52 protein-coding genes and 3 tRNA genes (1 of these 55 running past the window's edge) are annotated in these 56,834 nt (G+C 73.9%); 36 read left to right on the forward strand and 19 right to left on the reverse strand.

Annotated features, from left to right (window positions below):
- Positions 1–86: 86 nt before the first annotated feature.
- Positions 87–617 (reverse strand): carboxymuconolactone decarboxylase family protein, encoded by a 531-nt coding sequence (locus AB0D32_RS08980; RefSeq protein WP_357086717.1) that lies wholly within the window; start codon positions 615–617, stop codon positions 87–89.
- Between the two features lie 2 nt (positions 618–619).
- A complete protein-coding gene (locus tag AB0D32_RS08985; protein WP_357086719.1) occupies positions 620–1,180 on the reverse strand; it encodes a peroxiredoxin in 561 nt (186 codons plus the stop codon).
- Positions 1,181–1,518: 338 nt separating this feature from the next.
- Here AB0D32_RS08985 and cimA point away from each other — a divergent pair, with 338 nt between their 5' ends.
- Positions 1,519–3,099, forward strand: coding sequence for a citramalate synthase (gene cimA / locus AB0D32_RS08990; protein WP_357086721.1), 1,581 nt, complete (start codon positions 1,519–1,521; stop codon positions 3,097–3,099).
- 19 nt (positions 3,100–3,118) lie between these two features.
- Here cimA and AB0D32_RS08995 read toward each other — a convergent pair whose 3' ends face one another.
- Positions 3,119–4,522 (reverse strand): WD40 repeat domain-containing protein, encoded by a 1,404-nt coding sequence (locus AB0D32_RS08995; RefSeq protein WP_357086723.1) that lies wholly within the window; start codon positions 4,520–4,522, stop codon positions 3,119–3,121.
- A gap of 351 nt (positions 4,523–4,873) precedes the next feature.
- Between AB0D32_RS08995 and AB0D32_RS09000 the strand changes: the two genes are divergently transcribed.
- The 6 genes from AB0D32_RS09000 (at position 4,874) to arfB (ending at position 9,651) form a co-directional block, all read left to right on the forward strand.
- Entirely contained in the window at positions 4,874–5,923 is a 1,050-nt protein-coding gene (locus tag AB0D32_RS09000; RefSeq protein ID WP_357086725.1) for an AAA family ATPase, read from the forward strand.
- Between the two features lie 29 nt (positions 5,924–5,952).
- A complete protein-coding gene (locus AB0D32_RS09005; RefSeq protein ID WP_357087421.1) occupies positions 5,953–6,939 on the forward strand; it encodes a DUF58 domain-containing protein in 987 nt (328 codons plus the stop codon).
- Positions 6,936–7,895: a VWA domain-containing protein gene (locus AB0D32_RS09010; RefSeq protein WP_357086727.1), complete on the forward strand. Its 960-nt coding sequence runs from the start codon at positions 6,936–6,938 to the stop codon at positions 7,893–7,895. Before AB0D32_RS09005 ends, AB0D32_RS09010 begins: the two co-directional genes overlap by 4 nt.
- A 44-nt stretch (positions 7,896–7,939) precedes the next feature.
- On the forward strand, positions 7,940–8,803 hold the full coding sequence (locus AB0D32_RS09015; protein WP_357086729.1) for a trypsin-like peptidase domain-containing protein: 864 nt from the start codon (positions 7,940–7,942) through the stop codon (positions 8,801–8,803).
- Positions 8,804–8,913: 110 nt separating this feature from the next.
- On the forward strand, positions 8,914–9,216 hold the full coding sequence (locus AB0D32_RS09020) for a hypothetical protein (protein WP_357086731.1): 303 nt from the start codon (positions 8,914–8,916) through the stop codon (positions 9,214–9,216).
- Between the two features lie 9 nt (positions 9,217–9,225).
- Positions 9,226–9,651, forward strand: coding sequence for an alternative ribosome rescue aminoacyl-tRNA hydrolase ArfB (gene arfB, locus AB0D32_RS09025; protein ID WP_357086733.1), 426 nt, complete (start codon positions 9,226–9,228; stop codon positions 9,649–9,651).
- 34 nt (positions 9,652–9,685) lie between these two features.
- Here the strand turns inward: arfB and AB0D32_RS09030 are convergent, their stop codons facing one another.
- Positions 9,686–10,576, reverse strand: coding sequence for a 3-methyladenine DNA glycosylase (locus tag AB0D32_RS09030; RefSeq protein WP_357086735.1), 891 nt, complete (start codon positions 10,574–10,576; stop codon positions 9,686–9,688).
- Between the two features lie 34 nt (positions 10,577–10,610).
- The gene (locus AB0D32_RS09035; RefSeq protein WP_357086738.1) at positions 10,611–11,903 is read right to left on the reverse strand and encodes a hypothetical protein; all 1,293 of its coding nucleotides are present in this window, start codon (positions 11,901–11,903) and stop codon (positions 10,611–10,613) included.
- A gap of 143 nt (positions 11,904–12,046) precedes the next feature.
- Here AB0D32_RS09035 and AB0D32_RS09040 point away from each other — a divergent pair, with 143 nt between their 5' ends.
- From AB0D32_RS09040 to AB0D32_RS09055, 4 genes are all read left to right on the forward strand, one after another.
- Complete coding sequence (locus tag AB0D32_RS09040; protein ID WP_357086740.1) at positions 12,047–12,850, forward strand: fumarylacetoacetate hydrolase family protein; 804 nt, start codon at positions 12,047–12,049, stop codon at positions 12,848–12,850.
- A gap of 107 nt (positions 12,851–12,957) precedes the next feature.
- Positions 12,958–13,029, forward strand: a tRNA-Gln gene (locus AB0D32_RS09045).
- 137 nt (positions 13,030–13,166) lie between these two features.
- Positions 13,167–13,239: transfer RNA gene (locus tag AB0D32_RS09050), tRNA-Glu, on the forward strand.
- Between the two features lie 268 nt (positions 13,240–13,507).
- A tRNA-Glu gene (locus tag AB0D32_RS09055) sits at positions 13,508–13,580 on the forward strand.
- Positions 13,581–13,768: 188 nt separating this feature from the next.
- On the opposite strand, the gene AB0D32_RS09060 is transcribed toward AB0D32_RS09055, so the two are convergent.
- Complete coding sequence (locus AB0D32_RS09060; protein WP_357086743.1) at positions 13,769–14,455, reverse strand: IclR family transcriptional regulator; 687 nt, start codon at positions 14,453–14,455, stop codon at positions 13,769–13,771.
- A gap of 49 nt (positions 14,456–14,504) precedes the next feature.
- Here AB0D32_RS09060 and leuC point away from each other — a divergent pair, with 49 nt between their 5' ends.
- The 4 genes from leuC (at position 14,505) to AB0D32_RS09080 (ending at position 19,591) form a co-directional block, all read left to right on the forward strand.
- Positions 14,505–15,953 carry a 3-isopropylmalate dehydratase large subunit gene (gene leuC, locus AB0D32_RS09065; protein ID WP_357086746.1) on the forward strand — a complete coding sequence of 483 codons (1,449 nt, stop codon included), beginning with the start codon at positions 14,505–14,507 and terminating at the stop codon, positions 15,951–15,953.
- 12 nt (positions 15,954–15,965) lie between these two features.
- Complete coding sequence (gene leuD / locus AB0D32_RS09070; protein WP_357086749.1) at positions 15,966–16,553, forward strand: 3-isopropylmalate dehydratase small subunit; 588 nt, start codon at positions 15,966–15,968, stop codon at positions 16,551–16,553.
- Between the two features lie 172 nt (positions 16,554–16,725).
- Positions 16,726–17,415 (forward strand): HU family DNA-binding protein, encoded by a 690-nt coding sequence (locus AB0D32_RS09075; RefSeq protein WP_357087424.1) that lies wholly within the window; start codon positions 16,726–16,728, stop codon positions 17,413–17,415.
- Positions 17,416–17,569: 154 nt separating this feature from the next.
- The gene (locus AB0D32_RS09080) at positions 17,570–19,591 is read left to right on the forward strand and encodes an endonuclease/exonuclease/phosphatase family protein (protein WP_357086751.1); all 2,022 of its coding nucleotides are present in this window, start codon (positions 17,570–17,572) and stop codon (positions 19,589–19,591) included.
- Between the two features lie 30 nt (positions 19,592–19,621).
- Here AB0D32_RS09080 and AB0D32_RS09085 read toward each other — a convergent pair whose 3' ends face one another.
- Genes AB0D32_RS09085 through cofC form a run of 4 tightly spaced genes read right to left on the reverse strand, consistent with a single transcriptional unit; the run spans position 19,622 to position 23,880 of the window.
- Complete coding sequence (locus AB0D32_RS09085; protein WP_357086753.1) at positions 19,622–20,599, reverse strand: NUDIX hydrolase; 978 nt, start codon at positions 20,597–20,599, stop codon at positions 19,622–19,624.
- Between the two features lie 24 nt (positions 20,600–20,623).
- Positions 20,624–22,972 carry an RNA degradosome polyphosphate kinase gene (locus AB0D32_RS09090; protein WP_357086757.1) on the reverse strand — a complete coding sequence of 783 codons (2,349 nt, stop codon included), beginning with the start codon at positions 22,970–22,972 and terminating at the stop codon, positions 20,624–20,626.
- Between the two features lie 53 nt (positions 22,973–23,025).
- Positions 23,026–23,223: a cold-shock protein gene (locus tag AB0D32_RS09095; protein ID WP_210836971.1), complete on the reverse strand. Its 198-nt coding sequence runs from the start codon at positions 23,221–23,223 to the stop codon at positions 23,026–23,028.
- Positions 23,224–23,244: 21 nt separating this feature from the next.
- A complete protein-coding gene (gene cofC, locus AB0D32_RS09100) occupies positions 23,245–23,880 on the reverse strand; it encodes a 2-phospho-L-lactate guanylyltransferase (protein ID WP_357086761.1) in 636 nt (211 codons plus the stop codon).
- A gap of 126 nt (positions 23,881–24,006) precedes the next feature.
- On the opposite strand from cofC, the gene AB0D32_RS09105 reads away from it, so the two are divergent.
- Genes AB0D32_RS09105 through AB0D32_RS09120 form a run of 4 tightly spaced genes read left to right on the forward strand, consistent with a single transcriptional unit; the run spans position 24,007 to position 27,664 of the window.
- A complete protein-coding gene (locus AB0D32_RS09105; RefSeq protein WP_357086764.1) occupies positions 24,007–24,741 on the forward strand; it encodes a lysophospholipid acyltransferase family protein in 735 nt (244 codons plus the stop codon).
- Positions 24,738–25,736 (forward strand): NAD(P)H-dependent glycerol-3-phosphate dehydrogenase, encoded by a 999-nt coding sequence (locus AB0D32_RS09110; RefSeq protein ID WP_357086766.1) that lies wholly within the window; start codon positions 24,738–24,740, stop codon positions 25,734–25,736. Before AB0D32_RS09105 ends, AB0D32_RS09110 begins: the two co-directional genes overlap by 4 nt.
- A gap of 5 nt (positions 25,737–25,741) precedes the next feature.
- On the forward strand, positions 25,742–26,854 hold the full coding sequence (locus tag AB0D32_RS09115; protein WP_357086768.1) for a cystathionine gamma-lyase: 1,113 nt from the start codon (positions 25,742–25,744) through the stop codon (positions 26,852–26,854).
- An 18-nt stretch (positions 26,855–26,872) separates the two neighbouring features.
- On the forward strand, positions 26,873–27,664 hold the full coding sequence (locus AB0D32_RS09120) for a putative protein N(5)-glutamine methyltransferase (RefSeq protein ID WP_357086770.1): 792 nt from the start codon (positions 26,873–26,875) through the stop codon (positions 27,662–27,664).
- 94 nt (positions 27,665–27,758) lie between these two features.
- Here the strand turns inward: AB0D32_RS09120 and AB0D32_RS09125 are convergent, their stop codons facing one another.
- Positions 27,759–29,033 carry an ATP-binding protein gene (locus AB0D32_RS09125; RefSeq protein WP_357086772.1) on the reverse strand — a complete coding sequence of 425 codons (1,275 nt, stop codon included), beginning with the start codon at positions 29,031–29,033 and terminating at the stop codon, positions 27,759–27,761.
- 201 nt (positions 29,034–29,234) lie between these two features.
- Between AB0D32_RS09125 and AB0D32_RS09130 the strand changes: the two genes are divergently transcribed.
- On the forward strand, positions 29,235–30,341 hold the full coding sequence (locus AB0D32_RS09130) for a D-alanine--D-alanine ligase family protein (protein ID WP_357086774.1): 1,107 nt from the start codon (positions 29,235–29,237) through the stop codon (positions 30,339–30,341).
- Positions 30,342–30,451: 110 nt separating this feature from the next.
- On the opposite strand, the gene AB0D32_RS09135 is transcribed toward AB0D32_RS09130, so the two are convergent.
- Both AB0D32_RS09135 and AB0D32_RS09140 read right to left on the reverse strand, forming a co-directional pair.
- Positions 30,452–31,096: a DUF3515 family protein gene (locus AB0D32_RS09135; protein ID WP_357086776.1), complete on the reverse strand. Its 645-nt coding sequence runs from the start codon at positions 31,094–31,096 to the stop codon at positions 30,452–30,454.
- On the reverse strand, positions 31,097–31,330 hold the full coding sequence (locus AB0D32_RS09140) for an Lrp/AsnC ligand binding domain-containing protein (protein ID WP_357086778.1): 234 nt from the start codon (positions 31,328–31,330) through the stop codon (positions 31,097–31,099).
- A 122-nt stretch (positions 31,331–31,452) separates the two neighbouring features.
- Between AB0D32_RS09140 and AB0D32_RS09145 the strand changes: the two genes are divergently transcribed.
- Together AB0D32_RS09145 and AB0D32_RS09150 are read left to right on the forward strand one after the other, a co-directional pair.
- Positions 31,453–32,391 (forward strand): thiamine-phosphate kinase, encoded by a 939-nt coding sequence (locus AB0D32_RS09145; protein ID WP_357086780.1) that lies wholly within the window; start codon positions 31,453–31,455, stop codon positions 32,389–32,391.
- A gap of 29 nt (positions 32,392–32,420) precedes the next feature.
- On the forward strand, positions 32,421–32,888 hold the full coding sequence (locus tag AB0D32_RS09150; RefSeq protein WP_357086782.1) for a GNAT family N-acetyltransferase: 468 nt from the start codon (positions 32,421–32,423) through the stop codon (positions 32,886–32,888).
- Between the two features lie 199 nt (positions 32,889–33,087).
- Here AB0D32_RS09150 and rpmB read toward each other — a convergent pair whose 3' ends face one another.
- Complete coding sequence (gene rpmB, locus AB0D32_RS09155; RefSeq protein WP_088963534.1) at positions 33,088–33,279, reverse strand: 50S ribosomal protein L28; 192 nt, start codon at positions 33,277–33,279, stop codon at positions 33,088–33,090.
- Between the two features lie 312 nt (positions 33,280–33,591).
- On the opposite strand from rpmB, the gene AB0D32_RS09160 reads away from it, so the two are divergent.
- The 11 genes from AB0D32_RS09160 (at position 33,592) to AB0D32_RS09210 (ending at position 45,496) form a co-directional block, all read left to right on the forward strand.
- A complete protein-coding gene (locus AB0D32_RS09160; protein WP_357086784.1) occupies positions 33,592–35,214 on the forward strand; it encodes a DAK2 domain-containing protein in 1,623 nt (540 codons plus the stop codon).
- Positions 35,211–37,412: an ATP-dependent DNA helicase RecG gene (gene recG / locus AB0D32_RS09165; RefSeq protein WP_357086787.1), complete on the forward strand. Its 2,202-nt coding sequence runs from the start codon at positions 35,211–35,213 to the stop codon at positions 37,410–37,412. Before AB0D32_RS09160 ends, recG begins: the two co-directional genes overlap by 4 nt.
- A gap of 258 nt (positions 37,413–37,670) precedes the next feature.
- A complete protein-coding gene (rsmD, locus tag AB0D32_RS09170) occupies positions 37,671–38,234 on the forward strand; it encodes a 16S rRNA (guanine(966)-N(2))-methyltransferase RsmD (RefSeq protein WP_357086789.1) in 564 nt (187 codons plus the stop codon).
- Positions 38,231–38,713 (forward strand): pantetheine-phosphate adenylyltransferase, encoded by a 483-nt coding sequence (gene coaD, locus AB0D32_RS09175; RefSeq protein ID WP_357086791.1) that lies wholly within the window; start codon positions 38,231–38,233, stop codon positions 38,711–38,713. Before rsmD ends, coaD begins: the two co-directional genes overlap by 4 nt.
- 232 nt (positions 38,714–38,945) lie before the next feature.
- Positions 38,946–39,443, forward strand: coding sequence for a hypothetical protein (locus tag AB0D32_RS09180; protein ID WP_357086793.1), 498 nt, complete (start codon positions 38,946–38,948; stop codon positions 39,441–39,443).
- A gap of 109 nt (positions 39,444–39,552) precedes the next feature.
- A complete protein-coding gene (locus tag AB0D32_RS09185) occupies positions 39,553–40,116 on the forward strand; it encodes a YceD family protein (protein WP_357086795.1) in 564 nt (187 codons plus the stop codon).
- A gap of 5 nt (positions 40,117–40,121) precedes the next feature.
- Complete coding sequence (gene rpmF, locus AB0D32_RS09190; protein ID WP_091621057.1) at positions 40,122–40,295, forward strand: 50S ribosomal protein L32; 174 nt, start codon at positions 40,122–40,124, stop codon at positions 40,293–40,295.
- Positions 40,296–40,409: 114 nt separating this feature from the next.
- Positions 40,410–41,405: a phosphate acyltransferase PlsX gene (locus tag AB0D32_RS09195; protein WP_357086799.1), complete on the forward strand. Its 996-nt coding sequence runs from the start codon at positions 40,410–40,412 to the stop codon at positions 41,403–41,405.
- On the forward strand, positions 41,402–42,220 hold the full coding sequence (gene rnc / locus AB0D32_RS09200) for a ribonuclease III (RefSeq protein WP_357086801.1): 819 nt from the start codon (positions 41,402–41,404) through the stop codon (positions 42,218–42,220). The genes AB0D32_RS09195 and rnc overlap by 4 nt, the downstream gene beginning before the upstream one ends.
- Entirely contained in the window at positions 42,213–43,070 is an 858-nt protein-coding gene (gene mutM / locus AB0D32_RS09205) for a bifunctional DNA-formamidopyrimidine glycosylase/DNA-(apurinic or apyrimidinic site) lyase (protein ID WP_357086803.1), read from the forward strand. Before rnc ends, mutM begins: the two co-directional genes overlap by 8 nt.
- Positions 43,071–43,291: 221 nt before the next feature.
- Positions 43,292–45,496: an MMPL family transporter gene (locus AB0D32_RS09210; protein ID WP_357086807.1), complete on the forward strand. Its 2,205-nt coding sequence runs from the start codon at positions 43,292–43,294 to the stop codon at positions 45,494–45,496.
- Between the two features lie 220 nt (positions 45,497–45,716).
- Here AB0D32_RS09210 and AB0D32_RS09215 read toward each other — a convergent pair whose 3' ends face one another.
- Together AB0D32_RS09215 and AB0D32_RS09220 are read right to left on the reverse strand one after the other, a co-directional pair.
- Complete coding sequence (locus AB0D32_RS09215) at positions 45,717–46,559, reverse strand: endo alpha-1,4 polygalactosaminidase (RefSeq protein WP_357086810.1); 843 nt, start codon at positions 46,557–46,559, stop codon at positions 45,717–45,719.
- 107 nt (positions 46,560–46,666) lie between these two features.
- Positions 46,667–47,689 carry a CAP domain-containing protein gene (locus AB0D32_RS09220; RefSeq protein WP_357086812.1) on the reverse strand — a complete coding sequence of 341 codons (1,023 nt, stop codon included), beginning with the start codon at positions 47,687–47,689 and terminating at the stop codon, positions 46,667–46,669.
- Positions 47,690–48,063: 374 nt separating this feature from the next.
- Here AB0D32_RS09220 and AB0D32_RS09225 point away from each other — a divergent pair, with 374 nt between their 5' ends.
- From AB0D32_RS09225 to AB0D32_RS09235, 3 genes are all read left to right on the forward strand, one after another.
- Positions 48,064–48,258 (forward strand): hypothetical protein, encoded by a 195-nt coding sequence (locus tag AB0D32_RS09225; protein ID WP_091096806.1) that lies wholly within the window; start codon positions 48,064–48,066, stop codon positions 48,256–48,258.
- Between the two features lie 378 nt (positions 48,259–48,636).
- Positions 48,637–52,251, forward strand: a complete 3,615-nt coding sequence (gene smc / locus AB0D32_RS09230) for a chromosome segregation protein SMC (RefSeq protein ID WP_357086816.1) — start codon at positions 48,637–48,639, stop codon at positions 52,249–52,251.
- Positions 52,251–52,877, forward strand: coding sequence for an HAD-IA family hydrolase (locus AB0D32_RS09235; RefSeq protein ID WP_357086819.1), 627 nt, complete (start codon positions 52,251–52,253; stop codon positions 52,875–52,877). Before smc ends, AB0D32_RS09235 begins: the two co-directional genes overlap by 1 nt.
- Here AB0D32_RS09235 and AB0D32_RS09240 read toward each other — a convergent pair.
- From AB0D32_RS09240 to AB0D32_RS09250, 3 genes are all read right to left on the reverse strand, one after another.
- A complete protein-coding gene (locus AB0D32_RS09240; RefSeq protein ID WP_357086821.1) occupies positions 52,844–54,394 on the reverse strand; it encodes a N,N-dimethylformamidase beta subunit family domain-containing protein in 1,551 nt (516 codons plus the stop codon). The genes AB0D32_RS09235 and AB0D32_RS09240 overlap by 34 nt on opposite strands.
- A gap of 256 nt (positions 54,395–54,650) precedes the next feature.
- Positions 54,651–55,172: a DinB family protein gene (locus tag AB0D32_RS09245; RefSeq protein WP_357086823.1), complete on the reverse strand. Its 522-nt coding sequence runs from the start codon at positions 55,170–55,172 to the stop codon at positions 54,651–54,653.
- A gap of 218 nt (positions 55,173–55,390) precedes the next feature.
- A protein-coding gene (locus tag AB0D32_RS09250) for an N-acetylmuramoyl-L-alanine amidase (RefSeq protein WP_357086825.1) crosses the window boundary here: on the reverse strand, positions 55,391–56,834 show its 3' portion. The gene runs 50 nt beyond the window's last position; 1,444 of the gene's 1,494 nt are visible here — the last part of the coding sequence; the start codon falls outside the window, past its right edge — the gene reads right to left on this strand; the stop codon is at positions 55,391–55,393.

Below are 56,834 nucleotides of genomic sequence, written 5' to 3' on the forward strand. Positions count from 1 at the left end.
TGTGGGGGGGCGGGGTTGGGGGGGGGGGGGGTGTGGGGGGTGGGCCGGTGCCGCACTGCGGCACCGGCCCACTTTGGGCGTACGCGTCAGGCGAGCGCGGCCTGGGCGTCCAGGGTGACCGCGGCGGCGTGCACGACGGCGGCGATGCGCAGCCCCTCGTGCACCTGCTCGCGGCTGAAGCCCGCGTTGCGCAGGGTCTTCTCGTGCGACTCCAGGCACACGCCGCAGCCGGTGATCGCCGAGACCGCCAGGCACCAGAGCTCGAAGTCGGCCTTGTCGACGCCCGGCTTGGCGATGATCTGCATCCGCAGTCGGGCCGGGATCGACTGGTACTGCTCGTCGCCGATCAGGTGCTTGGCCCGGTAGTAGACGTTGTTCATCGCCATGATCGCGGCGGCGCCCTTGGCCGCCTCGACCGCCTCCGGTCCGAGGTGGGTGGCCGCCTCGGTGGCGATCTCCCGCAGCACCACCGGGTTGCGCGCCGCGACGGCGCAGGCCAGGGCGGTGCCCCACGCCTGCTCCGGCTTCAGCGTGCTGGTGGCGATGGTGGAGCCGAGGTTGAGCTTGATGTCCTTGGCGTACTCGGGCAGAGCCGCCTTGATGGCATCCAGACCCATGGTCAGGCCCCGGTACCGGCGAGGAGCTTGGTGGCGTCCAGCGTGTCGCCGCCCTTGTTCCAGTTGCAGGGGCAGAGCTCGTCGGTCTGCAGGGCGTCGAGCACCCGCAGCACCTCGGAGACGTTGCGGCCGACCGAACCGGCGGTCACCATGACGAACTGGATCTCGTTGTCCGGGTCGACGATGAAGGTGGCCCGCTGGGCCACGCCGTCCTCGCCGAGCACGCCGCAGTCGGCGCTCAGCTCGCGCTTGACGTCGCTGAGCATCGGGAAGGGGAGCTCGCGCAGGTCCGGGTGGTCCTTGCGCCACGCGTAGTGGACGAACTCGTTGTCCACCGACACGCCGAGGACCTGGGCGTCGCGGTCGGCGAACTCCTCGTTCAGCCGGCCGAACTCCGCGATCTCGGTCGGACAGACGAAGGTGAAGTCCTTCGGCCAGAAGAAGACGACCCGCCACTTGCCCTGGTGGGACTTGTGGTTGATCGACTCGAACGCCTTGTCGGCGTCCAGCGACACGCAGGCGGTGAGTTCGTACTCGGGGAAGCGGTCACCGACAGTGAGCACAGGTCCTCCTTGACAGCGGCACGAGGCCGGTAACTTGATCTGTTCCAGATTCTTCCCCTGCGCTCGTTTGTGCCGGATGGCGGCCGGCTGACTTGTGAAGTCGATCACGAGCGGCGCGTTGCGCCGGTGGGCTGCCGCCGGTGCGGTATCGCAACCCTCCGTCACCGTCCCGGCATATGGATTTTGTCTCCCAAAACCGGGGTCCGGGTGGCAGAGTGGCGATCGTGACCAGCACCCACCTGATTATTCGCACCTAGCGCGCCGGCCTCCCCTCCGCCGAGCGCGCAGACCTCCCGCATCCGCGGGAGGTCTTTTTGTTGCTCCGAAAGGACTCCCTGATGACGTTCCAGGTGTACGACACCACGCTGCGCGACGGCGCCCAGCGTGAGGGGCTCAGCTACTCGGTGGTCGACAAGCTCGCGGTGGCCCGGCTGCTCGACGAGTTCGGCGTCGGCTTCATCGAGGGTGGCTGGCCGGGCGCGGTGCCGAAGGACACCGAGTTCTTCCGCCGGGCGCGCGACGAACTCGACCTGAGGCACGCGCTGCTGGTCGCGTTCGGGGCCACCCGGCGGGCCGGGGTGGCCGTCGGCGAGGATCCGCAGGTGCGCGGCCTGCTCGACGCGCAGACGCCGGCCGTCGCCCTGGTCGCCAAGGCGGACCTGCGGCACGTCGAGCGGGCGCTGCGCACCACCGCGGCCGAGAACCTGGCGATGATCCACGACACGGTGACGCACCTGGTGGCCGAGGGACGCCGGGTCTTCGTCGACGGGGAGCACTTCTTCGACGGCTACCGGTTCGACCCGGCGTACACCGCTGCCGTGGTGGAGACCGCGCTCGCCGCGGGCGCCGAACGGGTGGTGCTCTGCGACACCAACGGCGGGATGCTGCCCTCCCAGGTCACCGCCGCCATCGTCGACCTGACCGCGCGGCTGGGCGTCGGCCCGGAACTGCTCGGCATCCACTGCCAGAACGACACGGCCTGCGCGGTGGCCAACACGGTCGCCGCCGTGGAGGCGGGGGTACGCCACTTCCAGGGCACCGCCAACGGCTACGGCGAACGCCCCGGCAACGCGGACATCTTCGCCGTCGTCGCCAACCTCCAGCTCAAGCTCGGGCTGCCCGTCCTACCGGAGGGCTGCCTGGGGCAGATGGTGCGGGTCTCCCACGCCATCGCCGAGATCGCCAACATCGCCCCCGACACCCACCAGGCGTACGCCGGGGCCGCGGCCTTCGCCCACAAGGCGGGGCTGCACGCGAGCGCGATCAAGGTGGATCCGCTGCTCTACAACCACGTGGACCCACAGGTGGTGGGCAACGACATGCGGATCCTCGTCACCGAGATGGCCGGCCGGGCCAGCGTCGAGCTCAAGAGCCGCGAGCTCGGCCTGGATCTGGCCGGCCATCCGGAGGCGCTGTCGCGGGTCACCCGGCGGGTCAAGGAACTGGAGGCCGGCGGCTGGTCGTTCGAGGCCGCCGACGCGTCGTTCGAGCTGCTGGTCCGCTCGGAGTTGGACACCGCCCCCGCCAGGCCGTTCGCGCTGGAGTCGTACCGGGTGCTGGTCGAGCACCGGGAGGACGGCGCGGTGGTCTCCGAGGCGACCGTCAAGATCCGCGTACGCGGGGAGCGGGTCATCGCCACCGCTGAGGGCAACGGCCCGGTCAACGCCCTGGACGAGGCGCTGCGGGCCGGGCTGACCCGGCACTACCCGGAGCTGCGCGACTTCGAGCTGGCCGACTACAAGGTGCGCATCCTGGAGGGCACCCACGGCACCGGCGCGGTGACCCGGGTGCTGCTGGAGACCGTCGACGGCACCGGCCGGGACTGGACGACGGTCGGCGTGCACCCCAACGTTGTCGAGGCGTCCTGGCACGCCCTCGTCGACGCGCTCACCTACGGCCTCGACCGCGCCCGCGTCTGATCGTCGGACCGGGTGCGGATCACTGCGCCGCGGGCTTCGTCCAGAGGCGCACCGAGGCGTCGCTGGTGCCACTGGCCAGTGTCCTGCCATCGGGGCTGAAGGCCACCGAGGTCACGGCCGGATCGCCCGTGTGCACCAGGGTGGCCACCCTGCTGCCGGTGGCGATGTCCCAGAGCACCACCGCACCGTCATGACCGGAACGGGTGGCGAGAGCGGCCGCCAGGGTCCTGCCGTCCGGACTGAACGCCACGGACTCCACCAGTGCGTCCGGCAGGGTGAGGGTGGCGGTGTTGCGGCGGGTGGCGGGATCCCACAGCATCACCACGCCGGCCTCGCCGGCGCCGTAGCCGGCGCCGGCGAGGGCCGTGCCGGTCGGGCTGAACGCCACCTCCAGCACGGTCATGTCGGGGTGGGTGAGGGTGGCGAGATGCCGACGGGTGCCCGGGTTCCAGAGCATGATGCTGTCGGCACCGGTGGGCTTCCGTGGTCCTCCGCCGACGGCCAGGATCGTGCCGTCCGGACTGAACGTCGCGCAGCGCGCCACCATCGCCGGGTGGGTGAGCCGGCCGGTACGCCTGCGCCTGGGCACGTCCCACAGCTCCACCACGCCCGGCCCCGCCGTGAGGTCGTCGTCGCAGTCGGAGTGGTACCCGCAGGCCAGCACCTTTCCGTCGGGGCCGAACGCGATCGAGCCCCCGAGCATGTTCCCGGCCAGGCTGGCGACCTTCCGCTGGGTGGCGATGTCCCAGATCAGCACCGGCCCGCGGTCGAAACAGCCGGTGTTGACCGGCATGGTGGCCACCATGGCACCGTCCGGGCTGAACGCCACGGCGGCCGCTCCTGCCGGGCTGTCCAGGATGACGCGCGCGAGCGAGGTGAGGTCCCACAGCATGACCACCCCGCTGTTCTGGATTCCCGTCGCGAGGGTCGCGCCGTCCGGGCTGAAGACCAGCTTGACCGGGTCGGACTTCTTCTTGGCCGGGGGCTTGAGGATCCGCTGGGTCCACCCGTTCGGTCCGGCCGACGGGTCCGGCCCCGCACGTCGGGTGATCAGTTTCGGCACGGCCGCGACGGCCACCCCGGCGGCTGCGACACCGAGCCCGGCCCGCACGAGGGTGCGGCGATCCGGTCGCCAGGCCGGCCGCGTCTGGGCCGCCGGCCGGTCGCCCGTCCGCACCCCGGCGATCGGTGGGTCGCCCTCCCCCGTCCCCGTTCCGGCGGCCCGCCCGGGCGGACGGTCGGTGTGCCGGCCGGAACGCTCGTACCAGAACGTGGCCACGGCTGCGGCCGCCAGGAGCCCCGCCAGGGCCAGCGGGTAGAGCCATCCCGGCAGCCGGCCGAGGAGGCGCTGGACCGGACCACTGATCAGGTTGGCGAAGAGTTCCAGGGCCAGCGCCCCGGCGACGAACAGCAGGCTGAGCACGACGAGACGACGGAGCCCATCCGGCGAGGGACGCAATCGGGACACCTTCCCACTCCTGCCGGCCGTGCATGACAGGGCTGCGGCAACCGGATCACGCGTCTCGTACCGACGGTGGTGGTCCAGGCTATCCGGTGCCGTCGATGGAGGCCGGTGCCCCGGCGCGACCCCGTATTTCATGAATGGTTTGGCGGAAGGGCCCCATCCTGTACAAAGCGTTGGTAGGGGGACCTTCCTTTCAAGCGGGGTCGTCTCGGCCGGGGCGGGAAGCTCGTCCCGGTTCGAGGCGGTAAGGACCGTCCCGGGGCTGATAATCCGACGTTTGTCCGACCACTGCCACGGGAAGCAAGCACCGTGACGGACATCTCGGACACCCTGGCCAGCGTGCCCAGCCCGGTCGATCCCGACGCGACCGCAGCCGACCTGGAACAGACCCTCTTCGAGGTCAAACGCGTGATCGTCGGGCAGGATCGGCTCGTCGAGCGCCTGCTCACCGCCCTCGTCGCGGACGGGCACTGCCTCCTGGAGGGCGTGCCCGGGGTGGCCAAGACGCTCGCGGCGCAGACGCTGGCGACCGTGGTGGGCGGCACCTTCTCCCGGATCCAGTTCACCCCGGATCTCGTCCCCTCCGACATCGTCGGCACCAGGATCTACCGGGCGTCGCGGGAGGACTTCGACATCGAGCTGGGTCCGATCATGGCGAACCTGGTGCTCGCCGACGAGATCAACCGGGCGCCGGCCAAGGTGCAGTCCGCCCTGCTGGAGGCGATGGCCGAGCGCCAGGTCTCCATCGGCGGGCGCAGCCATCCCGTACCGGAGCCGTTCCTGGTGCTGGCCACCCAGAACCCGATCGAGTCCGAGGGGGTCTACCAGCTGCCGGAGGCGCAGCGCGACCGGTTCCTGATGAAGGTAGTCGTCGACTACCCGAGCGACGCCGACGAACTCGCCATCCTCTACCGGATGAGCGCCGACCGGCCCACCGCCCGCCGGGTGCTCGACCCGCAGCGACTACGGGAACTCCAGGCCCGCGCCGCCCACGTCTTCGTGCACCACGCCCTCGCCGAGTACGTGGTCCGGCTCATCCTCGCCACCCGCGACCCGGGCCGGTTCGGCCTGCCCGAGATCGCCCCGCTGCTCGCGTACGGGGCGAGCCCCCGCGCCACCCTCGGCCTGGTGGCCGCCGCGCGGGCCCAGGCGCTGCTGCGTGGGCGCGAGTACGTGCTGCCCGAGGACGTCCGCGAACTGGCCGTCGACGTGCTCGCCCACCGGCTGGTGCTCTCCTTCGACGCGGTCGCCGACGGGGTGGCCGCCGAGGCGGTGGTCCGGCGGTTGGTCGAGGCGGTGCCGCCGCCCCGCGTCGCCACCGCCCGTCCGGAACACGCGGCCGACCTGGCGGCGGCATGAGGTGGCGCGGGGCCACCGCGCCGGCGACCGTGCCGGCCGACCCGGGACTGGCCGACCTCACCGGGGACCGGCGGTTGCGCCGGCTGGAACTGACCGTCACCCGCCGGTTGGACGGGCTGCTGCACGGCCGGTACCGCGGCCTGCTGCCCGGGCCGGGCAGCGAGCCCGCCGGCAGCCGGGAGTACCGCCCCGGTGAGGACGAGGTGCGCCGGATGGACTGGGCGGTGACCGCCCGGACCACGGTCCCGCACGTGCGGGAGGTCGACGCCGACCGGGAACTGACCACCTGGCTGCTGGTCGACGCGAGTCCCAGCATGGAGTACGGCACCGCCACGCTCGACAAGCGGGAGCTGGCAGTGGCGGCCGTCGCGGCGGTCGGCTTCCTCACCGGCGGCATGGGCAACCGCCTCGGCGCGCAGGTGCTCGGCCCGCACGGGCTGCGCCGGTTTCCGCCCCGCAGCGGGCGTACCCACCTGCTCGGGCTGCTCCGGGCACTGCTGACCGCTCCGCGCGTCGGCGGCCACGACGGGGCCGACCCGGCGGAGACAGGCCCCGACCTGTCCGACGGGCTGGCCGCCGTGCACCGGGTGGCGCTGCGTCGTGGCCTCGTCGTCGTGGTCTCGGACTACCTCGACGGGCTGCCCGACGATCCCCGGCACGTACCGACCTGGGAGACGCCCCTGCGCCGCCTCGCCGTGCGGCACCAGGTGCTCGCCGTGGAGGTCACCGACCCCCGGGAGCTGGAGCTGCCCGATGTCGGCCTGGTCACCCTGGTCGACCCGGAGACCGGGCGGCGGCGCGAGGTCTGGACCGGCGACCGCGCGTTGCGTGAGCGGTACGCGGCGGCCGCGACCGCCCAGCGCGACCAGGTACGCCAGGCACTGCGCCGCACCGGGGCCACCCACCTGCCGCTGCGCACCGACCGGGACTGGGGCGCCGACATCGTGCGGCACGTGCACGCGCAGCGGCGGCTCGCGGCGGCCCCGGCCCGGACCGCCCGGGGAGGTGTCTCGTGATCTGGCAGTCGCCCGTCCGGCTCTGGCTCCTGCTCGGGGTGCTCGCCCTGGCCGCCGGCTACCTGCTGATGCAGCGCCGGCGCAGCCGGTACGCCGTCCGCTTCACCAACCTGCGGCTGCTCGACCGGGTCGCGCCGCACCGCCCGGCCTGGCGGCGGCACGTGCCGGCCGGGCTCTTCCTCGCGATGCTGGCGCTGTTGGTGGTCGGCTTCGCCCGGCCCACGGCGGAGGTGCGGGTGCCCCGGGAACGGGCCACGGTGATGGTCGCCGTCGACGTCTCCACCTCGATGCTGGCCGGCGACGTGGAACCGGACCGGCTCAGCGCCGCCAAGGAATCCGCCCGGCGTTTCGTGGACGGCCTGCCCGACGAGTTCAACGTCGGGCTGGTCGCGTTCGCCGGCAGCGCGGCGGTGCTGGTGCCACCCAGCACCGACCGGGAGGCGCTGCACGAGGGGATCGAGCGGCTGGTCGAGGGGGCCACCGGGGTGCAGGGCACCGCCATCGGCGAGGCCATCAGCACCTCGCTCGGCGCGGTGAAGGGCTTCGACAGCCAGGCGGCGAAGGACCCGCCACCGGCCCGGATCATCCTGCTCTCCGACGGCGCGAACACCTCCGGCATGGACCCGATGGAGGCGGCGGCCGAGGCGATCGACATGAAGGTCCCGGTGCACACCATCTCGTTCGGCACCGCGGACGGCACGGTGGACCGGGGCGGCAGGCCGATCCAGGTGCCTGTCGACGGGCAGACCCTGCGCGCGGTCGCCGACGAGACCGGAGGCGTGTTCCACGAGGCCAGCACCAGCGACGAGCTGCGTGCCGTCTACGAGGACATCGGCACCTCGGTCGGCTACCGCACGGAACGGCAGGACGTCTCGGCCCGCTTCATCGGTCTCGGACTGGTGTTCGCCATGGGTGCCGCGGCCGGCTCGATGCGCTGGTTCTCGCGGCTGCCCTGAACCCGTACGGCCACCGTCGAGAAGGACACGTGAGGAGCGTACGCATGGCAGTGCAGACCGGGCTGGGCGAACCGCGCGGCCCCTGGTTCATCTCCCCGGAGCTGGATCCGGACGGCCGGGGCCGGTGGGACGGGCCCGGATCGGAGCGTGGTCCGGGCCGGTGGCGCCCGGGCGGGCGGCTGCTGGCGGGGCTGGCGGTGGTGGCCCTGTCGACCGTCTCCGGTGCGGTGGCCGGCGGCGTCGTGGCCGGCCGCGACGCCGCCCCCGGTCCGACCGCGGCCTCGGCGGCCCCGGTACCGGCCGAGCTGGTGACCGCGGCCGGGAAGACCGTGCCGGGGGTGGTCTCGGTGCTGGTGGGCGGGGCCGGCGGCGCCTCGGCCACCGGCTCCGGCTTCGCCGTCGACGACCAGCAGCACATCATCACCAACGACCACATCCTGGCCAAGGGGCGCGGCGGCTCGGTGACGGTGGAACTGCCGGACGGGCGGCGGTTCGCCGCCGAGGTGGTCGGCCGGGAACCGCGCAGCGACCTCGCCGTGCTCCGGGTGCCGCCGTCGGCCGGCCTGGCCGCGCTGCCGTTGGCCAAACCGGGATCCACCCGGGTGGGCGAGCCGGTGCTGGCGGTCGGCTCGCCGCTGGGGCTGCCCGGCACCGTAACCGCCGGCATCGTCAGCGCCCTGGACCGGCAGGTACGCCTCGGCGACAACCGGCACACCGCCGTGCAGACCGACGCCTCGATCAACCCGGGCAACTCGGGCGGCCCGTTGGTCAACGCGCGGGGTGAGGTGGTCGGGGTGAACACGGCCATCGCCACGATCGACGGCAACGGCTCGATCGGAATCGGTTTCGCCATTCCCATCGAACAGGTGCAGCAGACCGCCGACACGATCATCGGAAAGGGCGGATGAGCTGCGTGCGCACCCGCCCGGGGCGGCCCGGGAACGTGAAAACTGTCGGATACCCGGCGCGAATTGATCGGCTAATGGAAATATCACTCTGAGTATGGATACTGGCGTGAGTGGAGCGTCCTGGAATCGTGGCCCTCCTGCTGGTGGGCCTGTTGATCGGTACCGGTGTGGGGTCGGCGTACGCCCGGGCGCGACGTGGGTGGGCCGACTACCAGACCGTGAGGAAGACCGTGCCCGGCGCCCGGAGCGCCGCGTGGCTGCTGATCAAGGCAGCCACCACGAAGATCGGGGTGATCGTCCTGCTGCTGATCGGGGCGGTCGCGTACGCCGCCGCCGGCTCCGACGGGGAGCCCGCCCCGCCGGGGCCGACGCCGAGCCCGTCCGTGACTCCGAGCGTCCGGGCGGGGCGTTAGCCTCGGAGCGTGGACGACGGACTGCGGGTGACCGACCGATGGACCGTTCCCGCGGCTGAGCTGCGGGAACGGTTCTCCCGGTCGTCGGGGCCCGGTGGCCAGGGCGTCAACACCACCGACTCGCGGGTCGAGCTGAGCTACGACCTGGCCGCCTCGCCCGGCGTGCCCGAGCCGCTGCGGGCGCGGGCGCTGGAGCGGCTGGCGGGCCGGCTGGTCGACGGCGTGCTCACCGTCACCGCCAGCGAGCACCGGGCGCAGCTGGCCAACCGGGAGGCCGCCCGGGAGCGGCTGGCCGCGCTGCTGCGCGAGGCCGCCGCCCCGCCGCCCCCGCCCCGCCGGCCCACCCGCCCGTCACGCGGGGCGAAGGAGCGCCGGCTGGCCGAAAAGAAGCGCCAGTCGCAGCGCAAGCGCGACCGCCGCGTCGACGGCGACTGACCGCAGCCCTCCGCCACGTACGGCCCGAGCCCGCTCACCCGTCCACGGTGGGCAGCAGGCGGTCGCACTCGGCGACCAGGCGCTCCCGTAGGGGCGCGGCCCGCTCCGCGAAGGACCGCTGCGCCCGCACGTACTCGTGCCGCCCCTCGGCGGTCTCCACCCGTACGGGCGGGTAGCCGAGGTCGGTGAGGTCGTACGGGGAGGCGCGCATGTCGAGCGTGCGGATCTCCCGGGCCAGCTCGAACGCGTCCGCGACCAGCTCACTCGGCACCAGCGGGGAGAGCTTGTACGCCCACTTGTAGAGATCCATGTTGGCGTGCAGACAACCCGGCTGCTCGTGGACGTGTTGCGTGTCGCGCGTCGGGGTGAGCAGGTTCAACGGCCGGGCCGGCGCGGTGAAGAACCGGTACGCGTCGAAGTGGCTGCACCGCACGCCCCGCTCCCGTACCACGGCCGCGGTCTCCTCGGGGCTCAGCCGCAGCGGCCAGGCGTTGTGGCGTACCTCCTCCTGGGTCTGCCGGTAGACCATGGCCCACTCGTGCATCCCGAAGCAGCCGAGGTGCGCCGGGCGGCCGGCGGTCGCCGCCAGCAGTGCCCGGATCCACCCGATCGACTCGGCACGCCGCGCGCGCACCGCCTCGGTGTCGAGGGTGACCCCGGCGGCGGTGGCGCGGTAGTCCCGGCCGAACCCGGCCGGGTCCGCGTCGCGCAGCACCACCCCGGGCCCCGGGTGCCAGCGGCGCAGCTGGGCCGGGCGGTGCGAGTAGTAGGTGAAGAGGAAGTCCTCCACCGGATGCCTGCCGCCCCGGCGGCGGCGTGCCAGGTGCCCGGCGAGCCAGGCGTCGACCCGCTCCTCGTGCGCCCGGCGCCGGGCCTGCCATCGTGCCGCGTCGAGCACGGCGGTCGGGGCGAGGGCGGCGGTCACGGAGCCAAGGGTACGACCGCCGCCCGGCGCCCGGTCAGGGCACGTCCACCCGGACCCCGGCGGAGAACACCCCGCTGCGCAGTTCCAACTGCTCCGGCTGCGCCTGCCCGTCGACCGTGAAGACCAGCGGCAGCACGGCCCGGCTGCCGGCCGCCATCGGCTGGGCGAAGACGTCCCGGCCCTGGTTGGCCGTCCGCGTCGCCTGCTCGTCGGTGCTGACGAAGTTGCCGTCGGGCAGGTACGCCCGTTGCAGGCGGCCGTGCCAGCTCTGCTGCTCCGGGGTGAGGTTGCGGACCCCGACCGTGGCCTCGCACTGCCGGGCCGCCCGGCCCGGCTCGCACGCGACGCGGTACACGGTGAACTCGAACGCCGACTCGCGCAGCGGCTCCCCGACGGCGCCGTTGACCCCGTGGCCGCGCCACGCGCCGCTGGTCGGCTGGCTGTCGGTGTCGATGTCGGCGACCTGCCGGGTGGCCGTCCAGGCGGCGGTGCCCACCGTGCCGGCCAGCACCGCGGCGGCCACCGGGACGATCAGCCAGACGGACGGCTTGCGGCGGATCTGCTCCGGGCGTGGCGCGGCCGGGCGCGGGTAGATCGTCCCCGGCCCACCGTCGGAGAGGGCGGCGGCGACCGGCCGCCGCGACCGGCGTCGTCGCCGCCAGGCCCAGACCCCGCCCAGCGCGAGCACCGCCACGATGCCCAGCCCGGCCGCCAGCACCGGCGTCCGGCGCCACGGCGGCGTCTCGGTCCGCTCGGGCGCGGCGGCCGGCACGGCCGCCTTCCAGGTCGCGGTCGCGCAGTCGTACGGCCGGTTGCCGTCGCGGGCGAAGGCGCAGGCCGGCGCGGTCAGCGGCCGGTCCGGGGCGGCGGTGGTGAGCGCCGTGCCCAGGGTCGTGGTGCTGCGGGCGGGCAGCTTCAGCTGCCAGGTCACCTCGGTGGCCGACTGCCCGGCGGTGCGGGAGGCCCGACCCCCGGTGGTGATGTCGGTCGCCGAGGCTCCGGGCGGCAGTTCCTGCCGGACGGTGGTGTCCACCGGCGTGCCGCCGCTGTTGCGGACCTGGATCCGGTAGCGCGGCGCCGGCGTGCTCTCCGGCACCACCGCGACCGTGACGGGCGGCTTCGCCACCGGCGGGGCGGCCCGGGTCGGGGTGGGAACGGCGGGCGGCACCGACGGCATGGCCGGCGCCGGGGTCGGCGCGACCGCCGGTGGTGGCTGCGCGGCCGCCGCGGGTGGATCCGCCGCGGGCAGTGCCGGCACGGCGGCGAGAATGCCGAGGCAGTGTACGAACACTGCGAGGGCCCTGTGGTGTCGTGTCGATGCAGGCATACGAACGAACCTCCGGAGCCGACGCTAGGGGCGGGACGACGCCGGGCGGGTACGAAGTCGGGAACTCCGCCTCCGCGTACGTCCGGTGGATTAGGGTGCGCCGCCTCAGCCTGGTCGCGGGCCGCCGGGGCTAGATTGGCCTGGTGCGTATCGCTCGTTTTGCTCATGCCAAGGGAATGTCGTTCGGCGTCGTCGAGGGCGAGTCGGAGGCGGGCCCGCAGGGCCTGACCATCGCCGAGATCGAGGGCCACCCGTTCGGCCAGATCACCTTCAGCGGTGCCCGTTGGGCGCTGTCGGACGTCCGTCTGCTCTCGCCGATCCTGCCCAGCAAGGTCGTCTGCGTCGGCCGCAACTACGCCGAGCACGCCGCCGAGCGCGGCGGCGAGGTGCCGAAGGAACCGCTGCTCTTCCTCAAGCCGTCCACCTCCGTGATCGGGCCCCGGGACGCGATCCGGCTGCCGATCTTCTCCAAGCAGGTCGAGCACGAGGCCGAGTTGGCGGTGGTGATCGGCGCGCCGGGCGCCCGCCGGGCCGACCGGGCCGCCGCCGAGCGGGCCATCTTCGGCTACACCTGCGCCAACGACGTCACCGCCCGGGACCTCCAGAACTCCGACGGCCAGTGGACCCGCGCCAAGGGCTTCGACTCGTTCTGCCCGATCGGGCCGTGGATCACCACCGGGCTCGACGTCCGCGACGTGGAGATCCGCTGTGAGGTGGGTCGCAATCCCGAGGAGATGGAGGTCCGCCAGCTCGGCCGGACCCGGGACATGGTCTTCGACGTGCCGGCCCTGGTGTCGTACGTCTCACACGTGATGACGCTGCTCCCCGGCGACGTGGTCCTCACCGGCACGCCCGCGGGGGTTAGCCCGCTCCTGGAGGGGGATACGGTCACCGTGCGGATCGAGGGGATCGGGGAGCTGACCAACCCGGTGGTGCCCGTCGCCTGATCCGCGTCGAGGCCCTGTTTCCGCTGTTCAGAGGCGGTATGGGAGGCTCGATTTGGCCTGCCGGCACCGGGAGGGTAAAGTTTGCTCCCGGCACCGCAAGGGGCCAATGGGGTATGGGGTAATTGGCAGCCCGACTGATTCTGGTTCAGTTAGTCTAGGTTCGAGTCCTGGTACCCCAGCGCAGCCGAGGTTCGAAAGAGTCTCGGGCGCTGGATCTCGTAGGAGAGCAGCTCCGATTCCCGGTCAGGGGATCGGGGTTCTCTCTGATAGAGTCCAGCGGCGCCGCTCGACAGAGCAGCGCCGCAAGGAAAGTTCTGGCCCCGTCGTCTAGCGGCCCAGGACGCCGCCCTCTCAAGGCGGTAGCGCCGGTTCGAATCCGGTCGGGGCTACAACACTCGAACGGCCCGTTCCACTCCGGTGGGGCGGGCCGTTTCGCATAGTCCCAGTTGCCCCGCGTGCGGTCGACACCAGCCTCGGCGTCTGATGGGCGTGAGCCGTTCCTGCGGCTGGCGCTGGGCGCCAGGGGCGTTGGCCTCCCGGTGTCCGGGCGATCCGGTTTCGGTCGCCCGGAGGCGGTCGCCCCGGTTTTCGTCCCCGGAGGGGACGCCGCTAGACTACAGCGGCACCGCCCGGAAGGGCGGAGGAAACAGAAGTTCTGGCCCCGTCGTCTAGCGGCCCAGGACGCCGCCCTCTCAAGGCGGTAGCGCCGGTTCGAATCCGGTCGGGGCTACAACACTCGAACGGCCCGCCCCACCCGTGGGACGGGCCGCCCTCGTATCACCCTCTCTTCCCCCGGCCCCTGTGCCACTTGGGTTGACCAAGACGTTTGCGTCCAGATCCGATGCCGGACCAGACCGCAAACTTCTTGATCGACATTGGGTGGGTCCGGTGGGTCCGGTGGGGCCGGGGCCTGGCGGGTCAGAGGCCGGAGAGGCGTTGGCCGGCTCGGACCACGGCCATCGCGTGGCGCTCGCCGGGGCGGCGGCCCAGGCGCTCGATGGGGCCGGAGATGCTGATCGCGGCGATGACCCGGCCGGTGCGGTCGCGGATCGGCGCCGAGACGCTCGCCACACCTGCCTCGCGTTCGGCGACGCTCTGGGCCCAGCCGCGGCGGCGTACCTCGGCCAGGGTGCGGCCGGTGAACTTCGACCGGGGCAGCAGCGGCATCACGGCCTCCGGCGGTTCCCAGGCGAGCAGGATCTGCGCCGCGGAGCCCGCCGTCATCGGCAGCACCGAACCGACCGGCACGGTGTCCCGCAGGCCGCTGGCCCGCTCGGCGGCGGCCACGCAGATGCGTTCGTCGGCGCGGCGCAGGTAGAGCTGGGCGCTTTCGCCCGTGGCGTCCCGCAACGCCGCCAGCAGCGGCTCCGCCGCCGTCAGGAGCACGTCGGGCGCGGAGTTGGCGAGCTCACCCAGGCGCGGGCCTGGACGCCAGCGTCCCTGGGTGTCCCGGACCAGCATCCGGTGGATCTCCAGCGCCTGCGCCAGCCGGTGCGCGGTGGCCCGGGGCAGCTTGGTGCGTTCAACGAGTTCGGCCAGGCTGGCGCCGTCGACGCAGGCGGCCAGGATGACCACCGCCTTGTCGAGAACGCCGACACCGCTCATACTGTGTCCCACAAGCCGAAACTTACCTCCCAGAATTTAGGATGTCCAGATGGTGGGAGTCACTACTACCGAGCCGAGGACCCTGGCCGAGAAGGTCTGGGACGCGCACGTCGTACGGTCAGCCGAGGGCGAGCCCGATCTGCTCTTCATCGACCTGCACCTCCTGCACGAGGTGACCAGCCCGCAGGCCTTCGACGGGCTACGCCTCGCCGGGCGCCCGGTGCGCCGCGCCGACCTCACGCTCGCGACGGAGGACCACAACACCCCGACGGGGTACGCCGACCCGTCGTTCCGGGAGCGGCGTGGCGACCTGCTCACCATCGCCGACCCGACCTCGCGTACGCAGATCGAGACGCTGCGCCGCAACTGCGCCGAGTTCGGCGTCCGGCTGCACCCGCTGGGCGACGCCAACCAGGGCATCGTGCACGTCATCGGCCCGCAGCTCGGCGTCACCCAGCCGGGCATGACCATCGTCTGCGGCGACTCGCACACCGCGACCCACGGCGCGTTCGGCGCGCTCGCGTTCGGCATCGGCACGAGTGAGGTCGAGCACGTCCTGGCCACCCAGACGCTGCCGCAGAGCCGGCCGAAGACGATGGCGGTGAACGTGACGGGGCAGCTCGGCCCCGGGGTCACCGCCAAGGACCTGGTGCTCGCCCTGATCGCCCAGGTCGGCACGGGCGGCGGTCGCGGGCACATCGTCGAGTACCGCGGCGAGGCGATCCGGTCGCTGTCCATGGAGGGGCGGATGACCATCGCCAACATGTCCATCGAGTGGGGCGCCAAGGCCGGCATGATCGCGCCGGACGAGACCACCTTCGCGTACCTGAAGGGGCGGCCGAACGCCCCGACGGGCGCCGACTGGGACGCGGCGGTCGCCTGGTGGCGGAGCCTGCCCACGGACGAGGGCGCCACCTTCGACGCCGAGGTGACCCTGGACGCCGGCGCGGTCACCCCGTTCGTCACCTGGGGCACCAACCCGGGCCAGGGCGCGCCGCTGGGCGCGGTGGTGCCCGCACCGGAGGAGTTCGTCACCGAGGCCGAGCGGACCGCTGCCCGCCGCGCGCTGGAGTACATGGACCTGCGCCCCGGCACCCCGCTGCGGGACCTCGCGGTCGACGTGGTCTTCGTCGGCTCCTGCACCAACGGCCGGCTGGAGGATCTCCGGGCCGCCGCCGACGTGCTGCGTGGGCACCGGGTGGCCGGCGGGGTACGGATGCTGGTCGTGCCCGGATCCGCCGCCGTCCGCGAGGCGGCCGAGGCGGAGGGGCTGGACAAGGTCTTCACCGACGCCGGCGCCGAGTGGCGTTTCGCCGGCTGCTCCATGTGTCTGGGGATGAACCCGGACACGCTGTCGCCGGGCCAGCGCTCCGCCTCCACCTCCAACCGCAACTTCGAGGGCCGCCAGGGCCGGGGCGGACGCACCCACCTGGTCTCCCCGCCGGTCGCCGCCGCCACCGCCGTGGCGGGCCGGCTGGCCGCTCCCGCCGACCTGTAGAAGGGCACCCAGATGGAGAGGTTCACCACCCACACGGGCACCGCCGTACCGCTGCGGCGGTCCAACGTGGACACCGATCAGATCATCCCCGCCGTGTACCTCAAGCGGGTGACCCGGACCGGTTTCGCGGACGGCTTGTTCAGCGCCTGGCGCGAGGACCCGGAATTCGTGTTGAACGATCAAGCCCATTCCGGTGCGTCGATTCTTGTGGCCGGTCCGGAGTTCGGCACCGGCTCCTCCCGGGAGCACGCCGTCTGGGCGCTGCGCGACTGGGGCTTCCGTGCCGTGATCTCACCCCGCTTCGGCGACATCTTCCGGGGCAACGCGCTCAAGGAGGGTCTGCTCCCGGTCGAGCTGGAATTGAAAGCGGTCGAGGAGATCTGGGATCTGGTGGAGGCCGAACCGGCCACCCCGGTCACCGTCGACCTGACCGCCCGCGAGGTGCGGGTCGGCGAGGCCACCTGGTCGTTCCCGATGGACGACTTCAGCCGCTGGCGGCTGCTGGAGGGCTTGGACGACATTGGACTCACCCTCCGCCACGAGGCGGAGATCAGTGCCTTCGAGGCCACCCGACCGCCGTTCCTGCCCTCGGTCGTATAGCCGTACGCCCGATCCCACATCGGTTTCCGCCCCCGCCGGTCTCACCGGCGGGGGCGAATCCGTTACGACACAAGGGCTTTTTTCGGCCGAATGTTTGTGTCCCGGCAGCACAGGGCATACCGTGCGCGCAGAATGGCTCGCGTCGAGTCAGTTGCACAATTGGGAGGAAGTCGTGAACAAGGCCGAGCTCATCGAGGCGCTCGCCGTTCGCCTGGGGGACCGGAAGACGGCGACGGCCGCGCTCGACGCGGTCCTCGCTGAGGTCCAGGCGGCGGTCACCAAGGGCGAGAAGGTGGCGATCACCGGATTCGGAGCGTTCGAAAAGCGCGTCCGGGGCGCCCGAACAGCGCGCAACCCGCGGACCGGCGAGGCGGTGAAGGTCAAGAAGACATCCGTCCCGACCTTCCGGCCCGGCGCCGGGTTCAAGGAGATGGTGGCCAGCGGCAAGGTGCCGAAGGCCACGGCGGCGGCGAAGAAGACGGCCGCTGCCGCCAAGACCACGGGTGCCGCCAAGACCACAGCGGCTGCCAAGACGACGGGCGCCAAGGCGGCCGGGGCCAAGGCGACCGGCGCGAAGGCCGCCGGGGCCAAGGCGGCGGGCGCGAAGGCGACCGGGGCCAAGGCGACCGCGGCGGCCAAGAAGGCATCCGCGGCGAAGGCGACCAAGACCACCGCGGCGAAGAAGACCGCGACCACCAAGGCCGCGCCGGCGAAGAAGACCGCCGCGGCGACGAAGGCCACCGCGGCGAAGAAGACCGCGACGGCGAGCGCGGCGGCGAAGAAGGCGCCGGCGAAGAAGACCGCGACCAAGAAGGCTGCGGCGAAGAAGGCCCCGGCCAAGAAGGCCGCGACCAAGCGCTGAGCCGGGAGCGCCGCGAACAGGCGCCGAACCGGGCGGTACGGAAGGGCGTCCACCGAAAGGTGGGCGCCCTTCGCCGTGCTCACCCGCCCGTTGACCGGGGCCGTGCCCCGCCCGCAGAATCGCCGCACCCCCTCCGGTCGGCGAAAGGCAGCCCGTGCGCTACCGCCACCTCACCACCGCCACCCTCGCCCTGGGCGTCGTGCTCCTGACCGACGTGCTGCGCGTCTTCCTGCCGGCCGTCATCACCATCTTCGGGCAGGCCGCCTCGACCCCCGCCGAACTGCTGGGAGCGTTCGCGCTCGGCTGGTTCGTGCTGGCCCTGGCCGCGCCCGCGCTGGTCCGTCGGGTGGGCGCCCGCCCCGTCACGCTCGTCGCCGCGGTGCTGCTGGTCGTCGCTCGCCTCGCCGTCACCGGCCAACCGGGCGGGCGGCTCCAGCTCTGGCTGGCCACGGCCGGGCTGCTCGCCGGGCTGGTCTGGCTCGCCGGTGCCGCCGCCGGCACCGATCGCCCGGTACCCGGGTTGGCGCTGGGGCTGGCGCTCGGCGCCGTCGTGCACACGGCGCTGGACACGTACCGCTCGGCGTTCTTCGGGGACTGGCCGGCGTGGCTCGCGGCCGTCGTGGTCAGCGGCCTGTTCCTGGCGGGGCAGGCGCGGCCCGCACCGCCGGCCGGTGCGGGCGGCGTACGGAGCTGGCTGCTGGCGGGACCGGCGCTGCTGCTCGCGGGCATGGTGGCGCTCTCCCCGGCGGTCGTCCGCACGGCGACGTCGTACCAGTTCGGTCTGCTGCGGTCGGATCCCGTCGACGGGGTGGGGGTGGCCACGGTGCCACTGTTCGGCCCTGCCCCGCTCGCCGTGGCGGTCGGTGGCTTCCTGCTCGCCGCGCTGGCCCCGCCCCGCCGGGGGGCCTGGCGGTGGCTCGGGCCGGCGGCCCTGGTCGGCGGGGCCGTCCTCGTCGCCCTCGGGCGCGGGGAACTGCTGCTGCCGGCCGTCCTGCTCAGCGCCGTCGGGCTCGGCGCGTGCCTGGCGTCGGCCGGCGCGACCGACGGGCAGACCGGCAGCGGCGCCGACCCGGCCCGTGCCTCGGCCGGCGGCGGGCCCGCCGAGCGGGACCCGCTGCGGGATCCGGCACAGGAGGGCCCACGGGACCCGGCGCGGGAGGCTGCGCGGGAGCCTGAGCCGGACTCGGCGCGGGCGGCTGGGCGGCGCGGGTACGCCGCGGTCGGGGGGATGCTGGTCTTCGCCGTCGCGGCGATCGTGTACTACTCCGCCTACGACCTCGGCCACCCCAACGCCGGGGTGCCGGTGGCGGTGGCGGTGCTGGTCGCCGCCGTCGCGCTGGCCGTCCGGCCCGCCGCGGTGCCGGTCCGGTCGCCGCTGCCGCCGGTGTGGACCGCCGCCTCGGCCGCCGTGCTGACGCTGCTGGCCGCCATCGCGAGCGACGAGCTGCTCTCCGCGAGCAACCGGGACGGGCCGCCGGACACGGTGCGGGTGGCGGCGTACAACGTCCGGATGGGGTTCGGGATGGACGGCCGCTTCGACCCGGACGCGCTGGCACGGGCCGTCGCCGGGGCCGACGTCGTGGCGCTCAGCGAGGTGGACCGGGGCTGGCTGCTCAACGGCGGCCACGACACGCTCGACCTGCTGGCGGAGCGGCTGGACATGCCGTACGTCTTCGCGCCGGCCGCCGACCCGCTCTGGGGGGACGCGGTGCTGAGCCGGTGGCCCCTGGACGCGGCGCGGACCCGGCCGCTGCCGGCCGTCGGTGCGCCCACCGGCGCGCAGGCCCTCGGGATCACGATCGACTTCGGCGGGGACGTCCGCCTCGCGGTGGTCGCCACCCACCTGCAACCGCCACCCGGCGAGGACCCGGTGGTCCAGGCCCGCGCGGTCGCCGACTTCGCCGTCCGGTACGCGGCCGGCCGGCCGCTGGTGGTGGCCGGCGACCTGAACACGGAACCGGGCGACCCGGCGTTCGCCGAGTTCACCCGGGCCGGTCTGGTCGACGCGCTGGCCGCCGCCCGGCCCCTGCCGACCAGCCCGGCGGACGACCCACACCAGCAGATCGACCACATCTTCGTCACGCCCGGGCTGGCCACCCGCGATCCGGCGGCCCGACCCACGACGGCCAGCGACCACCTGCCGGTCGCGGTGACCCTGACCCTGCCGCCGACCTGACCCGCCGCGTGCCTGGCCGGGCCGGCCCGGTCAGAGGCGGTCGACCGCGAGCAGGTGGTCGCCGGCGAAGGCGAGCAGCCAACCGCCGCCCTTCGGGGTGGTGAAGTCGTCCGGCCGCCCGCTGAGCCGGGCCAGGGCGCCCGGAATCACCTTGCCCTGGCCGCACACCCCCATCGGCTCGCCCGTGGCCGCCAGCGCGGCCAGGAGGGCGGCGGCGGCAAGCACGCACTCGTCGGTCTGTTGGCCCGGCCGAGGCTCGTCCAGGTCGCCGTCGATCTCGATCGGCAGGTCGAGCAGCGCCGCCGCCGGGTCGAGGGTCTGTACGCAGCGGCGGGCCGAGGCCGACAGCAGGCGTACGGGGCGGACGAGCGCCACCAGCGGGGCGAGCGCGTGCGCCTGCGCCCAACCCTCGGCGTCGAGCGGCCGGCCGGTGTCGGGGCCCGACCAGGTGGCCCGCCTGCCGGCGTGGGCGTGCCGGACCAGCGCCACCGTCCCGGTGACCGTCGGCAGGGCCGCGAACGCGGCCAGCACCTCGGCGTCGTGCGGGTAGCTGACCAGCCGGACCGCCTCGTCCACGCCGAGCCAGCGCACGTCGTCGACCTCGGTGGCCGGCTGGAAGCCGCCGGTGGCCACCGCCCGCATGGACCAGTAGTCGACCGCCTTCGGGCGGCCCTCGCTGCGGTAGCGCACGGTGGGCAGGCGCACCTGCGGCACCGCCCGGACATCGGCCTCCTCGGCCACCTCCCGGACGGCGGCGAGCAGCGGATGCTCGCCACGTTCCAGCTTGCCCTTGGGCAGCGACCAGTCGCCGTAGCGGGGCCGGTGCACCAGGCAGACCCGTACCCCGCCGCGCGGCGCGCGGGTGGCGTCCGCGCCGCCGGAGGTCGGTTCGGGCTCGTCGGCGGGGCGCCACACGACACCGCCCGCCGCCCGGATCGGCGACGTCGCGTCGGGGGTCCCGGCCGGCCAGCCCCGACCGGGGCCGGCTCCCTCCCGCTCATCCAACATCTGGTCAGCCTATGCGCGTACGGGTCAGCCCGCCGTGCCACCGACGCGACGCAGCAGCAACTCCTGGAGGTGGACCAGCGGCTCCTCGGCGGTGCCCGTACGCCGGCTCCAGGTGCCGTCCGCCGCCAGCTCGAACGCGTCCACGTCGGGGCTCATCGCGGCGGTCATCACGTGGTCCAGTTCGGCCCGGGCGACCGGGTCGCTCACCCGCACCAGCGCCTCGACCCGGCGGTCCAGGTTGCGGTGCATCAGGTCGGCCGAGCCCATCCAGAACTCGGCGTCGCCGTCGTTGCCGAACCGGAAGATCCGGGAGTGCTCCAGGAACCGGCCCAGGATGGAGCGGACCCGGATGTTCTCCGACAGCCCGGGCACCCCCGGCCGCAGCGTGCACATGCCCCGGATCACCAGGTCGACGTGGACGCCGGCCCGGGAGGCCCGGTAGAGCGCGTCCGTGATCTCCTCGTCGACCAGTGAGTTCACCTTGATCTGCACGAGCCCGGGCATGCCCAGCCGGACGTGCCTGATCTCCCGCTCGACCCGCTCGATCAGCCCGCTGCGGATGCCCTGCGGCGCCACCAGCAGCCGCCGGTACGCGGTCTGCCGGCTGTAGCCGGTGAGCACGTTGAACAGGTCGGTCAGGTCGGCCCCGATCTCCGGGTCGGCGGTGAGCATGCCGAAGTCCTCGTAGAGCCGGGCGGTCTTCGGGTGGTAGTTGCCGGTGCCGATGTGGCAGTAGCGGCGGATCTGGTTGCCCTCCTGGCGTACCACCAGGGCGGTCTTGCAGTGCGTCTTGAGCCCGACCAGGCCGTAGACGACGTGGCAGCCGGCGCGTTCCAGGGTGCGCGCCCAGCCGATGTTGGCCACCTCGTCGAAGCGTGCCTTCAGCTCGACCAGCACCACCACCTGCTTGCCGGCGGCCGCCGCGTCGACGAGCGCGTCCACGATGGGGGAGTCGCCGCTGGTGCGGTAGAGGGTCTGCTTGATGGCCAGCACGTCGGGGTCGGCGGCGGCCTGCTCGATGAAGCGCTGCACGCTGGTGGCGAACGAGTGGTACGGGTGGTGCACCAGGATGTCGCCGTCGCGCAGGGTCGCGAAGACGCTGCGCGGCACCTCGCCCTCGGTGAGCCGGGGGTGGGTGGCCGGCACGAACGGCGGGTCCTTCAGGTCCGGCCGGTCGGCCTCGTTGTAGACCTGCCAGAGCGCGGAGAGGTCGAGCAGGCCGGGCACCCGCAACACCTCCTGGTCGTGCATGTCCAGCTCGCGGACGAGCAGTTCCAGCACGTGGTCGGAGATCGAGGCGGCCACCTCCAGCCGGACGGGCGGGCCGAACCGGCGCCGGGCCAGTTCCCGCTCCAGGGCCTGGAGCAGATCCTCGTCGCGGTCCTCGTCGACCTCCACCTCGGCGTTGCGGGTGACCCGGAACAGGTGGCACTCGACCACCCGCATGCCGGAGAAGAGCTGCCCCAGGTGCACCGAGATCAGGTCCTCCACCGGCAGCATCCGTACGCCCGGCAGGTCGCGGTGCACCCGGACGAACCGGGGCACGTTGTTCGGCACCTTCACCCGGGCGAAGAACTCCGAGCCGCCGTCCGGGTCGCGGACCGCCACCGCGAGGTTGAGCGACCGCCCCGAGATGTACGGGAAGGGGTGCGCCGGGTCCACCGCCAGCGGGGTCAGCACGGGAAAGATCTGCTCCCGGAAGTACGCGCGCAGCCGTTCCCGCTCGGGGTCGTCCAGCTCGGCCCAGCGCAGGATCCGGATGTCCTCGGCGGCCAGCTTCGGCAGCACCTCGTCGGTGAAGCAGGCCGAGTGCCGGGCGACCAGCGTCGCGGCCTTCCCGGCGACCAGTTCCAGTTGGGTGCGCAGCGGCATCCGGTCGCCACCGCGTACCGGCAGGCCGGCCTGGAGCCGGCGCTTCAGCCCGGCGACCCGCACCATGTAGAACTCGTCGAGGTTGCTGGCGAAGATGGCCAGGAACTTGGCCCGCTCCAGCAGCGGCGTGCGCGGGTCCTCGGCCAGCGCCAGCACCCGGGCGTTGAAGTCGAGCCAGGAGAGTTCCCGGTTGAGGAAGCGGTCCTCCGGCAGCGGCTTCGCCGGGGGCGGCTCGTCCCCCGGCTCCGCGACCGGCGGTCCTGCCGCGGCCGGCTCGTCGGCGGGCTCCGCCGGCGGCGACGTGGCTCCGGCCGGCGGGCCGGGTACCGGGTCCAGCACCTCCTCCAGCCCGGCGGAGGCGGCCGCCGGGTCGATGTCGGCGGTTCCGGCGGCTCCGTCGGCGTGGACGTGGCCGTTCGGTCCCCGGGACCGGGTGCCGTTGCGGGGTGCGGCCGGGTCGGTGTGCGGTCGGTTGGCGGGGTGCTCGCGAGGGGTGCTCACCCGCTCATAATCACCCGGACGCGGTTAACGCAAAACGAACTTCGACCAGCCGCTCAGGCCATCGTCGGCAAGGTCACCCGGACCACCTCGCCGGTGGCGTCGGTCTCGACGCGCAGCCGCTGGCCGAGGCGGAGCAGCCGCAGCCCGGAGGCGTCGAACGCCCGGGCCGGGAAGGCCAGCTCGGTGCCGTCGTCGAGGAGCAGCGTCCCGCTGCGGGTCGCCGCGTCGTAGGTGGCCACCGTGCCCTGCATGCCCCGCACGCTACACGCCCCTCAGGCCGGGCAGGCGGCTGCGGCCAACGCGGCCGTGCGTGGTCCCAGCCCGAGCCGGGCCGCGGCGGCCAGGTCGTCGGCGGTGTCCACGTCGCGCCGCAGGCTCGGCCAGTCCCCGGTCAGGGCGATCGCCCCGCTCGCGGCGTGCGCGGCGGCCGAGCCGATCCCGAAGCGGGGGTCCAGGGGCACGCCCGGTGGCGCGGCCAGCAGCACGGTGCCCTGGCCGGGGGTGTCGGCCACGTACCGGCGTACGCCCGGGGGCAGGGCCTGCGCCGCGTGCAGCGCCGCCGCCAGCTCGGCGGGGCGCAGCGCGGGCAGGTCGGCGGTGAGTCCGGCCACCCAGCCGCCGCCGGCGGCCGACGCGCCGTGCCGGAAGGCGGCGTTCAGCCCGGCACCGGGGACGTCGGGCAGCACCCGGGCGCCCGCGCGGCGGGCGGTCTCGGCCACCCGGGCGTCGTCGGTGACGACCAGCACCCCGGCCACCGCCGGGCAGGCCCGCACCGCGGCGACCGTGTCGGCGGCCAGGGCCAGCGCCAGCTCCTCGTGCGGTACGGCCGGCAGCGCCCCCCGCAGCCGGCTCTTCGCGGCGGCGAGGCGCTTCACCGGCACCACCACGGTCCACCTCGGCTGACTCACACCGCCATCCTGCCAGCCGCGCGTCGGTACCCTCTCTGGCCGGACCCGGGTCGAGCAGGCATGATTTCCGCTGCGGGCATCACCGGGTACGGATCCGGTGCGGTCGGGGCGGCACGAGGAGGCGCGGTGACACGGCGGGTGCTGGGGTTCTGGCAATGGTTCGCCGTGGTGCTGGTCAAGCCGGTGATGACCGTCTGGACGCGGCGCACCTGGCGTGGCATGGAGCACCTGCGCCACGACGGCGGCGTGATCATCGTCCCGAACCACATCTCGCACGCCGACCCGCTCGTCGCGGCCCACTTCGTCTACGACTCCGGCCGCTGGCCGCAGTTCCTCGGCAAGGCGAGCGTGTTCCGGGTGCCGGTGGTCGGCTGGATCCTGCACCGGTGCCGGCAGATCCCGGTCGAGCGGAACACCGTGGACGCGGTGCGGTCGCTGGACCATCTCGTCGCCGCGCTCGACCGGGGCGGCGCGGTGGTGATCTACCCGGAGGGCACCATCACCGGCGAGCCGGACCTGTGGCCGATGAAGGGCAAGACCGGCGCGGCCCGGCTCGCGCTCGCCACCGGGGCGCCGGTGGTCCCGGTCGCCATGTGGGGGCCGGAGCGGATCTTCGACCCGCGCCGGGCCCGACTGAACCCCCGCCCCCGGATCCCGGTGACCGTGGTCGCCGGGCCGCCCGTCGACCTGAGCCGGTGGGCCGGCCAGACCCCGACGAAGGCCGTCCTCGAGGAGATGACCGACACCATCATGCTGCGCCTTCGTGACATGCTCACCGACATCCGAGGCGGCACCCCGCCACCGCTGTGGGAACGGACGGGCCGCACCGCGGGCGCCCGGCGGCCGGAGGCGACGGCGTGAGCGGGCACGTCGCGGTCCTGGGCGCCGGCTCGTGGGGCACCGCGTTCGCCAAGATCCTCGCCGACGCCGGCCGGGACGTCACCGTGTGGGCACGCCGGCAGGCGGTCGCGGACACGATCCGCGCCGAGCGGCGCAACCCGGAGTACCTGCCGGACGTGCTGCTGCCGCCCCGGGTCACCGCGACGGGGGACGCCGCCGAGGCGATCACCGGGGCGGAGGTGGTGGTGCTGGCGGTGCCGTCGCAGACGCTGCGCGGCAACCTGGCCGGGTGGGCCGCGCACCTGCATCCGGACGCCACCCTGGTGTCACTGATGAAGGGCATCGAACTCGGCACCACCAGGCGGATGAGCGAGGTGATCGTGGAGACCGCCGGGGTGGCGGCGGACCGGGTGGTGGTGGTCTCCGGCCCCAACCTCGCCCCGGAGATCGCCGCCGAGCAGCCCGCCGCGACCGTGGTCGCCTGCACCGACCAGGACCGGGCCACGCTGGTGCAGCGCTCGATCACCACGCCCTACTTCCGCCCGTACACGAACGACGACGTGATCGGCTGCGAGTTGGGCGGCGCGGTGAAGAACGTGATCGCCCTGGCGTACGGCATCGCGGTGGCGATGGGCTTCGGCGACAACACCCGGGCCATGCTCGTCACCCGGGGGCTGGCCGAGACGGCCCGGCTCGGGGTGGCCCTCGGCGCCGACCCGCTCACCTTCGCCGGCCTGGCCGGGATGGGTGACCTGGTCGCCTCCTGCTCGTCGCCGCTGGCCCGCAACCGCACCTTCGGCGAGCACCTGGGCCGGGGCGCGACCCTGGAGGAGGCCCGCATCGCCACCCGGCAGACCGCCGAGGGCGTCAAGAGCGCGTTGGCCCTGCGCGACCTGGCCCGGGCGCACGCGGTGGAGATGCCGATCACCGAGCAGGTCGAGCTGGTCTGCCACGAGGGCATGGACCCCCGGCTGGCCGTGACCACCCTGATGAGCCGCACCACCAAGCCGGAGTGAGGGACATGACCGAGCCGCGCGACGGCACCCGCTGCGTCCGCGCCGGCCTGCCGGAGCCGGCCCCCGGCCAGCCGTTCCTGCCCGGGCCGGTGTTCGCCGCGCCGTACCACCTGGATCCGTGGGCGGGGCCGGCGGCGGCGTCCGACGGCTACGGCCGGCCCGACAACCCCACCCGGCGGCTGCTGGAGGCGGCGATCGGGGAGTTGGAGGGTGGCGACTGCCGGGTCTTCGCCAGCGGGCAGGCCGCGATCACCGGGCTGCTGCTGACGGTGCTGAGGCCGGGGGACACCGTGGTGCTCCCGTCGGACGGCTACTTCTCCGTCCGGGCCTTCGCCGCCGACACCCTGGAAGGCATCGGGGTACGGGTGCTCCTCGCCCCGACCGCCGGCCCGCACCCGGGGTTCGACGGCGTACGCCTGGTGCTGCTGGAGACCCCGGCCAACCCCGGCCTGGACGTCGCCGACGTGGCGGCGCTGGCCGCCCGGGCGCACGCCGCCGGCGCCCTGGTCGCGGTCGACAACACGACGGCCACGCCGCTCGGGCAGCGTCCGCTCGACCTGGGCGCCGACGTCGTGGTGGCCTCCGGTACCAAGGCCCTGACCGGGCACTCCGACCTGCTGCTCGGCTACGTCGCGACCCGCTCGGCCGAGCTGAGGGACGCGGTCACCGCCTGGCGGAACGCCACGGGGGCGGTGCCCGGGGCGTTCGACGCCTGGCTCGCGCACCGGTCGCTGGCCACCCTGGACCTGCGGCTGGCCCGGCAGACCGCGAACGCGCAGGCCCTCGCCGGGCTGCTCGCGGGGCGCGACGACGTGACCGGGCTGCGCTGGCCGGGGCTGCCCGGCGACCCGGCGCACCCGGTGGCGTCGGTCCAGATGCGACGGATTCCGGGGGTGCTCTGCTTCGACCTCGGCGACGCCGGGCGGGTGGCGCGGTTCCTCGACGCGGCCCGGCTGGTGTCCGCGGCCACCTCCTTCGGTGGCCTGCACACCACCGCCGACCGGCGGGCCCAGTGGGGCGACGACACGCCGCCCGGCTTCGTCCGGCTCTCCTGCGGGGTCGAGGACGCCGTCGACCTGGTCGCCGACGTGGCTGCCGCGCTGGACGCGAGCCGCTGAGCCGGGCGGAGGTTCCCCGTGGCCGCCTTCGCCTTCCGCCCCGACCGGGCCGCCCTCGTGCACCGGTTACGCACCGCAGGCTGCGTCTACGCCGAGGACGAGGCGGAGTTGTTGATCGCTGCCACGGACTCGGCCGAGACGCTTGCCGGCCTGGTCGACCGCCGGGTCGCCGGGCTGCCGCTGGAACACGTGCTCGGCTGGGCCGAGTTCTGCGGCGAACGGATCGCCGTCGACCCCGGCGTGTTCGTGCCGCGGGCGCGTACCGCCCTGCTGGTCGACGTCGCCGTCGCGGTGACCGGGCCGGGGGCGGCCGTGGTGGACCTGTGCTGCGGTTCCGGCGCCACCACCGTGGCGCTGGCCCGCCGGCTCGCGCCGCGTTGGCTGGCCGCCGCCGACGTGGACCCCGCCGCCGTGGCCTGCGCCCGGCGCAACCTCGACCCGCTGGCCGTCCCGGTCTTCCAGGGCGACCTGTACGACCCGCTGCCGGTGCGCTGGCGGGGCCGGCTGGACCTGGTGCTGGCCAACGCCCCGTACGTGCCGACGGCGGCCGTGGCGCTGATGCCGCCCGAGGCCCGCCTGCACGAGGCGCCGGTGGCCCTGGACGGCGGGCCGGACGGGCTGGCGGTGCTACGCCGGGTCGCCGAGGGCGCGGCGCGCTGGCTGGCCCCGGGCGGGCACCTGGTGGTGGAGGCGGGCGAGACGCAGGTGGCGGCGCTCGGTGTGGTGCTCGCCGCCGTCGGCCTGCCTCCCACGGTGACGCGGGACGACGACCGGGACGCCATCGCCGTCACCGCCCGCCGCCGCGGCTGATCCCGCCGGACGACGGTCCCGCCGGCTCCCGACGGTGGGACCGTCGTCCGGCGGGATCATGGCGCTGGGCATGGTGCGGGCGGGCCGCCCACCGTCACAGCATCCGGCGCCGCTTCAGGTATGCGACCAGGTCGTCGTAGACGCCCCCCTCGTTGGCGAACATCGCCACGTTGCGGGCGGTGGCCATCCACGGTTTCGTCGACGGCCGGACCTCCTTCGTCGCCCGCTCCAGATCCCGCTGCTCGATCATTCGCACCTCGCCGGTGCGTACCGAGTCGGCCATCGCGAACTCGGCGGCCGTCTCGCAGAGGTGGGCCAGGTCGGCGCCAGAGTAGTCCTCGGTGGCCGCGACGATCTTCCGCAGGTCGATCCCCGCGATCGGCCGCTCCCGCAGGTGGTACTCCAGGATGGACGCACGCGCCTCGGCGTCCGGCGGCAGCACCAGCACCACCCGGTCGAGCCGCCCCGGTCGGCGCAGCGCCGGGTCGACGTCCCACGGGGTGTTGGTGGCGGCCAGCACGAAGACCCCCTCGTTGCTGCCCTCCATCCCGTCCAGCTCCGCCAGCAGTTGGTTGCCCAGCGTCCGCATCGAGCTGGAGCCGACCTGGGAACGCTTGTGCCCCAGCGCGTCGACCTCGTCGAGGAAGAGCACGCAGGGCGCGTTGCGGCGGGCCGCCTGGAACAGCTCGTGCAGGTTGCGCTCCGAGTTGCCCATCCACATGTCGAGCACGTCCACGATGGACAACGAGATGAACTTCGCGCCCATCTCCCCGGCGACCGCCTTGGCCAGGAACGTCTTGCCGCAGCCTGGCGGGCCGTAGAGCATCAGCCCGCCGCGCAGGCTCTTGCCGTACATCCGGCGCAGTTCCGGGTTGCGCAGCGGGCCGAGGAAGGCCAGCTCCAACCGCTCCTTGACCGCCGACATGCCGCCCACGTCGGCCAGCCGGATGCCGGAGGTCTCCACGTCGTACACCCGGTCGGAGTGACCGGCCACCGGTTCCGGCTCGTCGCCCGCGCGGGCGAACCGCGGCGGCACGATGTCGGCGAGTTCCTCCTCGTAGGCGGCGAGGGGATCCTGGCCGGCGGTGGCGGCGGGCCCGGCCGGCGCCGGGCGCTGCGCGGGCGGCTGCGGGCTCGCCGGGGACGGGGTCGGCGGCGGGGGTACGGAGCCACCCAGCGCCCGCTGCATCAACGCCTGCGCCTGGTTGTTGCCCGGATCCCGGGCGAGAGCCTGCCCGACCTGCGCGATCGCCTCCCCGGCCCGGCCGGCGTCCAGCAGCAGCGCGGCGAGGTGCAGTCGCAACGGCAGGTCGTCCGGGCGGGCGTCCAGCGCCGCCGACAGGGACTCGATGAGGGGATCAGCGCTCATAGGACGTGCAGCGTAGTGGGCCCGTGGCACCCCCACCGCCCCGGATCGCCCGCGTGCGTGGTAACGCAACGTGCATGCCCTGTTGACCGGTTGCCGCCTCCCGTCGCCTGTGCGGGTATCGGCAGCCGGCACCCGCCACGCACAGTAAGGTCAACCGGTGAAGCGCCACGACCCGCAGTCGCGTACGAAGAGGTGACCGGAGTGACCACCCCAGGCAGGACCCGCGTGGCGATCGTCTTCGGCGGCCGCAGCCCGGAGCACGGCATCTCCTGCGTCAGCGCCGGCAGCGTGCTCGGCGCCCTCGACCCGGACGAGTTCGAGGTGGTGCCGATGGGCATCACCCGGGCCGGTCAGTGGGTGCTGACCAGCGGCGACCCCGGCCAGTTGGCGATCAACGCGCGCCGGCTGCCGGAGATCACCGCCGATTCCGGCACCGACATCGTGCTGCGTGCCGACCCGACCGGCAACGGGCTGATGGTGCTCGACCCGACGGAGGGCCCCCGGGCGCTCGCCGACGTCGACGTCGTCTTCCCGGTGCTGCACGGCGCCTACGGCGAGGACGGCACCATCCAGGGCATGCTGGAGATGGCCGGCATCCCCTACGTCGGGGCGAACGTCTTCGCCTCCGCCGCCGCCATGGACAAGGAGTTCACCAAGAAGCTCTGCGCCGCCGAGGGCATCCCGGTGGGCCCGTACGCGGTGCTGCGCAACGGGATGACGCTCAGCGAGGCGGACAAGGAGCGGCTCGGCCTGCCGGTCTTCGTGAAGCCGTCCCGGGCCGGCTCGTCGTTCGGCATCACCAAGGTCGACGACTGGGAGGCGCTGGACGCGGCGGTCGCCACCGCCCGCCAGATCGACCCGAAGGTGCTGGTCGAGGGGGCGGTCGTCGGCCGCGAGATCGAGTGCGGCGTGCTGGAGGGCGAGGCCGGCGGTGTGCCGGAGGCGTCCGTGCTCGCCGAGGTCCGGGTCGTCGGGGACTACGACTTCTACGACTTCGAGGCGAAGTACATCGACTCCGAGTCTGCCTGCGAGTACGACATCCCGGCCGAGTTGCCCGAGCGGGTGACCCGCCAGGTCCAGGAGTACGCCGTCCGCGCCTTCACCGCGCTCGACTGCGCCGGCCTGGCCCGGGTCGACTTCTTCGTCACGCCGGAGCTGGACGTCTACCTCAACGAGATCAACACCATGCCGGGCTTCACCCCGACGTCGATGTTCCCGCGGATGTGGGCGGCGTCCGGGCTGGAGTACCCGAAGCTGGTCAACCGCCTCATCCGCACCGCCCTGCACCGCGGCGTCGGCCTGCACTGAACCGACCCACGGGTAAGGAAGGGCACCTTCCTGACGCCTGATGTACAGGAAGGTGCCCCTTCCTGACCCGTCAACGCCCCGCCCGCGCGCCAGGCGGGGCAGGGCGGGCGTCAGCCCTGGCAGCCGCGCGGGGCGTCGCCGCCGGAGGGCACCGAGGCCACGATCGTGTCCGAGATGGGGGAGACCCACTGCAACGCCTGCCCGTAGGTGCGCGGCACGCGGACCGTGACGGCCGTCTCCCGGTCCAGCGTGGTGAGTACGGTGACGTCGGCCTGCTCCGTGGCGTGCCAGCAGACCCTGTTGACGGTCCAGACGTCGTCGGTGTCGCCGACGGTCGGCTCGGCCCCGCCGCACGCGACGGTGACCGCCGGGTCGCCGTACGCGGCGTTCTGCTCCGGACCGGCGGTGACCGGGCGCTGCGGGAGGTTGTTGACCGTGGCCGGCAACTGGGAGAGCAGGGCCCGGCAGACCGTGGCGGGCCGTTCGGCCAGCGTCGGTGCGGCCATCTCGACCGGCGCGGTGGACCCTGGGCCGGCGGTGGTGGCGGTCACGCTCGGCGTGGCTACCGGCTCGGCCTGCTCCTGCGGGGAGAGTTGGCCGATCGCGAGCCAGCCCACCAGCACGGTGACCGGCAGTGCGACCAGCGTCGCGACCAGCGCGGCGCCACGGGTCGCCCGGTCGCGGGACGGCCGCTCGGGGGCGACCTCGTCCGGCTGGGCGGAATCGGTGACGGGGGAGTCAGTGATCTTGTCCACTTACAGGCGCACCACCGAACACGTGAGGGTGCGGGTGATGCCGGGCACCATCTGCACCTTGCTGACGATGAGTTTGCCGAGCTCGTCGACGGTGTTCGCTTCGGTGAGCACGACCACGTCGTACGGCCCGGTGACGGCGTCGACGCGTACCACGCCGGCAAGGTCCGAGATGTGACCGGCCACGTCACGCGCCCGTCCGACCTCGGTCTGGATGAGGATGTACGCCTGAACCACGACTCGACCTCCTTCCGTCGCCGCCCGAAGGCGGCCCGAAGGGAGAAAGTACCTTACGGACCAGGTCTGATCCCTATCGGTGGTCAAGGAGAAGCGGTGAGCGAGCACGGCGGAGGGCCGGCATGAGTGTCGCGGGGGTCGGCGAGTTCGGCCTGATCGATCGGGTGACCGCCCGGTTGTCGTACGGATCGACCGTTCTGCTCGGTCCGGGGGACGACGCCGCGGTGGTGGCCGCTCCGGACGCCCGGGTCGCGGCCTCGACCGACGTGCTGGTGGAGGGACGGCACTTCCGGCGGGACTGGTCCGGCGCGCGGGACGTCGGCCACCGGGCGGCGGCGGCGAACCTGGCCGACATCGTCGCGATGGGGGCACGGCCGACGGCGCTGCTGGTCGCGCTCTGCATACCGCCGGAGTTGGAGGTCGGGTGGGCCGAGGAACTCGCCGACGGGCTGGCCGCCGAGGCGGCGAAGGTCGGCGCGAGCGTGGTGGGCGGGGACATGTCGGCCAGCCCGACGTTGACGATCGCGGTCACCGCCCTCGGTGATCTCGGCGGCCGGCCGCCGGTGACCCGCTCCGGCGCGCGGCCCGGGGACGTGCTGGCCCTGGCCGGCCGCACCGGGTACGCGGCGGCCGGGCTGACCGTGCTCTCCCGGGGTTTCCGCACGCCCCGGCTGCTGGTGGACGCGTACCGGCGACCCGAGGTGCCCTACGCGGCGGGGCCGTACGCCGCCCGGCTCGGCGCCACCTCCATGATCGACGTGTCGGACGGGCTGCTCGCCGACCTCGGGCACGTGGCGAAGGCCAGTGGCGTCGCCGTGGACGTGCGCCGGGACGCCTTCGAGGTGCCCCGGCAGATGCGCGACGCCGCCCAGGCACTCGGCGTCGACCCGTACTCGTGGCTGCTCGCCGGCGGCGAGGACCACGCGCTGGCCGCCACGTTCCCGTCGGCGGTGGCGCTGCCGTCCGACTGGCGGCCGATCGGGCGGGTCGCGGAGGGCTCGGGCGTCACGGTTGACGGCCGGCCGTACGACGGACCCGCCGGCTGGGACCACTTCCGGTAAGGGTCGATCGGGGTCGTAGCCTTTACTTCGTGAGTGAGATCGAGATTCGCGTCGAGCGCTTCGACTCGGCGGTGGCGCAGGGGCTGATCCGTGCCGCGTTGGCCGACCTCGGCGCCCGGTACGGCGGCAGCGGCGACGAGACCCCGGTCGACCCGGGCGAGTTCGTGCTGCCCGCGGGGGCCTTCCTCGTCGCCCACCTCGGTGGTGAGCCGGTCGCCTGCGGCGGCTGGCGCAGCCACGGTGACGAGGGCGACACCGCCGAACTGAAGCGGATGTACACCGCACCGGCGGCCCGGGGCCGGGGTGTGGCCCGGGCGGTGCTGGCGGCGGTGGAGCGCTCGGCGCGGGAACACGCGCGCAAGCGGATCGTCCTGGAGTGCGGCGACAAGCAGCCCGAGGCCATCGCCCTGTACACGGCGGCCGGCTACGAGCGGATCCCCAACTTCGGCTACTACCGGGACGCCCCGGGCTGCATCTCCTTCGCCCGAACGCTCTGAGCCGTCCCGCCTGCGCTGAAGAGCCGTCCCGCCTGCGCTGACCGTCTCGGACGCTCCGGCCAGGGGCCCCGCACGCGCTGGATCTCCTCCCGCGCGTCGGGGCCCGCCCGGGCTCCCGGCGCCCCGGCACACACGACAGAGCCGGCGGACCGCAATGGCCCGCCGGCAATGACGAGTGTGAAGGGTGGGGCCTACCGCGTCAGGCGCGGGTGACCTTGCCAGCCTTGATGCAGGAGGTGCAGACCTGCATCTTCTTGGTGTTGCCGCCACCGGCCGGGGTACGCACCGACTGGATGTTCGGGTTCCAGCGGCGGTTGGTCCGCCGGTGCGAGTGGGACACGTTGTGGCCGAAGCCCGGTCCCTTGCCACAGACGTCGCACACGCTAGCCACGGGATACTCCTGGGATTGAAACGTTCATGAGGTCGCCGCCAGGCGTAGCCCGGGCAACCTGGCCAGGTTACCCGATCCCCCGGGAACCCGACCAGCCGGCCCCGGACGCAGGCCCGGGGCGGGTCGCCGCCGCGCGACGCGGCCACCGCCGCCCGGCTGTGCCGTCCCCTCCGACGCTCCCGGAGGAAGGCGCCGACGCGCGGAGGTCAGTTCGGCCACGAGGATAGCGGGTGGCGCCGTGGATGCCGGACACGCCGCCGGAGACGCGGTCGTCCCCGGCGGGTGTCGGTGCGCGCCAGTAGGCTTCTCGCCGTGCTGGACACCCTCGACGCCGCCGCGGTCCGCCGTTGGTGCGCGGGCGGGCTGGCCGCGCTCAAGCGCCACCAGGGCGAGATCGACGACCTGAACGTCTACCCGGTGCCCGACGGCGACACCGGCACCAACATGGTGCTCACCCTCACCTCCGCCCAGCAGGCGCTCGCGATGGACCTCGGCACCCTCCCGGAGGACGGCGCCACCGCGCACGGGCACGCGTCGCGGCTGATGGCCCGGGGCGCGCTGCTGGGCGCGCGGGGCAACTCGGGGGTGATCCTGTCGCAGATCCTGCGCGGCTTCGCCGACGCCGTCGCCGCCGTGCCCGTGGTGCGGGGGCGCGAGCTGGCCGCCGCCCTGCGCGACGGCACCGCCGCCGCCTACGCCGCGGTCGCCCACCCGGTCGAGGGCACGCTGCTCAGCGTCGTCGCCGGGGCGGCCCACGCCGCCGAGCGGGCCGACAGCGACGACCTGCGCGCGGTCGCCCGGGCGGCGGCGGGCGGCGCGGCGGACGCGTTGGCCCGCACCCCCGAGCAGCTCCCGGCCCTGGCCCGGGCCGGCGTGGTGGACGCCGGGGGGCGGGGCCTCTGCCTGCTGCTCGACGCGCTGGTCGAGGTCGTCACCGGCGAGAGCCCCGAGCGTCCCGCGCCCGCGCCCGCCCCGCGTCCGGCCCGCCCGCCGGTCACCGCCGTCCGCGAGACCGGCTCCGAGGAGTACGCCTACGAGGTGCAGTTCCTGCTCGACGCCGGGCCGGAGGCGGTCGCCCGGCTGCGGGCCGAGCTGGACGCCCTGGGCGACTCGCTGGTGGTCGTCGGCGACGGGAGCGCCGGTGAGGGCACCTGGAACGTGCACGTGCACGTCAACGACGTGGGCGCGGCGATCGAGGCGGGCGTGGTGGCCGGCCGGCCGCACCGCATCTCGGTGACCCGCTTCGCCGACCAGGCCGCACCGGCGTCGCCCGTCGTGGCGGCGGACGGTCGGGCCGCCGTGGTGGTGGCCGCCGGGGCGGGCATCGCCGAGCTGTTCACCGGCGAGGGCGCGACGGTGGTGCCCGGCAATCCGTCCACCGGCGAGCTGGTGGACGCGATCCGGGTCACCGGGGCGGCCCGCGTGGTGGTGCTCCCCAACGACCCGGACACGCAGGCGGTGGCGAGCGCCGCCGCCCGGGAGGCGCACGGGCTCGGCATCAAGGTCAGCGTGGTGCCGACCCGCTCGCCGGTGCAGGCGCTGGCCGCCCTGGCCGTGCGTGACCCGGGGCGGCGTTTCGAGGACGACGTGATCGCGATGGCCGAGGCGGCCGGCGCCTGCCGCTACGCCGAGGTCTGCTACGCCCGCCGCGAGGCGCTGACCGTCGCCGGCCCCTGCCGTCCCGGCGACGTGCTGGCGCTGGTCGAGGGCGAGGTGCACCTGATCGGGTCCGATCTGACCGACACCTGTGCCGCCGTGGTCGACCGGATGCTCGGCGGCGGCGGTGAGCTGGTGACGCTGCTCTCCGGGGCGGACGCCCCCGACGGGCTGGCCGACGCGGTCCGTGAGCACGTCGGGCAGCGCTGGCCGTTCGTCGAGGTGCAGTCGTTCCCGGGTGGGCAGCCGCACTATCCGCTCCTGGTGGGGGTCGAATGACGTCCGAGCCGTCCACGATGGACACGCCGCTCAAGAAGCTGGTCGGCGACAAGACCGCCAAGGCCCTCGCCGGGCATCTCGACCTGCACACCGCCGGCGACCTGATCTACCACTTCCCGCGCCGCTACGACGAGCGCGGCGAACACACCGACATCCGTTCGCTCGACGTCGGCGAGCAGGCCACCGTGCTGGCCCAGGTGCAGCGCACCGCCGTACGCCCGATGCGCCAGCGCCGGGGCAACCTGCTGGAGGTGACGGTCGGCGACGGCGCGGGCGGCACCCTGACCCTGACCTTCTTCGGCAACCAGGCCTGGCGGGAGCGCGAGCTGCGCCCCGGCCGGTGGGGGCTCTTCGCCGGCAAGGTCACCGAGTTCCGGGGCAGGCGGCAGCTCAACGGCCCGGAGTACGTCCTGCTCGGCGAGGGCGGCGACGGCGAGGTGGCGGTCGACGACGAGATCGAGGAGTTCGCGGGCGCGCTGATCCCGGTCTACCCGGCCGCCGCGGCGGTGCCCACCTGGGTGATCGCCCGCTGCGTCCGGGTGGTGCTGGACACCTTCACCCCGCCGGAGGACCCGCTGCCCGCCACCCTGCGGGCGAGCCGCAACCTGGGCGGCATCGGCGTGGCGCTGCGCGAGATCCACCGGCCGTCCAGCAAGGAGGCGCTCTACCGGGCCCGGCACCGGCTCAAGTGGGACGAGGCGTTCGCCGTGCAGCTCACCCTGGTGCAGCGCAAGCACCGGGCCGCCGCGTGGCCGGCCCGGCCGCGTCCGGCGAAGCCCGGCGGCCTGCTCGACGCCTTCGACGCCCGGCTGCCCTACGAGCTGACGCCCGGCCAGCGCGACGTGGGGGTGGAGATCGCGGCGGACCTGGCCACCGCCCACCCGATGCACCGGCTGCTCCAGGGCGAGGTCGGCTCCGGCAAGACGGTGGTCGCGCTGCGCGCGATGCTCCAGGTGGTCGACGCGGGCGGCCAGGCCGCGCTGCTGGCCCCGACCGAGGTGCTCGCCGCGCAGCACCACCGGGGCATCCTCGACCTGCTCGGGCCGCTCGGGCGGGCCGGCGAGCTGGGCGCGGCCGACGACGCCACCAGGGTCGAGCTGGTCACCGGCTCGCTGGGCGCGGCGGCCCGCCGGCGCGCGCTGGCCGAGGTCGCCAATGGCGCCGCCGGCATCGTGCTCGGCACCCACGCCCTGCTGTACGAGGGCGTCGACTTCGCCGACCTCGGCCTGGTGGTGGTCGACGAGCAGCACCGGTTCGGCGTCGAGCAGCGGGACGCGTTGCGTGCCAAGGCCGAGCAGCCGCCGCACGTGCTGGTGATGACCGCCACCCCGATCCCGCGCACGGTGGCGATGACCGTCTACGGCGACCTGGAGACCTCCACCCTCTCCCAGCTGCCGCAGGGCCGCTCGCCGATCGCCTCGCACGTGGTGCCGGCGGCCGAGAAGCCGGCCTTCCTGGACCGGGCCTGGCGCCGGGTGCGCGAGGAGGTCGCCGCCGGCCACCAGGCGTACGTGGTCTGCCCCCGGATCGGGGAGGGCCCGGCGTCGGAGGAGGAGCCGCCGCCGGAGGACGACAACGGGCGACGGCCGCCGATGGCGGTCACCGAGGTGGCGCCGCTGCTCGCCGAGGGGCCGCTGCACGGCCTGCGCATCGGCGTGCTGCACGGCCGGCTGCCGGCCGACGAGAAGGACGCGGTGATGCGCTCCTTCGCGGCCGGTGACCTCGACGTGCTGGTCGCCACGACCGTGGTCGAGGTGGGTGTCAACGTGCCGAACGCGACCGTGATGATCGTGCTCGACGCCGACCGGTTCGGCGTCTCCCAGCTGCACCAGCTGCGCGGCCGGGTCGGCCGGGGTTCCGCCCCGGGGCTGTGCCTGCTGGTCACCGAGGCGCTGGAGGGCACGTCCGCGCGGGAGAGGCTCGACGCGGTGGCCTCCACCACCGACGGGTTCAAGCTCGCCGAGCTGGATCTGGAGCAGCGCCGGGAGGGCGACGTGCTGGGCGCCACCCAGTCGGGGCGTCGCTCGCACCTGCGGCTGCTCTCGCTGCTGCGCGACGCCGACCTGATCCGCGACGCCCGGGCCGAGGCGATCGCCCTGGTCGAGGAGGATCCGGAGCTGGCCCGGCACCCGGCGCTGGCCGCCTCGGTGGCCGCGCTGGTCGACGAGGAACGCGCGGAGTACCTGGAGAAGGGCTGACCGGCCCGCCCGTCGTCTGCTCACGGTGACGGCCGGGCCGTACACGCCGAGGGCGGACGCGAGCGTCACCAGGCCGCCCCGCAACGCGCGGAGCGCCCGTCGATGCGCGTCGGCTGGTCGCGCCGGTCGGTCGGAGCCGCGCACGGTGCCGGCGTCGAGGGTCCCCGCTGGTCGCGCCGGGTCGGTCGGAGCCGCGCACCGTGTCGGCGTCGGCGGTCGCCGCGTCGCGTAGCGTCGTGCCATGAGCAGGAGGAGACAGTGACCCGGATCGTGGCCGGGACGCTCGGCGGGCGCCGGATCGCCGCCCCGCCCGGCGCGGGCACCCGGCCCACGTCGGACCGGGTCCGCGAGGCGCTGTTCAGCGCCGTGCAGGCCGAGGTCGACCTGGCCGGGGCCCGCTTCGCCGACCTCTACGCCGGGTCCGGCGCGGTCGGTCTGGAGGCTCTCTCCCGGGGCGCCGCACACGTGCTGCTGGTGGAGTCCGACCCCCGGGCAGCCCGGGTGATCCGGGAGAACGTGGCGATGCTGCGTGCCGCCCCGACCGCCCGCCTGGTAGCCGGCAAGGTCGCCACGGTGCTGGCGGCCGGCCCGGACGGCGGGCCGTACGACGTGGTCTTCGCCGATCCGCCCTACCCGGTGCCGGACGCGGAGATCACCGCGATGCTCGCCGCGCTGGTCGACGGCGGTTGGCTGGCCCCGGACGCCCTGGTGGTGGTGGAGCGGTCCAGTCGCACCGGCCCGGTCGGGTGGGTGGAGGGCATCACCGGCGAGCGCAGTCGTCGATACGGCGAGACGACCCTTTGGTACGGTCGCCGATCATGAGACGTGCGGTGTGTCCCGGCTCGTTCGACCCGGTCACCAACGGGCACCTCGACATCGTCGGCCGGGCGAGCCGGCTGTTCGACGAGGTGATCGTGGGCGTGCTGGTCAACCAGTCGAAGAGTGGCCTGTTCACCGTCGAGGAGCGGATCGACATGCTCCGCGAGGTGACCGCCTCCTACGACAACGTCCGGGTCGAGTCGTTCCGCGGCCTGCTGGTCGACTTCTGCCGGGCCCAGCAGGCGAGTGTGCTGATCAAGGGCCTGCGGGCGGTCAGTGACTTCGACTACGAGTTGCAGATGGCGCAGATGAACATCGGCCTGGCCGGCGTCGAGACCCTGTTCATGCCGACCAACCCGCTCTACTCGTTCCTCTCCTCCAGCCTGGTCAAGGACGTGGCGAAGTGGGGCGGCGACATCTCCGCCCACGTGCCTGACTCGGTACGCGAGGCCCTCCAGTCCCGCCTCAACCCCCACCCGTAACACCCCCACGCCCCGCGATCTTGCACTTTCGGCCCATCTTGCGCACCTTTTGTGCTGGTTTGGCCGGGCGGAAAGTGCAAGATCGGCGGGGTGGAGCGGGGGCGGGGTGCGGCGCGTCGGGGCGGGGCGCGCCGGGCGGGTGGGGCGGGCACGACATGATGTGTGGAGCGGGAAACCGGCCGTAGCCCGCATCATGTAGGTCGGCCCGACGAACGACAGGAGTGAGGTACCGGTGGACCCGCTCGATCGCATCGACGAACTGATCGCCATGGTGGAGCAGGCCCGCTCCGTCCCGATGTCGCGTAACAACTGCATGGTCGACCGGGGCGAGTTCATCGCGGTCCTCGACGAGATGCGCGCCGAACTCCCCGCCGACCTGCGCCGGGCAGCCGCGCTGCTGGAGGAGCGGGACAAGATCATGGACGCCGGCAAGCGCGAGGCCGACCGGATCATCAGCGAGGGTGAGGCGGAACACGCCCGGCTGGTCTCGGTGAACGAGATCACGGTCTCCGCCGAGCACGAGGGCGCGCGGATCATCGCGGAGGCCCGGGCCGAGGCGCAGCGCCTGCGTGAGGAGGTCGACGACTACGTCGACACCGCGCTGGCCAACTTCGAGCAGTTCCTCACCCGGGCGCTGGCCTCGATCGAGCGCGGCCGTGACAAGATGCACGCGCTGCGCGAGATCGGCACCTTCGGTGGGGAGGAGGCGGAACGCCCGCTACCCTTCTGAGCGGCACCTCACCAGCCGGCAGACGGGGCGGGCGTCGCCCCCGGTTCGACGGTCCGGCGGTCGTCCAGGTAACCTCTTTTGTCGGCCTCTCACCGGCCGGAGTCTGACTATGCCCAAACACACGCCTTCCACACTCAACCCCAGGTCGCCGCTGGTCCTCGACACGAGGGAGCTGCCGCGCCGACCTGGTGCGTTGCGTACGGTCGAGCGGGTGTCGCCGGCACCGGCGGACCTCGGCGGGGAGATGATCAGTGTGCCGGAGGGCGCGGGCCTCGACCTCGACCTGAGGTTGGAGTCGGTGTCCGAGGGCGTGCTCGTCTCGGGGACCGTCACCGGTCCCGTCCGGGGCGAGTGCGGTCGCTGCCTACGCGAGATCGACGACTCGCTGACCGTGCGGATCCAGGAGCTGTACGCGTACGAGAACAGCACCACGGACACCACGACCGACGAGGACGAGGTGGGCCGGATGCAGGGCGATCTGATCGACCTGGAGCCGGCACTGCGGGACGCGGTGGTGCTCGCGCTGCCGACCAACCCGCTCTGCCGGGAGGACTGCCCAGGCCTGTGCCCCGAATGCGGGGTGCACTGGGACGATCTGCCGGCCGACCACAGTCACGAGCAGATCGACCCGCGTTGGGCGGGTCTGTCGCAACTGAACCGTAAAGAGGAGTAGGAACCGTGGCCGTCCCCAAGCGCAAGATGTCGCGCAGCAACACCCGCGCCCGCCGGGCGAACTGGAAGGCGACCGTGGTCGCGACCGTGGCCTGCCCGCAGTGCAAGTCGCCGAAGCTGCCGCACGCCGCCTGCTCCGTCTGCGGCACCTACAACGGCCGTCAGGTTCTCGAGGTCTGACCCGGTCGCCGAGTGACGCCCCCGACAGTCGGTCGGGCGGCGCGCGCACCCTGGCACTCGCCCGGTGTCCCGGCTCCCTCCGACGCCGGCCGGCCTGTTCCGGCCGGCGTTCCGGTGGAGTCGGGCACCGCGCGGATCGCCGTTGACCTCCTCGGCGGGGACGACGCTCCCGCCGTCGTGGTTGACGGCGCTCTGCGAGCCGTGCGCGCCGACCCGAACCTGCACCTGCTGCTCGTCGGCCCGGCCGAGGCCGCCGGCGAGCTGATCCGCGCCCTCGACCCGGCGCAGCGCGCCCGGGTCACCGTCAGGCCGGTCCGCACCGTCGTCGGCATGGCCGACCACCCCGTGGCCGCCCGCGCCGACAGCACCGTCCGCGCCGCGGTGCACGCCGTCCGCGACGGCGCCGCCGACGCGCTCGTCTCCGCCGGGTCGACCGGCGCCACCGTCACCGCCGTCGCGCTCGGCCTCGGCCGCTGGCCGGACGTACGCCGCCCCGCGCTGGTCGCCACCCTGCCGGCCGTCGCCGGCCCGGTGGTCCTGCTGGACGTCGGCGGTTCGCTGGAGCCGCGCCCGGCCACCCTGGCCCGCCACGCCGTGCTCGGCGCCGCCTACGCCTCCGTGGCACACGCCGTCGCCGCCCCCCGGGTGGGGCTGCTGTCGGTGGGCACCGAGGCCGGCAAGGGCGACCGCGCCCGCCGGCTCGCCGATCCCGTCCTCGCCACCGCCGCGCTGCCCTGCGACGGCCGCTACGTGGGCCTCGTCGAGGGCTACGACGTCTCCCTCGGCGCGCGTGCCGATGTGGTGGTCACCGACGGGTTCACCGGTAACGTGCTGCTCAAGGCGATCGAGGGCGCGTACGCGATGGCCGGCGGGCCGCCGTCCGGCGGCGGCGCCCCCCGGGCGGCGGCCCTGCTCGGGGTCGCCGGGACGGTGGTCGTCTGCCACGGCGCCGCCCGGGCCGAGGACGTCGCCGCGGGCATCGCGCTGGCTGCTCATCTCCGGCGGCGTCGCGCCACCGACCAGGTCCGCGCGCTACTCGACGGCGCCGAGACGGGCGAGCGCGACGAACGCACCGACCGCACCACCGACACCGAGGTACCCACATCATGAGCAACGACAAGCGGCGGCGGGCGTCCGTCGGCCACCTGGAATCCGCCTTCGGCGTCAGCCTGGATCCGGAGCTGCTGGAGCGCGCGCTGACCCACCGCTCGTACGCGTACGAGAACGGCGGCCTGCCCACCAACGAGCGGTTGGAGTTCCTGGGCGACTCGGTGCTCGGCGTGGTGATCACCACCGCGCTGTTCCACAACCACCCCGACCTGCCTGAGGGGCAGCTGGCCAAGCTGCGGGCAAGTGTGGTCAACATGCGCGCCCTCGCCGACGTGGCCCGGGGCCTCGGCCCGGACGGGCTCGGCGCCTACCTGCTGCTCGGCAAGGGGGAGGAGACCACCGGTGGCCGGGACAAGGCGAGCATCCTCGCCGACACCCTGGAGGCGCTCCTCGGCGCGATCTACCTCCAGTACGGGCTGGACACCGCGGCGATCGTCATCCACCGGCTCTTCGACCCGTTGATGGCCGAGTCGGCCGGCCGGGGTGCGGCCCTGGACTGGAAGACCAGCCTCCAGGAGTTGACCGCGGCGCTCGGGCTCGGCGTCCCCGAGTACCGCATCGAGGGCACGGGACCGGACCACCTCAAGACGTTCACCGCCTGGGTGGTGGTCGCCGGCAACCGCTACGGCGGGGCCGACGGGCGGAGCAAGAAGGAAGCCGAGCAGCGGGCCGCCGAGGCGGCCTGGCGGACGCTCACCGAGCACGCGGAGCAGGAGCGGGCCGCGCGGGAGGCGGCCGAGGCGGCCGAGGCGGGCGGCCCGGACGCCGAAGGCGAGACCGCGGAGGCCGCCGAGGCGGGCCTGGGCCGTGCCTGAGCTGCCGGAGGTCGAGACGGTCCGACAGGGCCTGGCCCGCTGGGTCACCGGCCGGCGGATCTCCACCGTCGAGGTGCGCCACCCCCGCGCGGTACGCCGGCACATCCTCGGCGGCGGGCACTTCGCCGACGTGCTGGCCGGCCGGACGGTGCTGGACGTGCGCCGGCGCGGCAAGTACCTGTGGCTGCCGCTGGACAGCGGCGACGCCGTGATCGGGCACCTGGGCATGTCGGGTCAGCTGCTGATGCAGCCGGCCACCGCGCCCGACGAGACGCACCTGCGGGTCCGGTTCCGGTTCGCCGACGGCGGTCCCGAGCTGCGCTTCGTCGACCAGCGCACGTTCGGCGGCCTGTCGGTCTCCGCCGGGGGCGCGGAGCTGCCGGCCGAGATCGCGCACATCGCGCGGGACCCGATGGACCCGCGGTTCTCCGACGCGGAGTTCGTCGCCGCGCTGCGCCGGCGGCGCACGGAGGTCAAGCGGGCGCTGCTGGACCAGACGCTGATCTCCGGCGTGGGCAACATCTACGCCGACGAGGCGCTGTGGCGGGCGGGACTGCACGGCGCCCGCCCCACCGACGCGTTGACCGGCCCGGCCGTGCTGAGGTTGCTGGGTCACGTCCGGGACGTCCTCGGCGAGGCGATCAAGGCCGGCGGCACCAGCTTCGACGCCCTCTACGTCGACGTCAACGGGGAGAGCGGCTACTTCGACCGGGCGCTGAACGTCTACGGCCGGGAGGGACTGCCGTGCCACCGGTGCGGCGCCCCGATCCGTCGCGAGGCGTTCATGAACCGTTCGTCGTACAGCTGCCCGCGTTGTCAGCCCCGCCCCCGGGGGTCCCTTCGGGGATGACCCCGAGCGGTTTCCGGGTCACCGACGGCGCGTCGGCCCGGTCCCTCCGGGGAGGTTCCCCCGAAACGCCCGTTCCGGCTCCGGCCGGCCCGGCCGCGCCGTCCTCTCAGCCTCCGTACAGGTTCGGGGCCCGGCCAGGGCCGTTCCCTGATGCTCCCGGGTCCGTCCCGTCCATAGCGTCGACCCGTTGACAGGGGGATGACGTGACGAGGGGACCCGCGATGGGGGCAGGACCGGTGACGGTGCGGTTGGCACGGTGGAGCGCGGAGCATCCGTGGCGGGCCATCGCGCTGTGGGTGGTGTTCGTGGCGGTGTGCTTCGTCGGGGGGAGCGCCGCGGGTCTCAAGGAGGCGAGCCTCGCCGACCAGGCAGTCGGCGAGTCGGGCCGGGCGGGGCTGATCGTGGACGCCGGCAACTTCGACGACCCGGCGGTGGAGAACGTCCTGATCACCTCGCGCGGGGGCACGCTCGACCCCGCCGCCGCGAAGGCCGCCGCCGACGACGCGGCGGACCGGCTGCGTTCGGTGACCGGGGTCGCCTCGATCGGCGAGCCGGTGCCGGCCCGGGATGGCTCCGCGCTGCTGCTGCCCGTCACGATGTCGGGTGACCCGGAGACCGCGTCCGAGCGGGTGCAGCCGCTGCGGGACGCCACCGCCCAGGTGCAGGACGGGCACCCGCGGCTGCGGGTCGAGCAGGTCGGCGGGCCGTCGATCAACCAGGCGCTGGACGACACGCTCGGCGACGACTTCAAGCGGGCCGAGCTGCTCAGCCTCCCGGTGACCCTGGCCATTCTGATCATCGCGTTCGGGGCGCTGATCGCCGCCGGCGTGCCGGTGCTGCTGGCGCTCTCCTCGGTCGCCGCGGCGATGGGGCTGTCCACCCTCGCCTCGCACCTGGTGCCGGCGACCGACACGACGGCCAGCGTGATCCTGCTGATCGGCATGGCGGTCGGGGTCGACTACTCGCTGTTCTACGTACGGCGCGAACGCGAGGAACGGGCGAAGGGACGCTCCGGCCTGGACGCCGTGGAGATCGCCGCGGAGACCTCCGGTCACGCCGTCGTGGTATCCGGCCTCGCCGTGATGATCTCGATGGGCGCGCTGCTGCTCGCCGACGACGTCGTCTTCTCCTCCCTCGCGGTGGGCTCGATCCTGGTGGTCGCGGTCGCGGTGATCGGCTCGCTGACCGTGCTGCCGGCCCTGCTGGCCAAGCTCGGCCGCTGGGTCGACCGGCCCCGGGTGCCGCTGCTGTGGCGGCTGACCTCCCCGCAGGCCGGGCGGCGGCCCCGGTTCTGGCCGGCCGTGCTGAGGCCCGCGCTGCGGGCGCCGGTGGCCACCCTGGTGATCTCGGTCGGGCTGCTGCTCGCCCTGGCCGCGCCCGCGCTGGGCATGAAGATGAAGTTCCCCGGGATGGAGGACCTGCCCCGCAGCACGCCGGCCATGCAGGCGTACGACCGGCTCACCGTGGCGTTCCCGAGCAACGGCACCAGCCACACCGTCGCGGTCCGGGCGCCGGCCGCCGAGGCGGAGCGGGTCGGGGCGGCGCTGACCGCGCTGGCCGCCCGGGCGTCGGCGGACCCGCTCTTCGCGCCGACCGAGGCGACCGGCCCGAAGATCGAGGTGTCCGCCGACCGGCGGGTGTCGGTGCTGGAGGTCGCGACCCCGCACTCCAGCCGCACCGACGAGGCGGTCCGCTCGCTGGACCGGCTGCGCGCCGACCTCGTGCCGGCCGCGCTCGGCGGGATTCCCGGCGTGGAGTACGCGGTCGGCGGCGACATCGCCGACAGCGAGGACTACTCCCGGCACATCCGCGACAAGCTGCCGATCGTCATGGGCTTCGTGCTGGTGCTGACGTTCCTGGTGATGGTGCTGACGTTCCGCTCGGTGGTGATCGCGCTCAGCTCGATCGTGCTCAACCTGCTCTCCGCCGGCGCCGCGTACGGGCTGCTGGTGCTGGTCTTCCAGGGCGACTGGGCCGAGGGGCTGCTCGGCTTCACCTCGATGGGCGCGATCGTCACCTGGCTGCCGCTCTTCCTCTTCGTGGTGCTCTTCGGGCTGTCGATGGACTACCACGTCTTCGTGGTCAGCCGGATCCGCGAGGGCGTACGGGCGGGCATGTCGAACCGGGACGCGGTGGCGTACGGCATCACCTCGTCGGCCGGCGTGGTGACCAGCGCGGCGGTCGTGATGGTCGGCGTCTTCTCGATCTTCGCCACCCTGAGCACGATCGACATGAAGCAGCTCGGTGTCGGCCTGGCGGCGGCGATCCTGCTGGACGCCACGATCATCCGCGCGGTGGTGCTGCCGTCGCTGATGACGATGCTCGGGGACGCGAACTGGTGGGCGCCGCGCTTCCTGCGCGCCCGGCCGGCCCCGGCGGCCCCGGAGCCGCCGGCCCCGACCCCGGAGCTGGTCGGCTCCCGCTGACCCGGGCCCGCCCACGGCGGGGGTCGGACCGCACCCGCGGTCCGGCCCCCGTCCGGCCGTCCGACGGACGGCCGGACGGGCGAGGCGGAGAGCCGGCCGGGCTGGGTCGGCCGGGCGGAGAGCTGGCGGGGAGGGATCGGCCGGGCGGAGGGGCTGGCCAGGAGGGATCGGCCGGGCGGAGAGGCTGGCTGAGAGGGGTCGGCCGGGGACGGGTCGGCGGTCAGAGCGCCGGGCAGGGGATCCGCCACGCGTCGAGCTCGCGTTCCTTGCGGATCGAGGAGAAGCCGTAGCCCACCGTGGTGACGCAGAAGTCCGTCGTCGAGCCGGTGTACTCCACGTGGAACACCGGCTTGCCCGCCTCGACGAACGGCAGCAGGCGGGCGCACTGGCCCAGCCGCACGCACTCCTCGTTGACGGCGAAGTCGAAGTCCGGGGCCAGGGCGGCCACCTGTTCCAGGTCGTTGACCAGGCCGGGGGAGAGGCCCGTCGACCGGGCCAGCTCGACCAGCCGGCGGTTGAACCGTAGCTGGTCGTCGAAGCCGAGCGGGAAACCGGAGCGGTGCGCGTACCCGTCGGCGTCGGCCAGCGCGACCGCCCCGAAGCCCTTGCCCCGGCAGAGGCGGAACCGGTCGGCCAGCACCGGCCGCAGCGAGTCCCACTGCCGTACGTCGAGCCAGCGGCTCTGCGGCCGGCGGGAGGCGGCGCCCCGCACGGTGGCCGGGAAGCGGCTCGCGTCCGGGTCGGTCGGCAGGACGGACCCGACGTACACGTGGCAGACCAGCCGGCGGTCCCGGGAGCGCAGTTCGGCGGTCTGCGCGGTGGTGGTGGCGACCGGGTCGAGCAGGAAGACGTCGGCGTCGACGGCCGGGTCGAGCACGCCGCCGAGCTGCCACTGCCACTGCCACCGGCCGGCTGACGCGGTCGGCCAGGTGGTCGGGGCACCCGGCGGGGTGAGGTCCACCCGGCAGGCGGCGACCACGCTCAGCAGCGCGAGCGCGACGCAGGCCGGCAGGGCCCCGCGCAGGCCCCGCCCGATGGCGCGCGTACGCGGCCGGATCCGCATCGGCAGCTCCGCAGGTCGCGGGCGGCCGGCCCGCCGCCCAGGTCGGGTACGCCGCGTCGGCGTACCTCACCTGGTCAAACGAGCGCGGACCCGGCCACGACTCGCGTTCAGCGCGGTGCGGCGAAGACCTGCGTCCAGTACGGCCCGTTGCTGCTGGCGACACCGACGCCGATCTCGGTGAAGGCGCAGTTCAGGATGTTGGCCCGGTGGCCGGGGCTGTTCATCCAGGCGTCCATCACCGCGGCCGGCGTCTTCTGGTTCCAGGCGACGTTCTCGCCGTAGGTGCGCCAGGAGTAGCCGACCCGGTCCAGCCGGGTCCCGGCGCTGCTGCCGTCACTGCCCGTGTGGGACATGTTCCGGTTGTCGGCCTGGTCCTGGCTGTGTCGCTGGGCCGCGGTCGTCAGCTTGTCGTCGATGCCCAGCGCGCCGCACCCGGCCTTGGCGCGCTCGGCGTTGACCAGGTTGACCACCTCGCGGGCCTGGCTGCTGGCCCCGCCGCTGGCCGAGGCCTTCGTGCCGCCGCCGGCCGGCGCCGTGCTCCGCTCGGCACTGTTCCGTGAGGCCGCGGTGGTACGCGACGGCGCCGGCGTCGGCCTGGTGCTCTTCGTGGCCGACGGGGTGGGCCTGGCGGTGGTCGGCGCGGCGCTCGGGGTGACCGGGGCCTGGGCCTCGTCGGGTGACGTCCCGGCGTCCGGCAGCGCCGGGGCGGCGGCGATCGTGTCGTCGACGGCGGTCGGATCGGTCTCCGGGCCGCCGCCGGTCAGCGCGACCGCGCCGACACCGAGGCTCACCACCAGCGTGGCGGCCGCGGCGGCGCCACCGACCAGCAGGGGCCGGGGGAAGCGGCGGCGGTGCCGGTGCCGGCCCTCGGCGGTGGCGGGCGTCGCACCGCTCGGCTCAACGGGCTGCGACTGCCAGGTCGCGGTCGGTCCGGCGGGCTCGGGCTGCCAGCGCGCGGTCGGCTGGTCGCGGTGCCACTCCTCGGCGGGCTGCTCCGGGTCGTCCCCGAACAGGTAGGCCGACCGCGGCTCCGGACGTTCGGTGAGCCAGGCCGGCGGCTGCTCGCCCAGCGGCCGCTCGCGGCGCCGACGGGCGCTGTCCGGGTCGTTCGGGTCGGTCCAGCCGTACACGCCTCTGCCTCCAGGGGGTCGCTTGCGGGCCGGGGTGACGCTACGTGTCGGGCGTGAACAGCGGCAATGTGGCTAAGGAAGAGTTAAGGGGAAGTCGGACGGCAGGGTGGGGACTTCCCGGGATCCGGGGCGTAGAGTCATGGTGTCCGGACAGAGTGTGTCCGTGCCTTGTGGCAACCCCCGCCAAGTGGACAGGTCGACGTGGAAATGATCTACGGCCTGCGGGAACTTGACGAAAGAGGGGGTGTCGGCTCAATATGTAGGTGTCGCCAGTCGCGCCCGGTCATGCCCAGAATTGTCTGGAATGGCAGTCGCGTACACATTTTGGGCGCGCGTTGGCCGGCCCTTCCGGCAGCGCATATCAAGGAGTCAACATGGCTAAGGCCCTGTACGGCCACGTAGGCGCAGCGCCCGACCGGCGCCTGCTCGACGAGGTCACCCGACTGCGTGCCACGGTTCGGGCTCTGGAGTTCGAGATCACGCGGCTGCGTGCCGAGAATGATCGGCTCGCGGCGGCTGCGGCGGAGGCGGACGATCTGCTCCGTCTGGCCGAGCCCGCGCTGACCTGATCTCCGGATCGGAAAACTGAATCGCACCACGCAAAAGAGCGCGCCGACACTTCTGTGCCGGCGCGCAGCTCTGTCCGTGCCCCTTTCTGCGGCGCCAATTCGCGATCTTGTGCGGCTCCACCCGAAGGCCTTCTGTTCGGCACCATCGCAGGCAATCCCGTACGGCGCCACCGGAGGAAATCCCTCGCGGTTCCGGCCCGGCGGAAACCCGGAAGAACGGGCCGCGCGGACGGATCGGCCCGCGCCATCCGGTGAGCGCCCGGCGGTCACCAGGCGGGTCGCGTGCCCGGCGGTTCCCGGTCGCGGGTTAGTCTGCGGGTTCACCCAGGTCCGCGCAGCCGGCGACGGTACGGCGGCCACCGGACGAGGATCGAGAAGGTGCATCTCAAGAGCCTGACGGTGAAGGGCTTCAAGTCCTTCGCCTCCGCGACGACGCTGAAGCTGGAGCCGGGGATCACCTGCGTGGTCGGCCCGAACGGCTCCGGCAAGTCCAACGTCGTCGACGCCATCGCCTGGGTGCTCGGCGAGCAGGGCGCCAAGGCGCTGCGCGGCGGCAAGATGGAGGACGTCATCTTCGCCGGCACCGCCGGCCGGGCCCCGCTGGGCCGGGCCGAGGTGACCCTCACGATCGACAACACCGACGGCGCGCTGCCGATCGAGTACACCGAGGTCTCCATCACCCGCCGGATGTTCCGCTCCGGCGAGAGCGAGTACGAGATCAACGGCGACTCCTGCCGGCTGCTCGACATCCAGGAACTGCTGTCGGATTCCGGCATCGGCCGCGAGATGCACATCATCGTCGGTCAGGGGCGGCTCGACGGGATGCTGCACGCCAAGCCGGAGGACCGGCGGGCGTTCATCGAGGAGGCGGCCGGCGTCCTCAAGCACCGCAAGCGCAAGGAGAAGGCGCTGCGGAAGCTCGACGCGATGCAGACCAACCTCAACCGGCTCAACGACCTCACCGCCGAGTTGCGCCGCCAGCTCAAGCCGCTGGGCCGGCAGGCGGAGGTGGCCCGCCGCGCCGCCGCCATCCAGGCCAACCTGCGCGACGCCCGGCTGCGGCTGCTCGCCGACGACCTGGCCACCCTGCGCGCCACCCTGGACCGGGAGATCGCCGACGAGACCGCGGTACGCGAGCGGCGCGAGCAGGTCGAGGCCGAGCACACCGAGGTGCAGGCGCGGCTGGGCGAGCTGGAGGCGGCGCTCGCCGAGGACGCCCCGCTGCTGGCCGCCGCGCAGGACACCTGGTACAAGCTCTCCGCCCTCTCCGAGCGGTTCCGCTCCATCGAGCAGCTCGCCCGGGAACGGCTGCGGCACCTCAGCGCGACCGGAGACGACGAGCGCCCCGGTCGCGACCCCGACCAGTTGGAGGCCGAGGCCGAGCGGGTCAGCGAGCAGGAGGAGGAGCTGCGCGGCGCGCTCACCGACGACCAGATCCGGCTGGCTGAGGCCGTCGAGCACCGCCAGGAGCTGGAACGGCAGCTCGCCGCCGCCGAACGCGAGCTGGTCGCCGCGGCCAAGGCGATCGCCGACCGGCGGGAGGGCCTGGCCCGGCTGACCGGCCAGGTCAACTCCGCCCGGGCCCGGACCACCAGCGCCGGCGAGGAGATCGAACGGCTCGCCACCGCGCACACCGACGCGCTGGCCCGGGCCGAGCAGGCGCAGGCCGACCTCGACGCGGTCGCCGAGCAGTCCACCGAGGCGGACCGGGACAACGCCGACCTGGACGCCCGGCACGCCGAGGCGGTCGCCGCCCAGGAGCGGGCGCAGTCCACCGTGCGGTCGCTGACCGACGCGGAGCGGGCGGCGGAGAAGGACGCCGCCACCTGGAAGGCCCGGGAGGAGGCGCTCGCCCTGGGCCTGCGCCGCAAGGACGGCGCGGGCGCGCTGCTGGCCCGCGCCGACGAGGTCCCGGGCCTGTTGGGCAGCCTGGCCGGGCTCCTCACCGTCGCCCCCGGACAGGAGGCCGCGCTCGCCGCCGCGCTCGGCGGCCTCGCCGACGCGGTCGCGGTCAACGGTGTCGACGAGGCCGTCGAGGCCATGCGGCTGCTGAAGATCTCCGACGCCGGCCGCGCCGGCCTGCTCGTCGGCAGCCCCGCCGGTCCGGGCATGGACGGCCCCGCCGACGCGCTGCGGCCGAAGCTGCCCGACGGTGCCCGCTGGGCGCCCGACCTGGTGGAGTGCTCCCCACAGATCCGTCCGGCGGTGCACCGGGCGCTGCGCGACGTGGTGCTGGTCGACGACCTCGCCGCGGCGGCCGAGGTGGTCGCCGACAACCCGGAGCTGCGCGCGGTCACCCCCGACGGGGACGTCGTCGGCGCGTACGCGGCGGCCGGCGGGTCGGCCAAGGCGCCCAGCTTCATCGAGGTGCAGGCCGCCGTCGAGGAGGCCCGGTCGAACCGGCTCGCCGCCGAGCAGGCGGGCGCGGAGCTGCGCGAACAGCTCGTCGATGCCCGCGCCGAGGTGGCCGCAGCCAAGGAGACGGTGCAGCACGCCGCCGCCGCCAGGCGGGAGGCGGAGAGCCACCGCAACGCCGCCGCCCGCCGGCTGGCCGAGCTGGGCGCGGCGGCCCGCTCGGCGAGGGCGGAGACCGACCGGCTGGGCGAGTCCCGGGCCCGCGCGGAGGCGGCCCGGGAGCGGGACCTGCTCACCCTGGCCGAGTTGGAGGAACGGCTGCGGCTGGCCGAGGAGACGCCGGTCGACGCGGAACCCTCCACCGAGGAACGTGACCAGCTCGCCGCGCTGGTGCCGCAGGCGCGGCAGAACGAGATGGAGGTCCGGCTCGCGGTGCGTACCGCCGAGGAGCGGGTCTCCTCGATCGCCGGCCGCGCGGACTCGCTGCGCCGGCAGGCCACCGCCGAGCGGGCCGCGCGGGAACGTGCGGCGGCGCGGCGGGCGGCGCGCACCCGGGGCGCGGGGATCGCCCGGGCCGTGGCGGGTGGCGCCCGGGAGGCGCTCACCCGGCTGGCCACCTCCATCGCGGCGGCCGAGGAGCACCGCGACGCCGTGGCGCGCGAGCGAGCCGCCCGCGAGGCCGAGCTCCAGGAGGTACGCGGCGCGGCCAAGCGGCTCGCCGCGGAGCTGGAGCGGCTGACCAGCCAGGTGCACCGGGACGAGGTGGCCCGCGCCGAGCAGCGGCTGCGGATCGAGCAGTTGGAGGCGAAGGCCGCCGAGGACTTCGGGCTGGACGTGGAGACCCTCGTCGCCGAGTACGGCCCGACCCAACCCGTCCCGCCCACCCAGGCAGACGTGGCGGCGGCCGAACGGGACGGCCTGCCGGTGCCAGAGCCCGTCCGCTACGAGCGGCCGGTGCAGGAGAAGCGGGCCGCCAAGGCGGAACGGGAACTCACCCTGCTCGGCAAGGTCAACCCCCTGGCCCTCGAGGAGTTCGCCGCGCTGGAGGAGCGTTACAAGTTCCTCTCCGAGCAACTGGAGGACCTCAAGGCCACCCGCCGCGACCTGTTGACCGTGGTCAAGGACGTCGACGAACGGATCCTGGAGGTTTTCGCCAGCGCGTTCGAGGACACCGCCCGGGAGTTCCAGCAGGTCTTCACCGTGCTCTTCCCCGGCGGCGAGGGAAGGCTCATCCTCACCGAGCCCGACGACCTGCTCACCACCGGCGTCGAGGTGGAGGCCCGCCCGCCGGGCAAGAAGATCAAGCGGCTGTCGCTGCTCTCCGGTGGCGAGCGTTCGCTGACCGCGGTGGCGATGCTGGTGGCCATCTTCCGCGCCCGGCCAAGCCCGTTCTACATCATGGACGAGGTCGAGGCGGCGCTCGACGACGTCAACCTGGGCCGGCTGATCACGCTGATGGCCCAGTTGCGGGAGAAGAGCCAGCTCATCGTCATCACGCACCAGAAGCGGACGATGGAGGTCGCCGACGCCCTGTACGGCGTGACCATGCGCAACGGGGTGACCCAGGTGATCAGCCAACGGCTCAACCGGGCCGACACCGACGACCAGCGGCGTGGCCGCGGCGAGGAGAACGAGTAGTGGGTCGGGAACGGGCGACGGCGCTCCTGGTGGACTTCGACGGCGTCCTGCGGCGGTGGGACCCGGCGGTGGCCGCCGAGGTGGAGCGGGAGTACGGCCTGTCCGAGGGCGTACTCGCCGAGATCGCCATGCAGTGGGGGCGGCTCCAGCCGGTGCTGACCGGCCGGGTCAGCCACGCCGACTGGATGACCAGCGTCGCCGACGCGCTGTCCGACTCCGTGGGCGACCCCGAGCGGGCCCGGGCGGCGGTGGAGCAGTGGCAGCGCTACCGGGGCGAGGTGGATCCCGAGGTGCTCGCCTTCGTCCGCGAGGCGCGGGCGGGCGGCATCCGGGTCGGGCTCGGCACGAACGCCACCGACCTGCTCGACGCCGACCTCGCCGCGCTCGGCCTGGTCGGCGAGCTCGACGTGGTGGTCAACTCGTCCAAGATCGGCGTGCACAAGCCGGCGAAGGAATACTTCCAGGCCGCCTGCGAGGCTCTGGAGACCCCGCCGGCCCGGGTGCTCTTCGTCGACGACGAGGACTGGTCGATCCGGGGTGCCCGCGTCGCCGGGCTGTCGGCGCTGCGCTGGAGCGGCCCGGCCGACCTGCGCTACCTACGGGCGGCCCTGGCCACGACCGGCTGATCCGTCTCGGCCAGGTCCTCGCTGAGCACGCGGTGGAGCAAGTTGCGGGTGGCCCGGTCCACCCGTGGGTCGGCGATGGCAGGGGCGTGCAGCGCCCGCGTCCATCCGAGGGACCCGGCGGCGAACACCCAGGCACCCGAGCGGGCCCGGTACAGCTGGGTGTGCTGCCGCACGACCGCCCCCTTCCGGTGAAAGGGCGAGTCGGCGAGCCGAACCTGTTCGACCGCCTGCGGACCGCCCACGCCGGGCATCCACTGGTCGGCCTCCCCCCACACCACGTCGGGGATGACGTCGCCGTCGCGTACGCCGGTCCCGGACCAGAACCAGTGCCCGCTGCCGCGCACCACCAGCGGCGCGCGGCCGTCGACGACGCTGACGTACTGGCTGCCGATCAGGTGTTGCTCGGGGCTGCCGGTCTTCCGCCACTTCGGGGTCGCCGGGACGACACCGTTGCGCGGCTTGTCGACCTTGTCGCATCGGACCAGCCGCTCGTCACGGTCGTCGAGGCCGTACCGGACCCGCCAGTAGCAGTTGTTGGCACCGAGGAAGACCAGACTGGTGCCGCCTTCGCGAGCGGTGACGACTGCCGCTCGCATCCGCGCCGACCAGTATTCGTCGTGCCCGGGGAAGATCACCGCTCGATGGCGTCCCGGCTCGATCCGGCCGGTGTGCAGGTCCTCGCTGGTGGCGTAGGTGAGGTCGTACCCCTGCATCTCGGCCCACTGCACGAAGCCGATGTCGTCGGCGGCCAGGTGGGGCAGCCCGCTCTCGGCGTACGGGCGGTCGTGGCTGACCGCCTGGGACCGGCGCGTCGCCGTGCGCCGGCCCGTGTCGTCGTGGCCGTAGTAGAGGCTCGCACCGGTGCGGCCGTCCAACGGCCACTGGTTGTACGCCTGGTAGGTGCTCGTCGGGATGACCACCAGTGCGCCGCCGGTGCGGGTCGGGTCGCGAACCACGAACGGAACCCAGTGGTGATGACCGGACGCGGTGCTCAGCAGGGCGAGGTACTGCCCGCTGACCCAGTCCGGGCCGATCCGCAGCCGCCATCCGGGTGACCACGCGCACGACACCGCACCGGTCTCCGCCGAGGCCGTGGGAGCGGGCTGGGTCGTCCCGTCCAGCCATGGGCCGCGGGTCACCATCCGGGCACCCGCACCGCCGTAGTGCCCGATCCGGAAGACCGTGCCGCGGTACTGCTGTGCGGGTGCCACCGAGACCCGGAAGACCAGTTCCTCCCCGGGCGCGATGCTGGTCGCCGAGGTGTACCCGGCGATCTGGCCGGACCGGCCGGTGCCGAACCGGTGGCCGGTGAGGCGGAAGTCCGCTGCGCCCGGGCGGCTGTTCTCCAGCACGACCGGGAACCGGCCGGGTGCCCGGTGGGCGTCGCCCGGCGCGCCGCTCCCGACCAGGTCACCGGGATAGTGCGGGTCGACGAGCGGCGCTGTCGGGCGACCCCTGAGCCGCCATCCGACTCCCACGAGCGCGGCAGCACCGGCCGCGCCCACCGCGCCGATCATGCCCAACGCCCTTCTCCGCGAAGGCGTCGTGATTTCTCCGTCGACCATCGTCAGCTCCCCGTTGCGGCGGCCTCGCGTTCACCGCCGCGCCGGGCGGGCGTAGCGGTCGGCAGGACGGGATCGGCCACAACCCGTCGCAGCGTATGACGTCAGGGGCAGGCCACGGGTTGCTGCCGTCGGCGCGGAATGAACACTCGGCGTGGGTGGCGGTCCGGTTCGGCGGGGGAGGACCGCCGGTCGGGGGAATCGGCGCAGATCACTCGCCGGTGCGGCCGTCGATGCGTTCGCGGATCAGGTCGGCGTGGCCGTTGTGCCGGGCGTACTCCTCAATCAGGTGCACGTAGATCCAGCGCAGGTTGAACGTCCGGCGCTTCGGGCCGACCTCGGTGAAGGTCTCGTCGAGCGACCGGCCGTCGGCGGCGGCGCGGGCCAGCGCGACCTCCCGGTGGTAGGTGGCGAAGTCGGCCTCGGCGTCGGCGGCGCTGACGTCGTGGTCGGCGTCCGGGGCGTCGGGCGTGAAGTAGGGGTAGTCGACCTGCTCGCCGGCGAAGTTCTCCCGGAACCACCAGGCCTCCACCTCGGCCAGGTGCCGGACCAGACCGAGCAGGGTGAGCCCGGACGGCTCGACGCTCGGCGTCCTCAACTGTTCGGCGGTCAGCCCGGCGCACTTGAGCAGCAGGGTCTGCCGGTGGAAGTCCAGCCAGCCCTCCAGCATGGTGCGCTCGTCACCGACGTAGGGCTCGGGGGTCCGGTTGATCTCCGGTGCTCGCCAGGTCATGCCGGCCATTCTCGCCGGCACCTCTGACAGGCCGCGACCGCATTTGTCAGGGCGAAGCCCGCCCGCCTGCCAGGAGGGCGGCCGGGCGCGGTGCGTCGGGGTACGGCCGGGCGTGGCCGTACCCCGACTGCGCGATGCTGATCTCCCGCAGCCGCTCCCGGTCGGCAGGTGGAGCGGGTCCGGATGCGGGCGTCAGCCCTCGGGCCGTGGGCGCCTGGTCAACGTCTGCCGACGATGGTCACCTGGGCGGAGCCGTCGGGCATGCCGGCGATGCTGACGTTGCTGCCGGCGGCCGTGGTGGGGGTGCCCATGCCGGGAAGCGGTTGGAGGCTGTCCCAGGTGCCGTTGGGGTGGCGGATCTTGTGGTAGATGCCGTTGTCGGCGCCGACCATGAGGATCTGGGCGGAGCCGTCGGGCATCGCGGTGATGGCGACGTCCTTGCCGGCTGCGGGGGCTGTCGTGCCGTAGCCGCTGATGGGTTGGAATCCGGTCCAGGTGCCGTTGGGGTTGCGGATCTGGTGGTAGATGCCGCTGTTGGCGCCGACGATGAGGACCTGGACGGAGCCGTTGGGCATGCCGGCGATGCTGACGCGGCTGCCGGCAGCCGGGGTGGGTGTGCCCATGCCGGCGAGTGGTGCGAGGCCGGTCCAGATGCCGTTGGGGTTGCGGATCTGGTGGTAGATGCCGTTCTGTGCGCCGACCATGAGCATCTGGGCGGAGCCGTCGGGCATCGCGGTGATGGCGACGTCCGTGCCGGCGGCGGGGGCTGTCGTGCCGTGGCCGGTGATGGGTTGGAATCCGGTCCAGGTGCCGTTGGGGTTGCGGATCTGGTGGTAGATGCCGCTGTTGGCGCCGACGATGAGGACCTGGGCGGAGCCGTTGGGCATGCCGGCGATGCTGACGCGGCTGCCGGCAGCCGGGGTGGGTGTGCCCATGCCGGCGAGTGGTGCGAGGCCGGTCCAGGTGCCGTTGGGGTTGCGGATCTCGTGGAAGATGCTGCTGTCAGCCCCGACGATGAGCAACTGGGCGGAGCGGTCCGCCATTCCGGTGATCGCCATGTCGCGTGCCTGGCCGGGGGCGGTCGTCCGGTAGCCGGCCAACGGTTGGAACCCGGTCCACGACCCGTTCGGGTTACGCGACTGGTGGTACATCGTGCCGGCGCCCGAGTCGCCGGCCATGGCGGCTGCGACGTCGCGGCGCATCGCGTCGAGGTCGATGAAGGAGGGGTCGATCTTTCCGGTGGTGCTGGTCTCGCGGTGGCCCCGGGCATAACTGGCATCGCGGCCCAGCCTGCGGAGCACCGCGGCGGTGGCGGTGACGGACGCGGCGTACTGGGCTCCGGTCATCGACTGGTTGACGCCGTTGTAGTCGATCTCCCACCCGATCAGCATCGTGTTGCCGCTGCCCGCGGGGATGGGTCCGCTGCCCCGGCTGTTGCCGGCGTGGTTGGCCCGGTTGGCGGAGATCAGGTGGAACACGCCGTGGTAGTCCACCAGCGCGTGGCACAGCGGGCCGGGCAGGTCGGAGCGGCCGTTGATGCAGACGCCCAACGCCGGCGCCGGTCGGCTCGGGCTGGACGTGGCGGCGGTGTGGTGCCACAGCACCCCGATCGGGTCGAACGCGCCGCTGACACCCCGGGCACGCCAGTTCCCCTCCTCGACG

It is taken from the genome of Micromonospora sp. NPDC048170 (genome assembly GCF_040652795.1).
Lineage (GTDB): Bacteria > Actinomycetota > Actinomycetes > Mycobacteriales > Micromonosporaceae > Micromonospora.

What these genes read in the sequence shown, in the direction of transcription:
- AB0D32_RS08980 (WP_357086717.1), bottom strand. Translation starts at nt 617, where the DNA reads ATGGGTCTGGATGCCATCAAGGCGGCTCTGCCCGAGTACGCCAAGGAC.
- cimA (WP_357086721.1), top strand. Translation starts at nt 1,519, where the DNA reads ATGACGTTCCAGGTGTACGACACCACGCTGCGCGACGGCGCCCAGCGT.
- AB0D32_RS09015 (WP_357086729.1), top strand. Translation starts at nt 7,940, where the DNA reads ATGGCAGTGCAGACCGGGCTGGGCGAACCGCGCGGCCCCTGGTTCATC.
- AB0D32_RS09035 (WP_357086738.1), bottom strand. Translation starts at nt 11,903, where the DNA reads ATGCCTGCATCGACACGACACCACAGGGCCCTCGCAGTGTTCGTACAC.
- AB0D32_RS09060 (WP_357086743.1), bottom strand. Translation starts at nt 14,455, where the DNA reads ATGAGCGGTGTCGGCGTTCTCGACAAGGCGGTGGTCATCCTGGCCGCC.
- leuC (WP_357086746.1), top strand. Translation starts at nt 14,505, where the DNA reads ATGGTGGGAGTCACTACTACCGAGCCGAGGACCCTGGCCGAGAAGGTC.
- leuD (WP_357086749.1), top strand. Translation starts at nt 15,966, where the DNA reads ATGGAGAGGTTCACCACCCACACGGGCACCGCCGTACCGCTGCGGCGG.
- AB0D32_RS09085 (WP_357086753.1), bottom strand. Translation starts at nt 20,599, where the DNA reads ATGTTGGATGAGCGGGAGGGAGCCGGCCCCGGTCGGGGCTGGCCGGCC.
- AB0D32_RS09095 (WP_210836971.1), bottom strand. Translation starts at nt 23,223, where the DNA reads ATGCAGGGCACGGTGGCCACCTACGACGCGGCGACCCGCAGCGGGACG.
- AB0D32_RS09115 (WP_357086768.1), top strand. Translation starts at nt 25,742, where the DNA reads ATGACCGAGCCGCGCGACGGCACCCGCTGCGTCCGCGCCGGCCTGCCG.
- AB0D32_RS09125 (WP_357086772.1), bottom strand. Translation starts at nt 29,033, where the DNA reads ATGAGCGCTGATCCCCTCATCGAGTCCCTGTCGGCGGCGCTGGACGCC.
- AB0D32_RS09145 (WP_357086780.1), top strand. Translation starts at nt 31,453, where the DNA reads ATGAGTGTCGCGGGGGTCGGCGAGTTCGGCCTGATCGATCGGGTGACC.
- recG (WP_357086787.1), top strand. Translation starts at nt 35,211, where the DNA reads ATGACGTCCGAGCCGTCCACGATGGACACGCCGCTCAAGAAGCTGGTC.
- coaD (WP_357086791.1), top strand. Translation starts at nt 38,231, where the DNA reads ATGAGACGTGCGGTGTGTCCCGGCTCGTTCGACCCGGTCACCAACGGG.
- AB0D32_RS09185 (WP_357086795.1), top strand. Translation starts at nt 39,553, where the DNA reads ATGCCCAAACACACGCCTTCCACACTCAACCCCAGGTCGCCGCTGGTC.
- rnc (WP_357086801.1), top strand. Translation starts at nt 41,402, where the DNA reads ATGAGCAACGACAAGCGGCGGCGGGCGTCCGTCGGCCACCTGGAATCC.
- AB0D32_RS09210 (WP_357086807.1), top strand. Translation starts at nt 43,292, where the DNA reads ATGGGGGCAGGACCGGTGACGGTGCGGTTGGCACGGTGGAGCGCGGAG.
- AB0D32_RS09215 (WP_357086810.1), bottom strand. Translation starts at nt 46,559, where the DNA reads ATGCGGATCCGGCCGCGTACGCGCGCCATCGGGCGGGGCCTGCGCGGG.
- AB0D32_RS09225 (WP_091096806.1), top strand. Translation starts at nt 48,064, where the DNA reads ATGGCTAAGGCCCTGTACGGCCACGTAGGCGCAGCGCCCGACCGGCGC.
- AB0D32_RS09240 (WP_357086821.1), bottom strand. Translation starts at nt 54,394, where the DNA reads ATGATCGGCGCGGTGGGCGCGGCCGGTGCTGCCGCGCTCGTGGGAGTC.
- AB0D32_RS09245 (WP_357086823.1), bottom strand. Translation starts at nt 55,172, where the DNA reads ATGACCTGGCGAGCACCGGAGATCAACCGGACCCCCGAGCCCTACGTC.